Below are 53,028 nucleotides of genomic sequence, written 5' to 3'. Positions count from 1 at the left end.
CCAAGCAGCATGAAGGCGCGCGAGGTGCGGGTTTCGGCCATCTGGATAATTTCCTCATCCGTGGCGTTCTGCTCGAAATCCACCAGCGTCTTGTCGAACTGGCGCAGGAAGTGATGCACCGCGTCGCGGAATACGGGATCCTGCTTCATCCGCCCCGAGGACAGCGCCAGCGAAGACCGGTCGCGGATACCGCCAAGCCCCGCGATGGCCTTGCCACGCTCACCCTTGGCGAATTTCCGCCACAGCTCGGGCTTGGCGCGGTCGGGGCGCAGGTCGTCCATGTAGATGCCGTCCTGGCTGAGCAGGGTCAGCACGTCCTGGCTGGCGCGGATCAGGCGCTTGGTAAAGGGATCGCCCAGGGCGCGGCGCAGGGTGCGGAAACCTTCCTTGTCGTTCTCGTTCTCCGGGAAGTTCAGCGCCTTGATGAAATCGGCGACCGAGATCGGCTCCTGCAATGCCTCCGCCGGGGTGCCCAGGCCCAGGGTCGGCTGCGGGGTCTCTGCCGTTGGGGGGGCATGGGCGACGGCGGCGCGGGCATCGGCGCTTTCTGCGGCCTTGCGGATCGAGGTGAAGGTGGCCAGCGCGTTTTCCGCCTGGCGCTGCGCCTCGGCGATCTCTTCCAGTTTCAGCGCCACATCGGACTTCGAGCCCAATCCGCCAGCCTGCTGTTGCACGACATAGGCCGCGCGCATCGCGTCGATGGCGCTTTGCAGGCGGGCCGATTCCTCGCGCAATATGCGCGCCGTCTTGGCCGCCGAGGCCGCGACCCAGATCAGCGCCACCGGCACGAAGATGCCGAGCATGATCATCACCGCCTCAAGCGTCGAGGCTTCGCCCAGGCCGGACATGTCGGTGCCATAGAAGAAGTAGATCACGCCGATGAGCCAGACCACCGTCAGCCCGAGCGCCACGACCTCGATCATGGTGATGCGCGAGGTCGCGGGATCAGACGCGAAGGCGCCCAGTTCTATCGTCGAAAAGTGCTTCTCGTCTGCCATGCCCACCAGGTTCCGCGTTGCGGCATGAGTATGATACTAGATGTAGGAGACCTTGACGATCTCGTAATCCTTGCTGCCGCCGGGGGTCTTCACCTCGACACTGTCACCTTCCTCCTTGCCGATCAAGGCACGCGCGAGGGGCGAGTTGATGTTGAGCAGACCGGCCTCGATCTTGGCCTCGGCCTCGCCCACGATCTGGTAGGTCTTTTCTTCCTCGGTCTCTTCATCGACCAGCTCGACCGTGGCCCCGAACTTGATCGGACCGGACAGCTTCTTGGGGTCGATCACCTGCGCCAGGCCGATCAGCCCCTCGATCTCCTTGATGCGGCCCTCGATGAAGGACTGCTTTTCGCGGGCGGAATGGTATTCGGCGTTTTCCGACAGGTCGCCATGCTCACGCGCCTCGGCGATGGCCTTGATGATGGCCGGACGCTCGACCGATTTCAGGGTCTTCAGCTCTGCGTCCAGGGCGTTGTAGCCCGTCGGGGTCATGGGGATCTTGTCCATAGGGGTCACCGTCTCACTGGTTGGGCCATATTGCCGCTCGAAACATGGACGATAGGGGGCCTGAAAGGCTAGTTCAACGCCCTTTTCCGGGTTGCCACGGGAACCGGCGAAAATAGCCGGAACCACAGGCAATCTGCCGCGATCGGGTGGATCCGGCGCAGCCGGGGGTCAGCTTCCGCCGACAATCCCCATCTCGGCGGTGCCGGTGATGCTGATGCCGGTTGTCGGGCGCGGTTCGGGCGGGGTGGGGCGGCCATCGACGCCGCAGGCGGAAAGCCCCATCAGCAGCGCCACGATCAGGGTTGCACGGATCATTCCAACCTCTCCTTCCAGCGCGCGACCTGCGCGCGCACCTGCGCAGGCGCGGTCCCGCCATAGGACATGCGCGAGGCGACCGAGTTATGCACGCCGAGCACGTCGAACACGTCCGCGGTGATCGCGCCATGCACGCCCTGCATCTGATCGAGTGTCAGATCGGGCAGGTCGCAGCCCGCATCCTCGGCCAGCTTGACCAGCGCGCCGGTGACATGATGCGCCTCGCGGAACGGCATGTCCAGCGTGCGCACCAGCCAGTCGGCCAGATCGGTGGCGGTGGAAAACCCGCTGGCCGCCGCCGCCTCCAGGCTCTCGCGGTTGGCGGTCATGTCCGACACCATCCCCGTCATCGCGGCGAGCGCCAGCATCAGGTTGTCGGCGGCGTCAAAGACCTGCTCCTTGTCCTCCTGCATGTCCTTGGAATAGGCCAAGGGCAGGCCCTTCATCACCGTCAGCAGCGCCACATTCGCCCCCAGGATGCGCCCGATCTTGGCGCGGATCAGCTCGGCCGCGTCGGGGTTCTTCTTCTGCGGCATGATCGAGGAGCCGGTGGAGAAGCGATCCGACAGCGTGACGAAACGGAACTGCGCCGAGGACCAGATCACAAGCTCTTCCGCGAACCGGCTGAGATGCATGGCGCAGATCGTGGCCGACGACAGGAACTCCAGCGCGAAATCGCGGTCGCTGACGGCATCGAGCGAATTGGCCATGGGCCGGTCAAAGCCGAGCGCGCGGGCCGTCGCCTCGCGGTCGATGGGGAAGGACGTGCCGGCCAGCGCGGCGGCCCCGAGGGGACATTCGTTCATCCGCGCCCGCGCATCGTGCATCCTGGCGCGGTCGCGGGCGAACATCTCGACATAGGCCAGCATGTGATGGCCCCAGGTCACCGGCTGCGCGGTTTGCAGATGGGTGAAACCGGGCATGACCCAGGTCGCCCCCGCCTCGGCCTGCGCCACAAGCGCGCGCATCAGGGCGCTCAAGCCCTCCATGGCCGCATCCGCCTGGTCCCGCACCCAGAGCCTGAAATCCGTCGCCACCTGGTCATTGCGCGAGCGCCCGGTATGAAGCCGCCCTGCCGGGTCGCCGATCACCTCTTTCAGCCGTGCCTCCACGTTCATGTGGATGTCCTCCAGCGCGGTGGAGAACGCGAATGTCCCGCCCTCGATTTCTGACAAGACCGTGAGCAGCCCTTCCTTGATCGCCGCCGCATCGCTATCGGTAATGATACCCGCCTGCGCCAGCATCGCCGCATGGGCCAGCGAGCCGTCGATATCCTGCCGCGCCAGGCGCTTGTCGAAGCCGATCGAGGCGTTGATGGCTTCCATGATCGCATCTGGCCCGGCGGCGAAGCGACCGCCCCACATGGCGTTGGAACTGGAATTGGACATGAGCGTTCTCGACCTCGGAAAGGATAGTGGATGACCCGCGGATTGCGTCTTGCCGTGCTCTACCTTGCCTTGGGGATGGGTGCAAATGCCGCCGCCGCCGAGGGGCACGAGGATCTGTTGCAGGGTGACATGCGCGCGATGCTGCTGCACGAGGAGGCGGTCGACCCCGGCGCGGTCCGTTTCACCGATGCGGAGGGCAACGAGATGGGGCTGGACGCCTTCGCGGGCCAATATGTCGTGCTGAATTTCTGGGCCACCTGGTGCGCGCCCTGCCGGGTGGAAATGCCATCGCTGAACAGGTTGCAGCAGACGCTTGGCGGCGAGGGGTTCCGCGTCGTCACAATCGCCACAGGCCGCAATCCGATACCCGCGATCAACCGGTTTTTCGAGGCGGGGGGGATTACCGATCTGCCGATCTATCTCGATCCGCGCCAGACCATGTCGCGCCAGATGGGGGTGCTGAGCTTGCCTGTCACGGTGTTGCTGGACCCCGAGGGGCAGGAGGTCGGGCGCCTGCGCGGCGATGCCGATTGGGCGAGCGACGAGACGCTGGCCTTCCTGCGCGCCTGGTCAGGGCAGTCAGGGCAGTCAGGGCAGGACGATTAGGCCAGCGCCGCGCATTCCGCATGGCGCGGGCAGGTGGTGATATGGTCGTTCACCATGCCCACGGCCTGCATGAACGCATAGACGATGGTGGGGCCGCAAAACCTGAACCCGGCCTTCTTCAGATCCTTCGAGATTCGCGTCGAGAGCGGCGTGAAAGCGGGCACATCGGCCATGGTGGCCCAGGCATTCTGGATCGGCGTGCCGCCGACATAATCCCACAGGAAGCGGTCAAAGCCCTGATCCGCCTCGATCTTCTGCCAGGCGCGGGCATTGCCGATCGTGGCCTCGATCTTGCCGCGATGGCGGATGATGCCGGGGTTCTGCAAGAGCTGCGTTACCTCGGCCTCGCCCCAGGTGGCGATGATATCGGGGTCGAACCCGGCAAAGGCGTCGCGGAAATTCTCGCGCTTGCGCAGGATGGTGATCCAGCTGAGACCCGCCTGGAACCCGTCGAGAATCAGCTTCTCAAAGAGGGCGCGGCTGTCGCGCTCGGGCACGCCCCATTCCTCGTCGTGATAGGCGCGGTAGAACGGATCATCGCCCGGCCATGTGCAGCCTGCATCGCTCACCATCCTGATTTCCTTCCACAATTCCGATTCCCGACCAGTTGAGACAAAATAGAACAAAATGCGCACATTCACCATGCCTTAACGCGTGGCGAGGCAGGGTGGCCTATGATGCGATCAAGGAGGCAGGCATGCGGGGGCGCAAACACGAGGAACTGGTCGATGCGGGTGTGGAAAGCCCCTTGGCCGTGGCCGTGGACCACCGCGACCGGGGCACGCTGGCCATGGTGCGCGCAGCATTGGAACGCGGCGACACGGCGCTGGCCTATCAACCGGTGGTGCAGGCGGGAAACGGCAAATCCGTCGCCTTCTATGAGGGGCTGATCCGTATTCTGGATGAAACCGGGCGGGTGATCCCGGCGCGCGACTTCATGGGCGCGGTGGAAAACCAGGATCTCGGGCGGCTGATCGATTGCGCCGCGCTGCGGGCGGGGCTGCGCGCCCTGAAGCAGGTGCCGGGGCTGCGGCTGTCGATCAACATGTCGGCCCGTTCCATCGGCTATCCGCAATGGAAACAGATCCTGACCCGCACCATCGCCCACGATCCGCAAGTGGCCGAACGGCTGATCCTGGAGATCACCGAAAGCTCGGCCATGCAGATGCCGGAGCTTGTGACCGCCTTCATGGGCGAATTGCAGGACAAGGGGATCACCTTCGCGCTGGACGATTTCGGGGCCGGGCACACCGCCTTCCGCTATCTCAAGGATTTCTATTTCGACATCGTCAAGATCGACGGGCAGTTCATCCGCGCCGTGCAGGAAGACCCGAACAACCAGGTTCTGATGCAGGCGCTGATCTCGATTGCCGGGCATTTCGACATGTTCACGGTCGCCGAATCGGTCGAACGGCCCGAGGAAGCCGCCTGGCTTGCCGCCAATGGCATCGACTGCCTGCAAGGATACCTCTTCGGCGCACCGAGCCTGTCGCCGCCCTGGCTGGCCCCCAAACACCTGAAATCCGCCCGGCGATAGCCCCCCGCATCCCGCTCGGACAGGCCGGTATCCGCCGCCCGTCAGTGACCCCATCCCCATTATCGGTTGAGACCGCCCCGCTTCTGAGACACCGTGTCAGTTGAGAAGCCTTCCCCGACGTCCTATGACGGTCGGGACAACTTGTTTACGCTGCTCCGACAGGCCCCGCGCCGCATGGACAGCACCGACCAACCGAAAAGGATCTGACATGACGAATGTCGTTATCGCCTCTGCCGCCCGCACCGCCGTGGGAAGTTTCCTCGGCGCCTTCGCAAACACCCCCGCCCATGATCTGGGCACCACCGTCCTCAACGCGCTGGTGGAGCGTGCGGGCGTCGATAAATCCGAGGTCTCCGAGACCATCCTGGGCCAGGTCCTGACCGCCGCGCAGGGCCAGAACCCCGCCCGCCAGGCCCATATCAACGCCGGTTTCCCCAAGGAATCCGCCGCCTGGGGCATCAACCAGGTCTGCGGGTCCGGCCTGCGGGCCGTGGCGCTCGGTGCGCAGCACATCATGTTGGGCGATGCCTCGATCATCGCCGCGGGCGGGCAGGAGAACATGTCGATGTCGCCCCATGCGGCCCCGCTGCGCCAGGGTCAGAAGATGGGCGACATGAAATATATCGACACCATGATCAAGGACGGCCTGTGGGACGCGTTCAACGGCTATCACATGGGTCAAACCGCCGAGAACGTCGCCGAGAAGTGGCAGATTTCCCGCGACCAGCAGGACGAATTCGCCGTCGCCTCCCAGAACAAGGCCGAAGCCGCCCAGAAGGCAGGCAAGTTCCAGGATGAGATCGTCCCCTTCACCATCAAGGGCCGCAAGGGCGATGTCACCGTCGATAGCGACGAATACATCCGCCACGGCGCCACGATGGAGGCGATGCAGAAACTGCGCCCCGCCTTCACCAAGGACGGCTCGGTCACCGCCGCCAACGCCTCGGGCCTGAACGACGGTGCCGCTGGCGTCCTGTTGATGAGCGCCGATGAGGCCGAGAAGCGGGGGATCAACCCGCTGGCGCGCATCGCCTCCTATGCCACCGCCGGTCTGGACCCGTCGATCATGGGCGTCGGCCCGATCTATGCCAGCCGCAAGGCGCTGGAAAAGGCCGGTTGGTCGGTCGACGATCTGGACCTCGTCGAGGCCAATGAGGCCTTCGCCGCGCAGGCCTGCGCCGTGAACAAGGACATGGGATGGGATCCGTCCATCGTGAACGTCAATGGCGGCGCGATAGCCATCGGGCACCCGATCGGGGCCTCGGGCGCGCGCGTCCTCAACACGTTGCTGTTCGAAATGCAGCGCCGCGACGCCAAGAAGGGCCTCGCCACGCTGTGCATCGGCGGCGGCATGGGTGTCGCGCTCTGCGTCGAACGCCCGTAACATATCGGCAAGTTCCGCGCCGGGGTGCAGATACGCCCCCCGGCACCGGCTTCACCGAGATTTTGGCATTGCGGCGCGGTAACTTTGTTGCGCTCGGATTGCTCGTCGCGTAACAGAGTTACTGGACCAACAGGGATGAATGGAGAAATTTCATGGCAAGAGTAGCACTCGTCACAGGCGGCAGCCGCGGTATCGGCGAAGCCATTTCCAAGAAACTTCAGGCCGAGGGCTATACCGTCGCCGCGACCTATGCCGGCAATGACGAGGCCGCCAGGAAGTTCACCGATGAAACCGGTATCAAGACCTACAAGTGGAATGTCGCCGATTACGACAGCTCAAAGGCGGGCATCGAACAGGTCGAGGCCGATCTCGGCCCGATCGAGATCGTCGTCGCCAATGCGGGCATCACCCGCGATGCGCCGTTTCACAAGATGTCGCCGGAGCAGTGGAAAGAGGTGATCGACACCAACCTGACCGGTGTCTTCAACACCATCCATCCGGTCTGGCCCGGAATGCGCGAACGCAAGTTCGGGCGCGTGGTCGTGATCTCTTCGGTCAACGGCCAGAAGGGGCAGTTCGCGCAGGTCAACTATGCCGCGACAAAGGCGGGCGATATCGGCATCGTGCGCAGTCTGGCGCAGGAAGGCGCGCGCGCGGGCATCACGGCCAACGTGGTGGCCCCCGGCTATATCGCGACCGAAATGGTCATGGCGGTGCCGGAAAAGGTGCGCGAATCCATCATCGGCCAGATCCCCGCGGGTCGGCTCGGCGAACCGGAAGAGATCGCGCGCTGCGTGGCCTTCCTGGTCTCGGACGAGGCCGGGTTCGTCAATGGCTCGACCATCTCGGCCAACGGGGCGCAGTTCTTCAGCTGATCGACCATCGCCGATCAAGAAAATTCGGCCGGGCGATCACATCGCTCGGCCGTTTTTGCGTTTCAGTGTCTTTGGTTATCGGCCATCAAGGCACGTCCTCAGCTGTCGAGTCGCGTGATTTCTTCCTTCAGCCGGAGCTTCTGTTTCTTGAGGTTCTGGATCTTGATGTCGTCCGTTCCCGGACTGCGTTGCGCTTCCTCGACCTGTTTCGAGAGGGTCTCATGTTTCTTCTTCAGTTCCTGAAGATGAGCACCTACGGACATTCAATTCTCCTCTCTGTTTGTGAAACTTGGGGCCCCACCAGCGAAGCACAGCTTGGCGCTTCTGTCACGCATTAGCTTCATAGAACTGTCACAAACCGGCAATCCTGTGCCGGTCAGGACCAGGTCAGGGGGGCGGCGTCGCGCAGGATCGCGCGGGCGATGGCGCTGTGATCGTCCCCGTCCGAGACATGCGCCGCGCCCTCATGCAGGACCAGCGGGGCCAGCAGCGTGGCGGGGGTGCGGGCGTCCTTGCGGGCCCGGATCAGGACGCGGTTCGCGGGCCGGTTCCGGCGCGGCGCAAGGGGGCGGATGGCGATGGCCCCGAAGCCGTGAGCAAGTGCCGCCAGGGTCTCCGGCAGCCGGTCCGCCGCATGGATCAGCGTCAGCCAGCCCCTGGGCCGCAACCTGCGCCGCGCAACCGCGATCCAGTCGGCCAGCGCGGTCTCCTCGCGCAGCGCGGCCTCGCGCCCCGGATCGCGTGCCCCGGTGCCGCCACCGGATGCGTAATAGGGCGGGTTGGCGATGACGTGGTCGAATGTCAGCTGGCGCAGATCGGCGGGCAGGTCGGTCAGGTCGGCGGTCACCACCTGCATCGCATCGCCCGCATTGCGCCGGGCCAGGTCGGCATAGTCTGCCTGCCGCTCCACCCCCGTCAGCCTCAGCCCCGGCACCCGCGCGGCAAGGCAGAGCGAGGCGACCCCGACGCCACAGCCAAGCTCCAGCACGCTGTCCCCGGCCCGCGCCTCGATGCTGGCCGCCAGCAGCACCGGGTCCATCGCGGCGCGATACCCGTGCCTGGGTTGCCACGCCATGACCCGCCCGCCCAGGAAGGCGTCCCGCGTCAGGTCGTCCTCAGTCACGGCCAAAGGGGATGTCATTGTCCAGAAGCACGCGCTCGGCGGCGGCGTGATCCTCGGCCCGCACCATCATCCGGCGCGGCAAAATGCCGATGGAGCCTTCCAGCACGCTCATATGGACGTCCAACACGAAGACCTCTATATCCTCGCCCGACAGGAGCGCCGTGGCAAAGGCAATCAAGGTCGGGTCCGTGCTGCGCATAAGCTCTTTCATGGAAAGGCAGATAGGCGGAACGGCCCCGCTTGTCGAGAGAAGGATGAACGGGACATGAGCTTGGCGGATGCTGCAACCCGGCCCCATGACCGGCTGAGGGACTACCTGGCCGAGGATATGGAGGCGGTGAATGCGCTGATCCGCACGCGCATGGCCTCGGAGCACGCGCCGCGCATTCCCGAAGTGACCGCCCATCTGGTCGAGGCGGGCGGCAAGCGCATCCGCCCGATGATGACGCTGGCCGCCGCGCGCATCTGCGGCTACACAGGCGAGGATCACCGCAAGCTGGCCGCGACGGTCGAGTTCATCCACACCGCGACGCTTCTGCATGACGACGTGGTCGATGAAAGCGGCCAGCGGCGCGGGCGGCCGACGGCGAACCTGCTATGGGACAACAAGTCCAGCGTGCTGGTCGGCGACTACCTGTTTGCGCGCTCGTTCCAGTTGATGGTCGAAACCGGGTCGCTGCGGGTGCTGGATATCCTCGCCAATGCCTCGGCCACGATTGCCGAGGGCGAGGTGCTGCAATTGACGGCGGCGCAGAACCTCGGCACCACCGAGGCGGTCTATGCCCAGGTGATCCGGGGCAAGACGGCGGCGCTGTTCGAGGCGGCAACGCAAGTGGGCGGCGTCATCGCGGGCGCGCCCGAGGCGCAGGTCACGGCGCTGGCGCGCTATGGCGATGCGCTTGGCATGAGCTTTCAGATTGTCGATGACCTGCTGGATTACGGTGGCGCATCGGGGGCTATGGGCAAGAATACCGGCGACGATTTCCGCGAACGCAAGCTGACCCTGCCGGTGATCAAGGCGGTGGCGAAGGCGGGCGCGGAGGAACGTGCCTTCTGGTCCCGCGTGATCGAGAAGGGCGACCAGCGCGCGGGCGATCTGGAACAGGCCCTGCGGTTGATGCAGTCCCATGGCACGTTGGAAGAAACCCGCGATGAGGCGCTGCGCCATGCCAATGATGCCAAGGCCGCGCTGGCGCAGGTGCCGGAACATCCCTTGTGCGACATGCTGTCGGAACTGGCGGATTTCGTGGTGGCGCGGGTCAGCTGAGGATCGGCGCGGAGCGAACCCACCAACCAGGGTTTTGCGCCGCGATACGACCGGCGGTGGCATCGGCCTGTGCCTGTGTTTCGCACAGCCCGAAACAGGTGGCGCCCGAGCCGCTCATCCGCGCCAGGGGCACGTCTTCGCCTGTCAGCGCGTCCAGCGCCTGACCGATCGCGGGCGCAAATGCGCGGGCGGGCGACTCCAGATCGTTGCGTTGCCGGGCCAGCCACGTGACAAACCCGGTGAAACCCTGCCAATCCGGTGCTTCCAATGGCGCGTTCTCCTTGCGCGCCAATCCGGCAAAGACCGGCCCCGTGGGCACCGCAACGCGCGGGTTGACCAGGACCGCGTGACATGCGGGCAGGGCGGGGGCGGGGGTCAGGCGTTCACCGATGCCGGACATGATCTGCGGCGCCGGGGACAGGCAGACCGGCACATCGGCCCCGAGAGAGAGGAGCGCCTCCGGCGCAGGCAATGGCAGGCCCCAGAGTCGCGACAGGCCGCGCAGGGCCGCCGCGGCGTCCGCCGACCCGCCGCCAATCCCCGCCGCATGGGGCAGGTGTTTCTCCAGCGTGATCCGCGCGCCCTTGTCCGGTCCGAACAGTCCCGCCGCCCGCAGGATCAGGTTCGCCGCCCCCGTCGGCACGCCCTTGGCCATCGGGCCGGTCACCTCCAGCGTCAGCCTCTGCGCCGGTTCAAACCGCAACACATCCCCGCAATCGGCAAACACCACCAGCGAGTCGAGCAGGTGATACCCGTCCGTCCGCAGGCCGGTCACATGCAGCGCCAGGTTGATCTTGGCGGGCGCCCTTTCGACGATCACTGGCCGCCGCTCTCCTCTTCCTCGGCCAGCACGGCGTCGAGCCCCACATCCAGCTTGCGGCGGATGCGGGCGGCCTCGGCGGGTTCCGGACCGAACGAGAGGGCGCGGCTCCACTGGAACCGTGCTTCGCGCTCGCGCCCGACCATCCAGTAGACATCGCCGAGATGGTCGTTGACGATGGAATCGTTGGGCAGAAGCTCCACCGCGCGTTCCATCGGGTCCACGGCCTCCTCGTAACGGCCAAGCCGGTAGAATACCCAGCCGAGCGAATCGACGATATAGCCGCTGGTCGGCCGGGCCGTTACGGCGCGTTCGATCATGTCCAGCGCCTCGTCAAGGTTGCGGCGCTGTTCCACAAGGGAATAGCCGAGGTAATTCAGCACGTTGGGTTGACCGGGCGACAGCTCAAGCGCGGCGCGGAAATCGGCCTCGGCCTCTTCCCATTGCTCCAGGTTGTCATAGCTGATGCCGCGCGCGTAGTAGAGGAACCAGGTCCGTTCGCGGCTGCGATCGACAAGGTCCAGCGCGTCGGAATAGGCGGTGACGGCCCCTGCGTAGCGTTCGAGACGCCGCAGCACATCGCCAAGCGCGGTGTGGACCGAGGCAATCGCGGGGTAGTCGCGCACCAGCGCGCTCAAGACCTCGACGGCGGCATCGGTGCGGTCCATCTGGAACAGCGCCTCGGAGCGGCCCAGTTCGGCATCGACGAAAAGCGGGTTCTCGCGCGGGACCTGGGCGTAGGTCTCCTCGGCCAGCACGTATTGCCCGGTCTCGGCCAGGATATCGGCGGCCAGCAGCAGGGAATGGACATGCTCGGGGTCGATGACATGGGCCGCGCGGGCGTAGATCAGGGGCAGGGTCGTGCCCGCCTCGGTGCCGAGCGCGCGGGAGAGGTTGAACAGAACCTCGGCCATCCCCTCCTGCGGGGTGGTGATGAAATCATAGGGCCGGGTCGGGTTCTCGGCGATGGATGCGCGCAGCACGACAAGGCTCTGGTCGCCATTGCGTTCAAGCGCGGTGTCCAGAAGCTCCAGCGCGTCCTCGTGCCGGTCCAGTTGCACCAGAACCTGCGCATGGGCGCGCAGGCCCCGGCTGCTGACCTGAAGCGGTCCGTATTCCTCGCCCGAGAAGATCCGATCCGCGCCCTCGAAATCGCCGACCGAGGCGCGCGCCAGGGCCAGTTGGTAGGGCACGAGGCCCGCAATCGGGCTGTTGCTTTCGATGATGCTCACGAAGGTTTCGGTGGCGCGGCTCATGTCGCCCTCGCCCAGGAACAGCCACCCGGCCAGCATCGGATCGACCAGCGGACCGGCGCCGCGCTGTTCGGCGATAGCCTCGGAGGCCCCGGCCAGGTTGCCATCGCGGATGCGGGCGATCTGCAGGATCAGGTCGGCAAACTCGCGCCCCTCCATTTCGGCGGGCAGCTCTGCCGCCAAAGCGCTGGCGCGGTTCCAGTCGCCCACGGCGGCCAGCGCCAGCATCGCATCGCCGCGCAGCACGTGATTCTCGGGATCGCCTGACAGCACCTCGAGGAAATATTCCGCCGCGACGCGGTGATCGCCCTGCAGGGCGGCATGGCGCGCGGCCAGGTAGGGACCGGCGAAGTCCAGTTGCACGGTCACCTGACCGATGGCCGGGGTGCTCAGGCCGATACCGGCGATCAAGGCCAGACGGGTGAAGATGCGCATCAAACTCTCCTGCTCAGACACAGCCGCGAGTCTAGGGGGCCGCGCGGGGCGAGGCAATGCGGGCGACGCCCCGGCAGGCCCGATTTCCGCGCTGCTGATGGGGAAGTGATGACAGGCGCCCCCGACCGGGCCGCGCGCGGGTCACATATTGGGATAGTTCGGCCCGTCGCCCCCCTGCGGCGTGACCCAGTTGATGTTCTGGCTCGGATCCTTGATGTCGCAGGTCTTGCAATGCACGCAGTTCTGGAAGTTGATGACGAAATTGCCGTCCACGACCTCATAGACCCCCGCCGGGCAGTAACGCTGCGCCGGTTCGGCGTATTTCGGCAGGTTGACCTCGATCGGCACCGACGGATCCTTGAGGGTCAGGTGGCAGGGCTGGCTCTCCTCGTGATTGGTCATCGAGAACGAGACATTGGTCAGCCGGTCGAAGCTGATCTTGCCATCGGGGCGCGGGTAGTCGATGGGCTGGTGCTTGTCGGCCAGTTCGGTGGCCTCGGCATCCGTCTTGCCGTGTTTCATGGTGCCGAAGATCGACAGGCCAAGCAGGTTGTTGGTCCACATGTCGAAGCCGCCAAGGATCAGCGACGGCGTCAGCCCCCATTTCGACCACATCGGCTTGACGTTGCGCACCTTTTTCAGGTCCTTGCCGATGGCGCCCTGGCGCACCTCGGTCTCGTAGCTGGTCAGCTCATCCGACGACCGGCCCGCGCTGATCGCCTCAAAGGCCGCTTCCGCCGCCGCCTTGCCCGACAGCATCGCGTTGTGGTTGCCCTTGATGCGCGGCACGTTGACCATGCCGACGGAACAGCCAAGCAGCGCGCCGCCCGGGAACACCATTTTCGGCATTGACTGATAGCCGCCCTCGGTGATCGCCCGCGCGCCGTAAGCCACGCGTTTGCCGCCCTCCAGCAGCTCCGCCACCATCGGGTGATGCTTGAAGCGCTGGAATTCCATGTAGGGGTAGAGATGCGGGTTCCGGTAGTTCAGGTGAACGACGAATCCGACATAGACCTGGTTGTTGTCGAGATGGTAGATGAACGACCCGCCGCCCGCGTTCTTGCCAAGCGGCCAGCCCATCGTGTGGGTGACGCGCCCCTCGCGGTGCTTGTCGGGGTCGATCTCCCAGATTTCCTTCATGCCGAGGCCGAATTTCTGCGGCTCATGGCCCGAGGACAGGTCGTATCTGGCGATCAGCTCCTTGGCCAGCGATCCGCGCACGCCCTCGGAGATGAAGACGTATTTGCCATGCAGCTCCATCCCCGGCTCATAGGCGTCCGACGGTGTGCCATCGGGGTTCTTGCCGAACTCGCCCGCGACAACGCCCTTCACTTCGCCATTGTCCCCATAGATCAGCTCGGAACAGGCCATGCCGGGGAAGACCTCGACGCCCAGTTCCTCGGCCTGTTCGGCCATCCAGCGGCAAACATTGCCCATCGAGACGATGTAATTGCCGTGGTTCGACATCAGCGGCGGCATCGGCCAGTTCGGCACCCGGATCCTGCCCGCCTCGCCCAGGACATAGAACTGATCCTCGCGCACCGGCACGGTGATCGGGGCGCCACGCTCGCGCCAGTCGGGGATCAGCGCGTCCAATCCGCAAGGGTCCAGCACCGCGCCCGACAGGATATGCGCGCCGACCTCCGAGCCCTTTTCCAGCACCACGACCTGCAAATCGGCATCGAGCTGCTTCAACCGGATCGCGGCAGACAGGCCCGCAGGCCCCGCGCCGACGATCACAACGTCATATTCCATTGATTCGCGTGTCGTCTCGGACATCCTGCGTTCCCCCTGGCTCGACGTGGCCCTGCCCGCCGGTATCGCTGAAAAAAAGGTTCGGGAAGGCGTAGCGCGCCGTGCGGGACAGGTCAATCACGGGCGCAGCGTCACATTGCCGGATCGGCGGTCCGGGCTAGGTTGTTTCGCAACGTCATGTCCCCTGCGGAGGTCTGCCCGATGCGCCTGATCTACCTGGCCCTTGCCCTTATCGGCACGATCTGGCCGATGTATTACTTCGTCAGTTGGTTTCGCGAAAACGGCTGGTCACTGTCCGGCATGGTCGAGGCCTGGCACGCCAATGCCGCCACCAGCGGGCTGGTCTGGGATCTGACCATCGCCGCCGCGGCGCTGACGATCTGGGTGCTGGTCGAGGCCCTGCGGCAGCGCCACTACTGGTCGCTTGTCGCCATTCCCGCCACCTTCTTCATCGGGGTCAGTTGCGGCTTGCCGCTCTACCTGGCCATTCGGCGCCCGGGGTGATCGGGGCGGGGTTTGCGCGGCGTCGACGCCGCGCGTGCGCGACCGGTCGACCGGCCGCATACCCTCTCTATGATTCCGCCTCGCCAGATGCTACCTGCGCGACGCGCATCCCCGAAAGAGCCCAAGCCCCATGGACCATTTCCTTTATCGCAACGGCCACCTGCACGCCGAAGACGTCGCCATCGCGGAGATCGCCGAGGCCGTCGGCACGCCCTTCTACGTCTATTCCACCGCCACGCTGGAACGGCACTACCGCCTCTTCAAGGACGCGCTGGAGGGGATCGACAACACCGTCTGCTACGCGATGAAGGCCAATTCCAACCAGGCCGTGCTCACGCTGCTGGCCGGGCTTGGCGCGGGCATGGATGTGGTTTCGGGCGGCGAATATGCCCGCGCGATCGCCGCCGGATGCCCGCCGGAAAAGATCGTCTTTTCAGGGGTCGGCAAGACGCGGGCCGAGATGGAGATGGCGCTGAGGGGCGGCGTGCGCCAGTTCAATGTCGAGAGCGAGCCGGAGATGCGGGCCCTTTCGCAGGTGGCCAGCGATTTGGGCGTGACCGCGCCCATCACCATCCGCGTGAATCCCGATGTGGACGCCCGCACGCATGAAAAGATCGCCACCGGCAAATCCGAGAACAAATTCGGCATCCCCATCGCCCGCGCGGTCGAGGTCTATGCCGAGGCCGCCCGCCTGCCGGGGCTGGAGGTGGTCGGCATCGACGTGCATATCGGCAGCCAGTTGGTAGAGCTGGAGCCGTTCGAGCAGGCTTACCGCAAGGTCGCGGACCTCACCCGCACCCTGCGTGCCGAAGGCCATGATATTCGCCGCCTCGACCTTGGTGGCGGGCTTGGCATTCCCTATGCGCGGTCGAACTCGGCCCCGCCCCTGCCCACCGAATACGGCGCGCTGATCAAGGCTTGCGTCGGTGATCTTGACGTCGAGGTCGAGATCGAGCCGGGACGCCTCATCGCGGGCAATGCGGGGCTCCTGGTGACGCAGGTGATCTATGTGAAGGAGGGCGAGGGGCGCGATTTCCTGATCCTGGACGCGGCGATGAACGACCTCATCCGCCCCGCCATGTATGGCGCCTATCACGATATCGACCCTGTGGTCGAAACTAGCCCCGGCACCGATCAGCGGCCCTATGACATCGTCGGCCCGGTCTGCGAAAGCGGCGACACTTTCGCCAGGGCGAGGGATATGCCGCCCCTTGCGGCGGGCGACCTCGTGGCCTTCCGCTCGGCGGGGGCTTACGGCGCCGTGATGGCCTCGGAATACAACACGAGGCCGCTGATCCCCGAGATTTTGGTCAAAGACGATCAATTCGCCGTCATTCGGGCCCGCCCGACATTTGACGAGATGATAAACCGCGATATTCTGCCAAAGTGGCTATGAACCCACCCCGCCTCTCGCAGGGCGCAACCCGAAAGGTCGCATGACCGACACACATCCCACCAAGCGCGCCGCGTTGGATCGGCTGGTCTGGCCGCTGCGCCTGACCCGCACCGGCATGATCGCCGAGCGATTCGTGCGCGCCTATTGGCCGATCTGGACGATCCTGATCGCCGGTTTGGCGGGGGTTGCCTTCGGTCTGGCCGAGGCTCTCGCGCAGCAGGTTCTGTGGGCTCTGCTGGCGGTCATCGTCCTGGCGCTCCTTTGGGCCTGTGTCTCGGGCTACCGCCGCTTTCGGATGCCGACGCGGGCCGAGGCGCTGGAACGGCTGGACGCGACCCTGCCGGGACGGCCCATTTCGGCGCTGATCGACCATCCCGCGATCGGCGCGGGCGACCCCCAGGCGATGACCGTGTGGGAGGTTCATATCGCCCGCATGGCCGCACGCACGAGTTCGGCCCGCGCGCCGCTGCCGGACCTGCGTGTCAATGACCGTGACCCCTACGGCCTGCGCTTCCTTGCCATTACCGCCTTCGCCATGGCGCTCTTGTTCGGCACGATCTGGAAGGTGGCCGAAGTGGGCGAGGCCATCGCGGGTGTTGAGACCCAGCCGACAGGCGGCCCCAGCTGGGAAGGTTGGGTCGAACCGCCGCTTTATACCGGGCTGCCGTCGCTCTACCTCAACGATATCGAAGCCGCCGCGTTCGAGGCCCCCGCAGGCTCGCGCATCACGTTGCGGCTCTATGGCGATCCCGGCCAGATCGACGTGTCGCAGTCCCTGCATCCCGGCGTGGTGCCCCCCGGCGAGGACGTGCTGTCGCGCCAGTTCACCCTGCAACAAAGCGGTGATCTCAGTATCGCGGGCGTCAATCCGCGCAGTTGGCAGATCACCATGATCGAGGACCAGCCGCCAAGCGTCACCATGGCCGAGCCGCTGTCGGGCGTGCCGCCGGGATCGGTGCAGATGACCTATGACGCGCGGGACGATTACGGCATCGCGGGTGGCCATGTCCTGATCGCGCTGGCCCCGGACCGCGCCGACCGGCGCTATGGGCTCAGCGTCGATCCCGAACCGCGCGAACCGCTGTCGCTGGAGCTGCCGCTGCCGTTTTCCGGCGACCGCGCCGAGTTTACCGAGATCCTGGTCGAGGACCTGTCGGAACATCCCTTCGCCAACCTGCCCGTGCGCCTGACCCTGACCGTCGAGGATGACGCAGGCCAGTTGGGCCAGGAGGAGATCACCGTCGACCGCCTTCCGGGCCGCCGTTTCTTTGATCCGCTGGCGAATGCGCTGGTGGAAATGCGCCGCGATCTGCTCTGGTCGCGCGAAAACGCGCCGCGCGTGGCGCAGCTTTTGCGCGCGATCACGTATCGGGGTGAAGACTTGTTCGATGACGAGAACGCCTATCGCATGGTGCGCGTGGCGATCCGGCGGCTTGAGGCGGGCGATTCCGTCTCGCTGGAGACCCGCGACCAGGTGGCCGAGATGCTCTGGGAAGTGGCGCTGGTGATCGAGGAGGGCGACCTGGCCGATGCGCTGGAACGCCTGCGCCGCGCCCAGGACCGGCTGGAGGAGGCGATGCGGCAAGGGGCGAGCGACGAGGAAATCGCCCAACTCATGCAGGAACTGCGTGAGGCGATGGATGACTACATGCAGGAACTGGCCGACAACATGGAGCCCGGAGACGGCACCGATGAGCCGGATCGCGAAGGCGAAAGCATGGAGATCAGCCGCGCCGACCTCGAAGAGATGATGGAGCGCATCGAGGAGTTGATGCAGCAGGGCCGCATGGCCGAGGCGCAGGAGCTTCTGGATGCGCTGCGCGAGATGATGGAAAACATGCAGATGTCGCAAAACGGCAGCGATCCGAACGGGCCGCAATCGCCGGGGCAGGAGGCGATGGAAGGTTTGCAGAACTCGCTCCGCGATCAGCAGGGGCTGGCCGACGAGACCTTCCGCGATCTGCAGGAACGCTTCAACCCGAACGCCCCCGCACCCGATGGTCAGACGCCAGAAGGCGGCCAGCAGGGCAATGCCGAGGGCGGCGAGGCCGATCAGGGCACGTTGGCCGAACGTCAGCGCCAGTTGCGTGAGCAACTGCGCGAGCAGGCGCAGAACCTACCCGGACGCGGCACACCGGGCGGCGAAGAGGCTTTGCGCCGTCTGGAGGAAGCCAACCGCGCCATGCGCGACGCCATCGAGGAACTGGAGCGCGGCGACCTCGCCGAGGCGCTGGACAGCCAGTCCGAGGCGATGGAGGGCCTGCGCGAGGGCATGGAAGAACTGGGCCGGGCGCTGGCCGAGATCGAGGAAGGCGAAGACCCCGGACAGGGCCAGGCCGAGGGCAACATGCAGGGCGAACGCCCGCTGGAGGATCCGCTCGGGCGGCAGGCGGGCAACAATGGCTCGATGGGCACCGATCAGAGCTACGAGGAACGCGAGGAAGCCTTCCGCCGGGCGCGCGACCTGCTGGATGAAATCCGCCGCCGCTCGGCCGATCAGACCCGGCCCGATGTGGAGCTGGAATATCTGCGCCGCCTGCTGGACCGCTTCGCCACCGGCCCGCGATAAGCGAGGAGAGCGCGTCAGCGGTCGAGGAGCAGCCGGTCAGCCTTCCCCGGCGGTGCTGCTCAGCCGCTCGGCCAGCCCCTGCATCACGTCATCCAGCCATAAGCGCGCCGCGTCCACCTGCGCGACATAGGCCGTCATCATCGGTTCGGCCTGCGGCACGGCCTCTGCGATATCGGGCGCATAGGCATAGGCGGCAACCGCCGCCGCCCCGATCAGCAGCATCAACAGCAGACCGATCCGGAACCCCCGCCTGCGGCGCGGCAATTCCTCCATCGTCTCGATATCCGAGGCGTCCTGATCCTGGGCGTTGCGATCCGTGGTCGCACGCAGGGTCGAGTTGATTTCCTCGATATCGGGCAGCAGATCGCGCCCGGACGGGGCCGCGCTGGCCGTTCCGACCGCCGTTGCCGCCCTGAGGGCTGCCAGCGTTTCGGTGTCCTCGTCCTCGTCCTCGGGGGCTGCGGGTTCCGAGGCGGGCTCGGGCGCGTCCGGGTCTTCCAGCGCCATCTCCTCTTGCGATTCCATCGCCGACGCGCCCCGGCGCAGCTGTTCCTCGCGCTCGCGCTCCTCGTTCAGGAGGTCACGGATCGCGGGGTCCAACTCGCGGCGCGTCGGGCCGTCACGCACCGGGCGGGCAGGCTCGGACGCGACAATCTCCGTCTCGCCGCTGTCCGCCTCAACCTCCTCCATCCGGGACCGGTTGCCGGGCTGGAACCACGTCGTGGCGCAGTTGGAGCATTGCACGTCGCGCCCTTCGGGCGGGACCAGGCTGTCGTCGACCTCGTAGCGGGCGCTGCAATTGGGACATGTCAGGCGCATCAAAAAAACCCCGTCTTGACCGCCACATGCACGGTCGCTCTACCTCTGGTTGGCGCGAACAGTAGCAACCGGTCCCGCCTATTCCAAGTCATTGCTTGGCAGGGCGATTGCAAGACCGTCCCGACTGAGGCATGACGGTCCCAGAAATGCGGATCGGGGGCGACGCGTGATTGACTTGGCCGAAGTTGCCTATGGCTATGGCAACACAACCTTACTGAGCGAACTGACCTTGCGGCTGGCGCCGGGGTCGTTCCACTTTCTGACCGGCCCGTCGGGGTCGGGCAAGACCACGCTTCTGAAGCTGTGCTATGCCGACCTGACCGCAAGCGCGGGCAAGGTCAGCCTCTTTGGCCAGGACACCGCGACAATGACCCGCGACCAGATCGCGCGCGCCCGCCAGCGTATGGGTGTCGTGCATCAGGATTGCGAGTTTCTGGACCATCTGCCGCTCTACGAAAACGTCGCCCTGCCGCTGACCGTCGCGGGCCGCAGCGGTGATGACGAGGCCGGCAACCTTGAGGAATTGATGGGATGGGTCGGCCTTGCAGCCCGCCGCGAGGCGCTGCCGCCGGAATTGTCGGGGGGCGAACGGCAACGCGCCGCCCTGGCCCGCGCCGTCATCACCGACCCCGAGGTTGTTCTGGCCGATGAACCCACAGGCAATGTCGATTGGGAGATGTCGCTGCGCCTGCTGCAACTGCTGGTGGAGTTGAACCGCATGGGCAAGACCATCCTCGTCGCCACGCATGACCTGGCCCTGATCCGCGCCGCCAAGACCCATGTTTCCGCGCGTGTGCTGCGCATCGCCAAGGGGCGGCTGCAACTGGCGGGGTCCGATCTATGACCCGGCTGCGGCAGATCCTGGCCCTGATCCAGGGCGACGCGCAGGCCGACCGGGTGGTGCCGCGGCGCGGCCATTCGGTGCGGCTGACCCTGTTCACCTCTGGGGCGATGGCGTTCCTCGCGGTCTTCGCGCTGGCCCTGTCGCTGGCCGCGGGCCGCTTGGCCGACCGCTGGTCCGAGGCGCTGGCGCGTTCCTCGACCATCCGCATATCGGCCCCCATGGCGGAACTCGAGCCGCAGACATGGGCGGTGCTGGAGGTGCTGGAGCAGACCCCCGGCGTCGAATCCGCCCGTGCCCTGACCGACGAGGAACAGCGCGCCTTGCTGGAGCCCTGGTTCGGCCCCGACCTGCCGCTGGAGGATCTGCCGATCCCGCGCCTCGTCGAGGTGATCGAAACGCCCGAGGGCTATGACAGCGAGGGCTTGCGCCAGCGTCTGGCCGCCGAGGCCCCCGGCGCGGTGCTGGACGATCACACCCGCTGGCGCAGGCCGCTGGTGCGCGCGGCGGGGCGGTTACGGATGCTTGGCTGGGTCTCGCTCGGGCTGATCCTGGCCTCGACCGGGGCGATGATCACGCTGGCGGCGCAATCGGCGCTGGCCTCGAACACGCGGGTGATCCGGGTGTTGCGGCTGGTCGGCGCGCGCGATGTCTATATCGCCCGCGCCTTCGTGCGGCGCTTTACCATCAGGGCCCTGTCGGGCGCGGCGCTTGGGGCGGGGCTTGGCATGATCGCCATCGCCTTCCTGCCGCGCGCCTCGGAACAGGGCGCGTTCCTCACCGGGCTCGGATTTGCGGGCTGGCACTGGCTCTGGCCTCTTGTCGTGCCGCCGCTGGCCGCCTTCACTGCCTTCTGGGCCACCCGAGCCGCCGCGTTCCGGACCCTCAGGAGGATGCCGTGATGCAATGGCTCCGCTCGCTGGTCTTCATCATCCAGATGTATCTGATGATGGCGCTGATGGCCGTGTTTTTCACGCCCTGGGCGCTGATCGACCGGCGCGGGGCCTTTGCCGCGGTCCACACCTATTGCCGGTGGGTGCGCTGGACGGCCTCCTGGATGGTGGGCCTGCGCTCCGAGATACGCGGCGAGGTGCCGACGGGCGAGGTCCTGATCGCCGCCAAGCACCAGAGTTTCTTCGACATCATCATGATCGTCTCGGTCGTGCCGCGCCCGCGCTTCATCATGAAGGCATCGCTGAAATGGGCCCCGATCCTGGGCTGGTACGCGACGCGCATCGGCTGTGTCCCCGTTGATCGCGGCAAGCGCGCCAAGGCGATCACGCAGATGGTCGAGGGCGTCAACAACAGCGCCCATGGCGGCGGGCAGCTGATCATCTACCCGCAGGGCACGCGCGTGGCACCGGGGGTCAGGACGGCCTACAAGATCGGCACCGGCATCCTCTACGAGAAGACCGGCCAGGCCTGCGTGCCTGCCGCCACCAATGTCGGCGTCTTCTGGCCGCGCCACGGCATCCTGCGCAAGCCGGGGCTGGCGGTGGTCGAGTTCCTGCCCGTGATCGAGCCGGGGCGGCGGACCGCGCAATTCATGATCGACCTTGAGGAGATGGTCGAGACGGCGTCCAATCGGCTCATGGCCGAGGCGGGGTTCGAGGGGGAGGACTAGATGGAGTATATTGACGATATCGCGACGCTGGAGGCGCTGTTCGACGATCCAGTGCCCGCCTCGCTGACCAAGGTGACGCCGGTGATCACGCCGCTCTACCGGTCCTGGATCGCGGCCTCGCGCTTCTGCATTCTCAGCACGGTCGGCCCCGAAGGCACCGATGGCAGCCCGCGCGGCGATAACGGCCCGGTGGTCCATATCGCGGATGAGCGCACGCTGTGGCTGCCCGACTGGCGCGGCAATAACCGCATCGACACGCTGCGAAACATCGTGCGCGACGGGCGGGTGTCGGTGATGTTCCTGGTGCCGGGCAGCAACAACGTGATCCGGGTCAATGGCCGGGCCCGGCTGACCACGGATGCGGGCGTCACGGGGCAGTTCGAGCAGGGCGGCAACCATCCCAAGCTGGTGATCGTGATCACGGCCGAGGAGCTCTATTACCAATGCGCCAAGGCGGTGATCCGCTCGGGGCTCTGGTCACGTGACGATGCGGAAGGTTTGCCGACAGCGGGGCAGTTCGCCAAGGAGATGGTGCCGGAATTCGACGCCGAGGGCTATGATTCCGGATACGCGGAATATGCCAGGGGGCGGCTCTGGTAGCGCCTACGCGGCCAGCCCTCTGGAGCCCATGTCGAGGTACTTCTTGCGCCGCGCGGCGATCAGGTCCGTGCCGCTTTGCCCGTCCATCTTCGACAGCAGCTTTTCCACAGCTTCGCCCACGGCGGCGATGGCGGCAGTCCTGTCGCGCTGCGCACCGCCGAGCGGTTCCTTGATGATGTGATCGACGACGCCCAGTTTTTCCAGGTCCTGCGCAGTGAGGCGCAGCGCCTCGGCGGCTTCGCGCATCTTGGCCCCGTCCTTCCACAGGATCGAGGCGCAGCCCTCGGGGCTGATCACCGAATAGATCGAATGCTCCAGCATCGCGAGGCGATCGGCGGTGGCAAAGGCCACGGCCCCGCCCGATCCGCCTTCGCCGATGATGACCGAGACCAACGGCACGCCGATCTGCAGGCATTTCTCGGTCGAGCGGGCGATGGCCTCGGACTGGCCGCGTTCCTCGGCGCCCTTGCCGGGATAGGCGCCGGGCGTGTCGACGAGCGTGATGACGGGCAGGCCGAAGCGGTCGGCAAGCTCCATCAGGCGGACGGCCTTGCGGTAGCCCTCGGGCCGGGCCATGCCGAAATTCCGTTCGATCCGGGTCTTGGTGTCATGGCCCTTCTCATGGCCGATCACCACCACGGGGCGGTCGTTGAAGCGACCGATGCCGCCCATCACGGCGTGATCGTCGGCGAAGTTCCGGTCGCCCGCCAGCGGCGTGTATTCGGTGAAGAGTGCGTTGATGTAGTCGCGGCAATGGGGCCGGTCGGGATGGCGCGCGACCTGGCATTTCCGCCACGGAGTCAGGGTGTTATAAAGCTCCTTGAGGAGGTCCGCGGCCTTCTTGTCCAGCGCCTTGGCCTCTTCCTCGACATTCATCTCGGCATTGCCGCGCGCCATGGCGCGAAGCTCCTCGGCCTTGCCTTCGATCTCGGCAAGCGGCTTTTCAAAGTCGAGGTAATTGGTCATCGCGGACGGCTCCGAAGGACGTGTCAGGGCCGGTTCTATATGGCTTTCTCCACCGCCAATTGCAATGCGATAGGTCGCATGTCGCACGACCGTGCGAACGGGGGCCTTTGGCGGCGCAGTCTCGACCGGTCCCGGCCTCAGCCGTGGATCGCGCGGGCCAGCCTTTCGGACTTGGCAAAGAGGGCGTGATGTATGCCGGACGCGCCGCGATTGGGTCGGGCCGGGGCCTGCGCGCGCGCGCTTGCGGGTCGTGGCCGGGGCAGCTTTGCCAACTGTTTCCGGATGTCGCGGCTGCCATAGCCTTCGGACAGCGTGTGAAGCTGGACCGACGCGGTCGGGCGGGCGGACTCGCCGCCCGGTAACGCGATGGCACAATTGGTAAGGCCCCGGCGCAGGGCGGTTTCGATCTCGGCCCGGTCAGTCATTTCATCGGCCAAGAGCGGGACCAGGATGTCCCCGTTGTCGGACTGGCCGAGCAATTCGCAATGCGTGATCATGGATTTCAGGCGGTGGCGCAACGCGCCCGAGACCTGTGCCAGTCCCTCAGATCCATGGAGCTGCGCCAGATCCTTGCGATTGCCGATGCCGACGATCAGGATGCCGGCAACCGGGCTGGTCCGGCCCGCCGAGGACGCAAGCGAGACTTCGCGCGCGAAGGCGGCCTGCGTCAGCAACCCGGTATCGGGATCCGTGCTGGCCGAGGCTTTCAGCCGCGTTTCACCCGCCATCAATTGCCGCTCGCGTTCCAGCAACGCGCCGACCAGCGGCACCGAGACGAGGTTGAGGGCGACGATGGGCGGAGCCGCGACGGTGAGGAACCAGATCGCGATATCGACAGGCAGCAGGACGGCGGCGACCAGGTGGCTGCACATCACGACGCCAAGGGCCATCAGGGGGCGCGCGCCCCGCACGCTGCGGTGCCGCGTCAGCCGATCCCAGGCCAGCCCGGCCCCGCCCGCGACGATCATGCCCGCAACGCCCGATATCCAGCCGACGCCGCCAATGCCGTAGCGCGTGGCCATCGCCATGACCAGGCAGACCGCCAGCCCGCGCAGGCCCAGGAACGCGCCCGCCAGCGCGATCGGCACGTTGCGCATGTCGATGATCAACCCCTCCATCGGGGTGAGCGGCGTGTGCATCTGGATGATGGTCACGGTGCCGAACAGGAATCCCAGGAGGACCGGGGCCATCGTCGGCCCGGAAAACCGCCGCCGCAGCGTGCCATAGGCCAGCGCCAGGATCGCGACCAGGGCCAGCGAACTGACGAAATCCAGCAAGATATCTATATCGTATGTCATTCCCGTCCCCTCGCTAACCCGGAGAGGACATTACCGCGCGAACCCTAACCCGGGCTTAACATCTCGGATTTTAGGCAGTTCACCCGGCGGAGGCCGCGATCAGGTCGGATTGGGCGACGATCACCTCGGCCTGCTTGATCGAGGCGATATCGACCAGCCGGCCCTTGTAAACCGTTGCACCTTCGCCGTTTTTCTTGGCGTCTTCCATCGCGGCGAGGATCTCGCGCGCCTCGGTCACGGCCTCGTCCGAGGGGGTGAAGACCTCGTTGGCCAGGGCGATCTGTTTCGGGTGAATCGCCCATTTTCCGACCATGCCGAGCGTGGCCGAACGCCGCGCCTGCGCGCGGTAGCCCTCGTCATCCGAGAAATCCCCGAAAGGGCCGTCCACGGGCAATAAACCATGGGTGCGGCAGGCGGCGACGATGGCGGTCTGGGCCCAGTGCCAGGGGTCGGCGTAATGCCGGTTTTGCCCGTGCAGCATGTAATAGTTTTCCTGCGTGCCGCCGATCCCCGTCGTCTGCATCCCCATCGAGGCGGCGAAATCGGCCGCACCAAGGCTCATGGCCTGGAGGCGGGGCGAGGCGGCCGCGATGGCCTCGACATGGGCCAGACCGGCGGCGGATTCGATGATCACTTCCAGGCTCACGGGCCTGGTCCGCGACTTGGCGCTCTCGACCGCCGTGATCAGCGCATCGACGGCATAGACATCCTCGGCGCAGCCCACCTTCGGGATCATGATCTGATCCAGCCGGTCCGAGGATCGTTCCAGCAAATCAACCACATCGCGATACCAATAGGGGGTATCGAGGCTGTTGATCCGCACCGCCAGCGTCTTGGCGCCCCAGTCGAAATCATGCGTCGCCCGGATGATGTTCTCGCGCGCCTGATCCTTGTCGGACGGCGCGACGCTGTCCTCCAGATCGAGGTTGATCACATCCGCCGCCGAGGCCGCCATCTTGGGGAAGAGCCTGGGGTTCGAGCCGGGGCCGAAAAGCTGGCAGCGGTTCGGACGGGCGGGGGGCGTGGGTTGCAGGCGGAAGGACATGAATGCGCGACCTTTGGGTAAGGATATGTCGTATCGGTTCCGTAACTGGTTAGGATATTGCGTGTCGGGGTGCAAGTGCTGCGCTGCGGCAAGGCAGGTTTCGCGGAAAATCGGCGTACACCCCCCGATGCGCCCCCTGTGCAGACGCGGCGGCGTCTCGGGGCGCCGGGGGCGCGCGCGTGGCGGGGTGAAGCCCGCCCTACTGGAGATCGGCGAAGGCGCGCTGCAGGCGTTCCACCGCCTCCTGGACGCGGGCGGTCTGGGTGGCGAAGTTGATGCGCTGGAAGCCGTCGCCGCCCGCGCCGAAACCGGGCCCCGGACTGACCGCGATCTTCGCATCATCGCGGATGCGGGCGATCACCTCGTCATGGGTCATGCCGGTGCCGGTGAAATCGACCCAGGCGAGGTAGGTGGATTGCAGCGGCATGGAACGGACGCCGGGGATCGCGTTCAACCCGTCATCCATAAGCCGCCGGTTCTTGTCCAGATGCGCCATCTGCGCATCGACCCAGGCCGCGCCTTCCGGGCCGTAGGCGGCACGGATCATCTCGACCCCCAGCATCGAGGGCGTGTAATCCAGCGTGTAGAGGCGGCGGGTCATGGCGTTGCGCAGGTCGGGGTCGGGGATGATCATGTTGCCGGTGCGCTGGCCCGCGATGTTGAAGGTCTTGGAGGGGGCGGTCAGCGTCACCGTGCGGCTCCGGAAACCGGGCGCGGCGACATCCATCGGCACGAAGGTTTCGCCCTTGTAGACGAGATCGTGATGGATTTCGTCCGAGATCAGGACCAGGTCGTTGCGCTCGGCAAATTCGGCCACGGCGCGCAGGTCTTCTGGCGTCCAGATCCGGCCCGAGGGGTTCTGCGGCGAACACCAGATCAGTATCTTTTCCTTGCCCGTCAGCCGGGCCTGGGCGTCGTCGAGGTCCAGCTCATAGCGGCCGTCCCTGAGGCGCAGCGGACATTCGGTCACGCGGCGGCTGAGCTTTTCGATCTTGTGGGCAAATTCATGATAGACGGGCGGGAAGATCGCGACGTGATCGCCGGGATCGCTCCAGACATGGATCGACAGGGCGACGGCATTGCCGAGCCCCTGGCTGGTCAGGATCCAGTCGGGATCGACCTCCCAGCCGTGGCGGGTCTTCATCCACCAGGCGATGGCGGCAAGGTAGTCGGGATGTTCCCACGAATAGCCGAACACGCCGAAATCGGCGGCCTTGCGCAGGGCGTCGCGCACACAGGGCGCGGTCGGGTAATCGGAATCGGCGGTCCACATCGACAGGCCGTCCTCGGGCGAGACGCCGAAGAGCTTTTCCATCTTGTCCCATTTGGAGGAGTTGGTGCCGCGGCGATCTATGAGCGTGTTGAAATCCATGGGGCCTTCCTGGGGCGTTACCGTTACGGGGCGGCAAGCTAGCGGATCGCGGCGCGGGTGCAAGAGGCGTTGCGGGAGCGCGCCCGATCGCTTATCTCAACGGCCATGTTACGCCCGATCCTGATCCATCCCGACCCGCGCCTGAAGAAACCGGCCTCGCCCGTCGTCGATCTGTCCGACGAATTGCGGGTGCTGGCCTCGGACATGCTGGAAACCATGTATGACGCGCCGGGCATCGGTCTGGCCGCGCCGCAGGTGGGCGTGCTGGACCGGCTGATCGTGCTGGATTGCGAGAAGGAGGAGGGGGCCACGCCGCGCCCCCTGGCGATGTTCAACCCCGAGGTGATCGCCACCTCGGACGAGACCAGCGTTTACGAGGAAGGGTGCCTGTCGATTCCCGATATCTACGCCGAGGTGACGCGCCCCGCCGAGGTCGAGGTGGCCTGGATGGACGCGGACGGCCGCGCGCATCAGGAGGTCTTCACCGGCCTCTGGGCGACCTGCGTGCAGCATGAGATCGACCACCTGGCGGGCAAGCTCTTCATCGACTACCTCAAGCCGCTCAAGCGCCAGATGATCACCCGCAAGATGGTCAAGCTGAAGCGTGAACGCGCGCGGGAGAAGGCATGAGCGTGCTGGAGATCCTGCGCTGGCCCGATCCGCGCCTGAGCCAGGACTGCACGCCGGTCGAGGGCGAGGTGGGCGAGTTGGCGCAGGACATGCTGGACACGATGTATGACGCCAGGGGCCGCGGGCTGGCGGCGCCGCAGGTGGGCCGGATGATCCGCATGTTCGTGATGGATGTGACCTGGAAAGAGGCCGCGCCAAACCCGATGGTGGCGATCAACCCGCGCATCTCGGTGGAGTATAACCGCTTTGTCCTGGGCGAGGAGGCCTGCCTGTCGATCCCCGGTGTCAGCGCCGAGATCGCCCGACCGCCGCGCGCGACGATGCAATGGACCGATCTGGATGGCGCGCGCCAGTCCGAGGTTCTGACCGGCGCCGCCGCGCGGGTGGCGCTGCACGAGATGGACCACCTGAACGGAATCGTCATCTTCGACCGGCTGGATGCCGACCGCCGCGCTGGAGGCGGAATATGCCGGTTAGGCCCTTCGTGATGTGGCCGGACAGGCGATTGCGCATGCCCGCCGCGAAGGTGGAGGAGATCACCGACGAGACCCGCGCGATCTGGGCCGACATGGTCGAGACGATGGACGCGATGCCGGGTGTGGGGCTTGCCGCGCCGCAGATCGGCGTGATGCAGGCGCTGGCCGTGGTCGATGCCTCGGACGCGCGCGGCAAGGCGGTGAAACTGGCCAATCCGCGCGTGCTGCACGCCTCGGTCGAGTTCCGACCGCATGAGGAGGCGAGCCCGAACCTGCCCGGATTGTCCGCGCTCATTGCCCGCCCCCGCGCGGTGACGGTGGCCTATCTGGACGAGGAGGGGGCAGAGGTGGAGAAGGATTTCGTCGGGCTTTGGGCCACGTCGGTGCAGCACCAGATCGACCATCTGGCGGGGCGGATGTATTTCGACCGCCTCAGCAAGACCCGCCGCGACATGCTGCTGAAGAAGGCGCGGAAGCGGGGCTGATTACCGCCGTTGAAATCCGCGCGGAGTCTGGCAAGCTGGCCTGTGAATGACGGAGGGTGGCCAGGTGTCGGAAACACAGCTTCAATGCGCCTGCGGGGCGATGCGGGCCGAGGTGACGGGCCGCCCGATCGCGGTCACGGAATGTCTGTGCGACAGTTGCCGCGAGGCGGCCGAGCGGATGGCGCGGCTGTCCGGCGCGCGCTCGATCGTGACGGAGATCGGTGGCACGATCTGCGTCGAATACCGCAAGGATCGGGTGGAGTTCCTGTCGGGGCATGAGAACCTCAAGGCGTTCCGGCTGACGCCCAAATCCGGCACGCGCCGGGTGATTGCCACCTGCTGCAACACGCCCGTCTTCATCGAGGCGAAAGGCGGTCATTGGCTGAGCCTCTATGGCGGGCTGTGGCCGGAGGGGCGCACCCGCCGGTTCAGTTGCGCACCATGGTGGGCGATCTGCCCGAGGGGACGGAGTTGCCCGATGACGTGCCGAACCGGAAGGGCCATTCGGCGGGGTTCATGGGCAGGCTGTTCCTGGCCTGGGCCGCGATGGGGTTCCGCAATCCGAAGCTGACGGTGAACGAGGGGCTGGATGTCTGAGGATCAGCGGGAAAGGCCCTGCGCGTAGGCCTCCAGTTGATCCGCGACCGTGCCCCATCCGTCGTGAAACCCCATATCCTCATGGCTCTGGCGCGCCTCGGATGAGCGGTGGCGCGCGATGGCGGTGTAGGAGGTGGCCCCGTCGCCCGCATCCTCCAGCAGCAGGATCGCGGTCATGAACGGGTCGGGGGCGGGTTTCCAGCCTTCCGAATAGGCATCGGTGAAGACCAGCTTTTCCCGCGGCACGATCTCGAGGTAGACGCCCGTGTTGTCCATCACGTTGCCATCGACATCGAAGGTGGTGTTGAACCGCCCGCCGACGCGCAGGTCGATCTCGCAGCCCGTGACCTTGTGCGGGCGGGGGACGAAGAAATGCGGGATATGGTCGGGGCTGGTCCAGCACTCCCAGATCAGGGCGCGGGGGGCCTTGAGGGTGCGGGTCAGTTTCAGGTCAGTCTTGGGATCGAGGTCCATCTGTTCGCTCCTGCGTCAGGTTGGTGACGTAATCGTCGAACTGGTCCAGCCGGGTCTCCCACAGGGCGCGCTGTTCGCTGAGCCAGTCCTGCGCGGGGCGCAGGGCATCTGGCGTCAGGCTGTAGCTGCGCACGCGGCCCTGTTTGTCGCTGGTGACCAGCCCCGCGGCCTCCAGCTTGCGCAGATGCGCGAGGAAGGAGGGCAGCGCCATGTCATGCGGTGCCGCCAATTCGCTGGTGCTGGCCGGGCCTCGGGCCAGGCGCGACAGGATAGCGCGTCTTGTCGGGTCACCGAGGGCGGTGAAATACCGGTCCAGTTGCTCGTCATACTTAGCCATATGGCTAGGTAACATGAGCGATATGGGCTGTGCAAGAGAAAACCTAGCCATGTGGCTAAATATTGCCGAGAGGATCGCGCGGTGCGGGGCACGCCGCGTCGACGCGGCGTTTGCGACGCGCCGTCGACGGCGCGTGTTCGCGTCCGGCCCGAAATCCGATGGTCCCGGCGCACGCGCTGCGGTAGATCGGGGCAGGCACAGCGACAAGGACAGGTTTCGATGCGGATCACATTCATGGGCAGCCCCGATTTCTCGGTCCCCGTGCTGGATGCGCTGGTCGGGGCGGGGCACGAGATCGCCGCCGTCTATTGCCAGCCGCCGCGCCCCGCAGGACGGGGCAAGCAGGAAAGGCCCACCCCGGTGCAGGCGCGGGCCGAGGCGCTTGGGCTTGCGGTGCGCCACCCCGCCAGCCTGAAAACGGCCGAGGCGCAGGCGGCCTTCGCCGCGCTGGAGGCCGATGTCGCGGTGGTGGTGGCCTATGGCCTGATCCTGCCGCAAGCCGTGCTGGACGCGCCTGCGCGGGGCTGCCTCAATATCCACGCCAGCCTGCTTCCCCGCTGGCGCGGAGCCGCGCCCATTCATCGCGCGATCATGGCGGGGGACGAAAAAACCGGGGTGTGCATCATGGCGATGGAGGCGGGGCTGGATACCGGGCCGGTGCTGCTGTGCCGGGAAACCGATATCGGGCCGGAGGAGACCACCGCGCGCCTGCATGACCGGTTGAGCGCGATGGGGGCCGAGGCGATTGTCGCAGCGCTGGCGCGGCTGGATGAATTGGTGCCGGTGCCGCAACCGGAAAAGGGCGTCACCTATGCCGCCAAGATCGACAAGGCCGAGGCGCGGATCGACTGGACGCGGCCCGCGCTGGAGGTCGACCGCCAGATCCGGGGGCTCTCGCCCTTTCCGGGGGCCTGGACGACATTGAACGGCAAGCGCCTCAAGCTGCTGGCCAGCCGCGTCGTGGCGGGCGAAGGGCGCCCTGGCGAGGTTCTGCACGGGCTGACCCTTGCCTGCGGCGGCGGCGCGGTGCAGGTTGACGAGGTGCAGGTCGAGGGGCGCGGGCGGCAGGATGCGCAGAGCTTCCTGCGCGGGACGACCCTGCCGCAGGGCACCATATTGGGAGAGACCTGATGGGATTTTTCGCCTTTTTCGGATCGCTGATGATCGGCGGTATCATCGGCGTTCTGTTCGAGAGGTGGGGGATTACCCGCAACGGCATCCTCCCCTCGGTGATCATCGCGCTCGGGGCGGTGATCCTCCTCTTCATGATCCGGGTGATGTTCCGCCTGTCCTTCGGCTCGCCGGGGCTGGATGCGATCATCGGGGCCTCGGCGGCGCTGGTGCTGATCCCGGTGGGCAACCTGCGCCTGGGGCGGCGGCGCGGGCGGCGGCGCTGATCCGATGGTGGTGCTCTATCTCATCATCGTGGGCGCGGCGGCGGGCTACCTGGCAACGCGCGTGATGCGGCTGGAGGCGAATGTGCTGACCACGGTGGCCATCGGCATCCTCGGCGCGATCATCGGCGGGCTGGTCCTGCGGTTCCTGCTGTCCGTCTTCGGCATGTTCGCGGGCTTCCTTGGCGCCTTCCTGGGCGCGGTGTTCCTGATCTGGGCCTGGCGAACCTATATCCAGCGGCGCTGATCACTGACGTGGCGGACGCGCGCGGTAGACCGGCAGGCACCAGCCGAAATGGATCGAGCCTGCGCGCAAGGTGAAACAGGCCGCGATACTGGCCAGCGCCGGGGCCAGCGGATAGGTCGTGACGCTTGCCGCGATGAGCGCCGCACCCGCCCCCGCGAAGGCGGCGGTGACGTAGAGCTCGCCCTGTTTCAGGACCAGCGGCACCTCGTTGCAGACCACGTCGCGCATGAGACCGCCAAACGTGCCGGTCGCGACCCCCATGACCAGGACGACAGGCGCGGAATGATCGAGCGCCATGGCCGCACTGGCCCCGGCGGCGACCGCGACCGAAAGCGCGGCTGCGTCGAGCCACAGCAGCACCCGGTAGCGGCTTTCGAAGCGATGCGCGGTGAAAAACACCACCAGCGCCGCGCCGCAGGCGATGGCCAGGTGGGTCGGATCGGCGATCCAGAAGACCGGGTTGCGGTCCAGCAGCACGTCGCGGATGGTGCCGCCGCCCACGGCGGTCAGGCAGGCGATGAAGAAGAACCCGACGATATCGAGCTGCGCGCGGCTTGCCACCAGCGCGCCGGAGAGGGCGAAGATCAGGACGGAGGCATAGTCGAGGATCGGTGGGGTCATATTTGTCCTGTGCCAGGTTCGAAACCGCGTGGACGCGCCGTCGACGGCGCGGATCTGCGCTGCGCCGCCGCAGCGCTGTCCCGGTCACCCCGGTTTGAACGGGGCCATGCCGGCGCGGGCCAGTTCGTCGGCGCGTTCGTTCTCGGGGTGTCCGGCATGACCCTTGACCCATTCCCAGGTCACGTCATGGCGGGCCTGCGCCGCTTCCAGCCGCTGCCACAGGTCGACATTCTTGACCGGCTTCTTCGCCGAGGTCTTCCAGCCGTTGCGCTTCCAGCCGTGGATCCATTGCGTCACGCCGTTCTTCACATAGGCGCTGTCGGTGACGATGGTGATGGCGGAGGGCCGGGTCAGGCTTTCGAGCGCCGAGATCGCCGCCAGCAGCTCCATCCGGTTGTTGGTGGTTTCGGCCTCGCCGCCCTTGAGGTCGCGCTCTTTCGCCACGCGATCGCCCTCGCGCGCGATCAGCAGCGCGCCCCACCCGCCGGGGCCGGGATTTCCTGAACAGGCCCCGTCCGTATAGGCGAAAAGCTCGGCCATCAGAGCACCAGATCGACCGAGAGCGCGAGGCCGACGATCACCGTCAGAGCCACCCGCAGATGCATCCACCAAGGCGGCGCCAACCCCTTGCGCCAGAACTGCCAGTCGAGCGCCAGCAGCCCAAGGAAACCCACGATCAGCGCCGCGCCCGCGCGTTCGGCGCCGCCGCCGGTGGTGAAGAAGGCCCAGAGGGCAGGCAGGACCGAGAGGGCGTAGCCGCTCCAGCCGGTTCCCCGCGTTGCAAATCCCCAGAGGACGCCGGACATGAAGGCCAGGATGATCGCGCCGTAGAAGACCTGGATATAGGGTCCGATGAAGCGGGGCCCGAGGGCGCTGCGGCCCCAGGCGGCCAGATCGGGCAAGGCCACTGTCAACGCGCCCCAGAGGAAGGGGATCAGCCCGGCAAGGCCGAGCAGGAGGGCGGGGCGGGGAATGGTCTGCATCGGGGGCCTCATATGGCGGGGTCCGGCCCTTTTGGCGTCCGCGCGCGCGAAGGGCAACCCGGCTTACGACCTGCGCGCGGTGATCAGGACAAAAGCATCGACAGTTCCGGCCAGCCCCGCGCCTTCACCGGTGACGGCCTCGGTCACGCTGAAGCCCGCATCGGCAAGGGCGGCGCGCAGCTCGGCCTCGGAATAGAGGCTGTAGAAGCGGCCCAGGTCGTCGCGGATCTCGCCCTGTCCCAGTTTCATGCCGAGGAAGAAGATGCCGCCGGGACGCAACGCGCGGTGGCAGGCAGCCAGGTGCCGGGGGAAATCGGCTTTCGCGGCGTGGAGCAGGCTGAAGCTGGCCCAGATGGCATCAAACGCGGCGGCGGCGTCGAGATCGTCGAACCGGGCGAGATGCGCATCGACGCCGCGCGCCCGTGCGGCCTCGACAAAGGCGGGCGTGGCGTCATGGGCGGTGACGGTGAAACCCTCGGCCATCATCTGGCCTGCGTGCAGCCCCGGCCCGCAGCCGAGATCGAGGATATGGGCCCCGGGGGCAAGCCGGGCGAGAAAGCCCGCCAGCGCCGCGTCCTGGGTATTCGAGGGCGGGATCTTGTTATATTCCGCCGCGCGGGCGGCATAGACGTCGAGCGTTTCGCGATCGGCCATGTCAGGCGCGCTCCATCGCGGGGCGGATTGCGATGCGGGGGCCGGGATCACGGGTCTTGCGCAGGGTGACGGCGGATGCGCCGCCCGGGCGCAAGGCTCCGGTAGCCAGCCCGGGCAGGTGGGCCATGCCGGTCCGTTTCGCCAGGTCGCGCGCCGGGATCAGGGCGACGATTGGGAACTGGGCGGAGATCATGGGGCAGGGGCCTTTGCCGCGTGTGACAGGCAAAGCATCGTGGACTTTGCCGCCCGAGGCAAGCGCCAGCGTTCTCGACGCAACGTGGTGGCGGTCCGGCTCGGGCCCCCTGCCGGGAGCCGTCGTCGGGCCGCATTGCCATGGACTGGACGCAGGCGGCGGTGCCACGATGTCCAGGGCGACCCTGCGCCGTCGCGGCGGAGACAGGTACTTGGACGAAAAAGAGGGGGGGGTGATCTGTCAGGTGATCCGGCGGATCGGCTGGAAGGCAGGCCGCGGCGGTTGGGTCGCGGTGTGCGGCCCCGCGCTCAGGCCGGTTCGCGCAGCACGCGGGGCACCTTGAATTCCACGTTCTCGACCGCCGTTTCGACATATTCAAGGGTCACATCGAACCGGGCGCGGCAGGCCTCGATGACTTCATTGACCAACACTTCGGGGGCTGAGGCTCCGGCGGTGACACCAAGCGCCGTGATCCCCTCAAGCGCGCGCCAGTCGATGTTTTCGGCCCGCTGCACCAGTTGGGAATAACCGCAGCCTGCCTTGGCCCCGACCTCGACCAGGCGGCGCGAATTGGACGAGTTGGGCGCGCCCACGACCAGGATCGCATCGGCCTTGGGGGCAATGGCCTTCACTGCCGCCTGCCGGTTGGTGGTGGCGTAGCAGATGTCTTCCTTGTGCGGGCCGATGATGGTGGGGAATTTCGCCTGCAGGGCGGCCACGATTTCCGCCGTGTCATCGACGCTGAGGGTGGTCTGGGTGATGAAGGCCAGTTTCCCGGGGTCGCGCGGAGTGAGGCGGGCCACATCCTCGGCGGTTTCGACCAGCAGCACCTCGCCTTCGGGCAATTGGCCCATGGTCCCGACGGTCTCGGGGTGGCCGGCATGGCCGATCATCACCATCTGCAGGCCGTTCGCGTGGTGGCGTTCGGCCTCGATATGGACCTTGGAGACCAGCGGGCAGGTGGCATCGACATAGACCATGTTGCGCGCCTCGGCCGCGGCCGGGACCGATTTGGCCACGCCATGCGCCGAGAAGATGACGGGCCGGTCATCAGGGCAATCGGCGAGCCGTTCGACAAAGATGGCGCCCTTGCCGCGCAGGTCGTCGACGACGAACTTGTTATGCACGATCTCGTGGCGCACATAGACCGGCGCGCCCCATTTCGCGAGCGCCATTTCGACGATCTTGATGGCGCGGTCGACACCGGCGCAGAAGCCGCGCGGGGCGGCGAGGTAGAGGGTGAGGGGCGGTTTCATGGCGTCTCTCCTGTCTGCCCCCGAGTTATGCGAGCGATGGCCCCACGTCCAGAGGCGGCGATCACGAAGCTGTCAGGTGACCCACCCGTGCCGGGGGGGGGGCGGGACGGAACAGGAATTGCAAGAGGGACCGGAGATGCGAATTTGGGATTGGGCGCGTTCCATCCTATATCGAGAGCATCTGGCCCGAGGAGGTGATCGAGGGTCACGATCAGACCGACGCGGACGATCTGGCCCGATGGGGAAGAGAAGGAAGAGTTGCATGGCGGGACATCGCAGGACTGGCGGGCAGACGCATTGGGAGGACCGCTATGACGGCACCCGCCCCGAGGAGTTGAGCTGGTTCGAGGCCCGCCCCGACCTGTCGCTTGACCTGATCACGGAACGGGTCGGCCCGGATGCGGGTGTGATCGACATCGGCGGCGGGGCGTCCCGGCTGGCCGATTGCCTGCTGGCGCGGGGCTATGTCGATGTCAGCGTGCTTGATATATCGACGACGGCACTGGCCAAGGCACAGGAGCGGATGGGCGGGCAGGCGGCGCAGGTCGCGTGGATTGCCGCCGATATCACGGCCTGGACCCCACCACGCCGCTATGATCTTTGGCACGACCGGGCGGTGTTTCATTTCCTGACCGACGCGGGCGGGCAGCGGGCCTACCTGGCGGCGATGGCCGAGGCGTTGCGCCCCGGCGGCCATGCGATCGTGATGAGTTTTGCCGAGGACGGGCCGGAAAGCTGTTCCGGCCTGCCGGTGCGCCGCTATGCGCCCGAGGAGATGGCCGAGACCTTGGCGGACCTCGTGCCGGGGGCGTTCCGGCCCGACGGGGCGGGCCGGTTCACCCATGTCACCCCGACCGGGGCCGAGCAACGGTTTCAATACAGCCTGTTCCGCCGTGAGCCGTCGGGCTGAGCGAGGCTCAGTTGTCCTCGGTCTCGTAATCGGCGCGGTCGGTGACGCGCGGTTCGCGGGGGGGCCTGCCCACCACGTCCTTCAACTCGTCCAGCTCGATGAAATTGTCGGCCTGGCGGCGCAGGTCGTCGGCGATCATCGGCGGCTGGCTGCGGATGGTTGAGACCACCGAGACGCGCACGCCCTTGCGTTGCAGCGCCTCGACCAGCGGCCGGAAATCGCCGTCGCCCGAGAACAGCACGATATGGTCGACATGCGGCGCGATCTCCATCGCGTCGACGGCCAGCTCGATATCCATGTTGCCCTTGACCTTGCGGCGGCCCTGGCTGTCGATGAATTCCTTGGCCGGCTTGGTGACCATGGTGAAGCCGTTATAGTGCAGCCAATCGACCAGCGGGCGAATCGGCGAATAGTCGTCATTCTCCAGCAGGGCCGTGTAGTAGAAGGCGCGCAGCAACTTGCCGCGCTGCATGAACTCCTTGCGCAGAAGCTTGTAGTCGATGTCGAAGGCCAGCGCCTTGGCGGCCGCGTAGAGGTTGGAGCCGTCGATGAACAACGCCAGCCTTTCGTCGCGATAAAACATGATATCCGTCCCGTGAGTGTAATGGCGTCAGCCGCAATTCCCGTGAATCTGAAATCGAATGGCAAAATAACCACGACCGACAATGCCCATGATAATAAGGTCTCGAAGTCAGTTTGCAACGCCCCGGCCCGGAGAAATCTGATCAAAATCCGCTGATTGCCGTAGCGTCAAATTCGGCTGCGATGGCAAGATTTCCGGAAAACCCCGCCACAGGCATGACTTAAGCGACGACAAGGCCGGGCGACGGCGCCGGTGCACGCCCCGCAATTGCGGCGAATTTTCGCGGATCGCCGCACCGCTTTCGGGGCAGGAAGGGCCTTGTCAATCCCCTTTGCGGTGGATAGATACAGGGCTTGCGTTTCTGGAAGCATCCAAACCTCGGAGATATCATATGGCCCGCGTGACGGTTGAAGATTGCGTTGACAAGGTTCCGAACCGGTTCGAACTGGTGATGCTCGCCGCCCATCGCGCGCGCGAGATCTCGGCAGGCTCGCCCCTGACCGTGGACCGCGACAATGACAAGAACCCCGTCGTCTCCCTGCGCGAGATCGCCGAGGAAACGCAGCAGGCCGATGACCTGCGCGAACGCCTGATCGAATCGAACCAGACCCAGATCGAGGTCGATGAGCCGGAAGAGGATGCGATGGCGCTTTTGCAGGGCGTCGAGGCCGACCGTCCGGTCAAGGACGACATGTCCGAAGAGCAGATGCTGCGCCAGCTGATGGAAGCGCAAGGCCAGCGTTGAGCCTCTGAACCGGGGGCAGGCCCGTCATGATTGATGTCGACGACCTGCTGAGCCTGGTGCGCAACTACAACCCGAAATGCAACGAGGCCCTGCTGCGCGGGGCCTATGCCTATGCCGACAGGATGCATGAGGGCCAGACCCGCGCCTCGGGCGAGCCCTATTTCACGCATCCCGTCGCGGTGGCCGCGATCCTGACCGAACAGCGGCTGGATGACGCGACCATTGCCACGGCCCTGCTGCATGACACGATCGAGGATACCAAGGGCACCTATTCCGAGGTCGAAAAGCTCTTTGGCCATGACGTGGCGGAACTGGTCGATGGCGTCACCAAGCTGACCAACCTGGAACTCAGCAGCCGCGAGACCAAGCAGGCCGAGAATTTCCGCAAGCTCTTCATGGCGATGTCCAAGGATCTGCGGGTGATCCTGGTCAAGCTGGCCGACCGGCTGCACAACATGCGCACCATCCGGCACATGCGCCAGGACAAGCAGGCCCAGAAGGCGCATGAGACGATGGATATCTATGCGCCGCTGGCGGGCCGCATGGGGATGCAGTGGATGCGGGACGAGCTGGAGGACCTGGCGTTTTCCGTGCTCAACCCCGATGCGCGCAAGTCGATCATGCGCCGGTTCGTGGTGCTGCAGAAGGAATCGGGCGATGTGATCCCCAAGATCACCGACGATATCGAGGCGGTGATGGAGAAACACGGCGTCACCGGCCAGGTCTTTGGCCGCGCGAAAAAGCCGTTCTCGATCTGGCGCAAGATGCAGCAGAAGGAGATGGCGTTCTCGCGCCTTTCGGACATCTACGGATTCCGCGTCATCACCGATACCGAGGATGATTGCTACCGCGTGCTTGGCGCGATCCACCAGCGCTGGCGCTCGGTGCCGGGGCGGTTCAAGGACTATATCAGCCAGCCCAAGACCAACGGCTACCGCTCGATCCACACCACGGTGTCGGGGCGCGACGGCAAGCGGGTCGAGGTGCAGATCCGCACCCGCCAGATGCACGAGGTCGCCGAAAGCGGCGTCGCGGCGCATTGGTCCTACAAGGATGGCGTGCGGGCGGTGAACCCGTTTGCGGTCGATCCGGCGAAATGGCTGGCCAGCCTCAGCGAACGCTTCGAGATGGCCGAGGATCACGACGAGTTCCTCGAACACGTCAAGATGGAGATGTATGCCGACCAGGTCTTCTGCTTCACCCCCAAGGGCGATGTGGTCAAGCTGCCCAAGGGCGCGACGCCGCTGGATTTCGCCTATGCGATCCACACCCGCATCGGCCATAGCTGCGTGGGTGCCAAGGTCGATGGCATCCGCGTGCCGCTCTGGACCCGGCTGAAGAACGGCCAGTCGGTCGAGATCATCACCGCCGAGGGGCAGAGCCCGCAGGCCACCTGGATCGACATTGTCGCCACAGGCCGCGCCAAGGCCGCGATCCGGCGCCTGCTGCGCGAAGAGGACCGGGGGCGCTATATTCGCCTGGGGCAGGAACTGGCGCGCGTGGCGTTCGAGCATGTCGGCAAGAAGGCCACCGAGAAGGCGCTGAAGACCGCGGCCCGGACGATGAGCCTGCCCGATGGCGACGAGCTTCTGGCGCGGATCGGGGCGACCGAGATTTCCGCGCGCGAGGTTGTCGCCACGCTCTACCCCGAACTGGTGCGCGCCCGCGACGAGGAGGAGGGCGTGAAACGCGCCGTCATCGGCCTGCCGGGCGGGGCCGAGGTCAACCGTGCGCAATGCTGCCAGCCGGTGCCCGGCGAACGCATCGTCGGCGTTCCCTACAAGGGGCGCGGGCCGATCCTGCATGCCATCGATTGCCCCGCGCTGGCCGATCTGGACGCGATGGCCGATGACTGGATCGACGTGCACTGGACCGAAGGCCGCCATGCCGCAGTGCATAATGTCACGATCAATATCACCATGAGCAATGATAAGGGTGTGCTGGGACGTATCTGCACATTGATCGGCGAGCAGAACGCCAATATCTCGGACCTGCACTTCATTGACAGAAAACCGGACTTTTTCCGCCTGCTTGTCGATATAGAGGTGCGGGACGCCGAACACCTGTTCGCCGTGATGATGGCCGTCGAGGCCGATAGTGATGTTGCCACGCTGGAGCGGTTCCGGGATCTGGACCGGCGCCCCTGACAGGCGGGCCAAGAGGATTTGGAGGGCGGACACCCCATGGTGTTCAAACGCCGAGACGCACGCCCCTTGCCGGAGGTGCTCAAGCATTGGGTCTACCCGCGCGGCGGGTGGGGACGGGCGATCCGCTATATCCGCCACCGGCTGCACCGCCTTCCGGGCACGCCCGAAAGCATCGCGCGGGGGGTCTTTGCCGGGGCCTTCGTCGTGTTCACGCCCTTCTACGGCCTGCATTTCGTCCTGGCCGCGATCCTGGCCCGCCTGATGCGCGGCAATATCCTGGCGGCCCTCCTGTCCACCTTCATCGGCAACCCGCTGACCTATGTGCCGATCGCACTGATCTCGCTCGAAACGGGGCATTTCCTGCTGGGGGGGCCGGGCACCGGGGGCCGGATCGGGCAGGGTTTGGGCCAGGCCTTTGCGGGCGCGTGGAGCGATCTGCAACACAACGTCCTGACGATCTTTGTCGGCGGCGAGGCGAATTGGGACGAATTATACGCCTTCTACGACGCGGTGTTCTTCCCCTTCATGATCGGCTCGATCATCCCCGGCATCATCAGCGGGCTGATCTGCTACTACCTGTCGGTGCCGGTGATCCGGGCCTATCAGCAGCGCCGTATTGCCAAGCTGCGCGCGAAGGTAGAGAAACTCAAGGCGCAGGCGCAGGCGCAGGCGCAGGCGGAACGGGGGGGCGACGCGCGCCCCCCGTCATGAAAAGGGAGCGTGCTTCATGACCCAACTTCCCCGGCTCGGGGTGAATATCGACCATGTCGCCACAGTGCGCAACGCGCGTGGCGGGGACACGCCCGACCCGGTGCGCGCCGCGCTTCTGGCCGAGGAGGCCGGGGCCGACGGCATCACCGCGCATCTGCGCGAGGACCGGCGCCATATCTCGGACGAGGATATCGACCGGCTGATCTCGGCGCTGCGGGTGCCGCTGAATTTCGAGATGGCCGCCACCGAAGAGATGCAGGCGATTGCCCTGCGCCACAGGCCGCACGCCGTCTGCATCGTGCCGGAAAAGCGCGAGGAGCGGACGACCGAGGGGGGGTTGGAGGTCGCGCGCGAGGAAAACAGGCTGGCGCATTTCATCGCGCCCCTGCGCGAGGCCGGTTGCCGGGTGTCCATCTTCATCGCCGCCGCGCGCGCCCAGATCGAGGCCGCCCACCGGATCGGCGCGGAGGTGATCGAACTGCATACCGGCGCCTATTGCGACGCCCATCACGAGGGGCGGCTGGACGACCGGAACCGCGAATTGCAGGCCCTGCGCGAGATGTCCGCTTTCGCCCATTCCCTGGGCCTAGAGGTCCATGCCGGTCACGGGCTGACCTATGACACGGTCGCGCCGGTCGCGGCGTTTCCCGAGGTGCGGGAGCTCAATATCGGGCATTTCCTGATCGGCGAGGCGATCTTCCGGGGGCTTGCCCCCGCGATGACGGAAATGCAGCGCATCATCGCAGAGGCGCGGGCGTGAAGGCGGCGCTGCTCCTCGCGGTGCTCCTCGCCGCTGGTCCGGCGGCGGCGCAGGTGGTGGGCGATTGCGATGGCCCTGCGGCGGGGGCGCAGCATGTCTATGCGCCGTTCGAGGCGACGATCCGCGATTTTGCAGGCGGCGCGATCCGTGTCACGGCGCTGGACGAAGGGCCGGACGCGCGCGGCTCGGGCATGATGAACCGGGGCGCCTATCACTTGATGGTCACGATCCGGCGCGAGGATGGCGCGGTGACGGACTGCGCCCTGGTCTCGGCGCGCGAGGGCGAGGGGTTCTTCGGGATGCGGACGGGCGAGATCGCGGCGTCGGAAGATGCAGGGATCACGGTGATCAACCTGCCGGTCGACGAGGTTCTTGGCGGCGATATGCTGGTCGCACGCACGCTTTACCTGGGCGTCGATCCGGGCGCGGGCACGGTTCAGGCCGCCTATGAGGCCCCTGTGGATCCGGCAGCGCCGGACAGGGAAGAGACGAAATAGGCCGCGCCGGGACGCGTGGCACGATGGAAGGTGGTCGAATGAAAAACCTTGCTCTGGTTCTTGGCCTTTGCACGGCCCTCACGGCAGCGCCCGCCAGCGCGCAATCCACCCGTGATTGCGACACCTTCGAGGCCAATGCCCGCAACATCTACCCGCCCTATGAGGAAACCATCCGCCATTTTGCCAACGGCGATATCCGGCTGATCGCGCTGGATGTGGGGGAACCGGCGGCGGCGGCGTTTCACCTGATGGTGACGCATCCGGCAGGCGATGAGCCTTTCCCCGCCTGCACGCTGATCTCGTCGCGGGGCACCCTCGGCTATGCGGGCCTGTGGATGGACCGTGTCACGGCGGAGTATGATCCGTCGGTCGGGTTGGTCGTTACGCTTCCGGCACAGGTGTTCGACGGGACGGATTTTCGTCTGGTGGAGCTGAGCCTGACCGTCAATCAGGCGGCGGGCACTGTCACGGCAAGCGCGGTCGTGACCGATACGCTCGAACCGCTTCTTGCTCCGGCGGGAACGAAATGATCCTGGGCATCGGCACCGACCTGGCCAATATCGAGCGCATCGAGGGCACTCTGGCGCGTTTCGGCGACCGCTTTCGCAACCGCGTCTTTACCGACCGCGAACAGGCCCGCGCCGCGCGCACGCAGGCCCCCGCCGCCAGCTATGCCAAGCGATGGGCGGCGAAGGAGGCGTGCTCCAAGGCGCTTGGCACCGGGCTGCGGATGGGAATCGCCTGGAAGGACATGGCCGTGACCAATCTGCGCACCGGCCAGCCGGTCATGAATGTGACGGGGTGGGCGCGCGAGAGGCTGGCCGAGATGACGCCCGAGGGGATGGAGGCCGTGATCCATGTCAGCCTGACCGATGACCACCCCTGGGCGCAGGCCTTCGTGGTGATCTACGCCATGCCCGAGGGGACGGGGTGGCAGCCGCTGCCGCCGACGCCTCCGGGCCGGTCGCTCGCTTGACTCCGCGCGCGGCAGGTAGCATGTCGAACCCCTCAAGGCGCATGATAAAGGCAGGATGACATGGCAGCAGCAGCCAAGAAGAAGGACGGCATCTGGGAAACCGTGAAAACGGTGGTCTATGCGCTTCTGATCGCGGGGGTGTTCCGCACGCTTTTCTTTCAACCCTTCTGGATCCCGTCGGGCTCGATGAAGGACACGCTGCTGATCGGCGATTTCCTCTTCGTCAACAAGATGGCCTATGGCTATTCGCGCTATTCCTGCCCCTTCGCGATGTGCCCCTTCTCGGGCCGCATCTGGGGCGCCGAGCCCGAACGCGGCGACGTGATCGTGTTCCGCCACCCCACCCAGAACACCGACTTCATCAAGCGCGTCGTGGGCCTGCCGGGCGATTCCATCCAGATGCGCAACGGCGTGCTCTACGTCAATGGCCAGGCGGCGACGCTGGAGCCCGAGGAACCCTTCGTCGAGGTCTACGATTACCAGGGTCCGCAGCGCAATCTGCCGCTTTGTTCCAACCGGCCCGTGGGGCTTGGCGGCGAATGTGAGCATGAGCGCTTTACCGAGACCCTGCCCGGCGGAGTGGAGCATTCGGTGCTGAATGCGGGCGATGGCCTGCAGAACGACAACACCGCCGTCTTTGTCGTGCCCGAGGGCCAGTATTTCGTGATGGGCGACAATCGCGACAATTCCTCCGACAGCCGGGTGCCGCGCACGCGGGGCGGGGTGGGTTTCGTGCCTTACGAGAACATCATCGGGCGCGCCGACCGGATTATGTTCTCCTCGGCGGGCGAACGCATGGTCTATTTCTGGACCTGGCGCGGCGATCGGTTCTTCCGGGCGGTGGAGTGAAGCTTTCCGCCGATATCCGCGCCTTTTGCGACCGGTTGGGATACGGGTTCAAAGACCCTGAATTGCTGATCCGGGCGCTGACGCATGGCTCGCTGTCGTCCGAGACGCGGCCCGACAATCAGCGGCTGGAGTTCCTGGGCGACCGGGTGTTGGGCCTGGTGATGGCCGAGGCCGTGCTGGCGCATGACCCCACCGCGCCCGAGGGGCGGCTGGCGCCGCGCTTCAACGCGCTGGTGCGCAAGGAGACCTGCGCCGATGTCGCCCGCCAGATCGACCTGGGCGCGGTGCTGAAGCTGGGCAAATCCGAGATGAAGACAGGCGGGCGGCGCAAGGAGGCGCTGCTTGGCGACGCGATGGAGGCGGTGATTGCCGCCGTCTATCGCGATGGAGGATATGAGGACGCGCGCGGGGTGATCCTGCGCCTCTGGGGCGAGCGCATCGCCAAGGTCGAGGACGACGCGCGCGACGCCAAGACAGCCTTGCAGGAATGGGCGCAGGCGCGCGGCGAGAGCCCGCCGGTCTATGCCGAGCTGGGCCGCTCGGGCCCCGATCACGCGCCGGTCTTCACGGTCGAGGCACGGATGCAATCGGGCGCGGCGGCACGGTCCGAGGCGCGGTCCAAGCGGCAGGCGGAACAGGCGGCGGCGCGGGCGCTGCTGGACCGGCTCGCGGCCGAAAAATCTTCTTGAAGATATTTGCCGCTGACGGGGCTTGCAGGAAGCTGGTTATTAGGTCGCGTCCGCGAGGGCCTGGAGTGCGTCGCGCAGGATGACGAACTGGCCCAGGCTGGTATACTGCTCGGCGGCGGTCAGGGCGGCCGACAAGGTTGCCAGCGCTTCGGACGGTCGGCCGGCCTGGAACTGGGCGCGCGCAATGTAGACCAGTGACGAACCGTCGCCGAGGGGGTGGCGGGACTGCTGTGCCAGACTCAGAGCGTTTGCTAGGAATTCATCGGCGGTGATGTCTCGCCCGGCGCGCCGCAGTCCGCGTGAGATCGTGACCAATGCTTGCGACTGCAAGGCCAGCGTGTCGCTTTCGGCGGCCAGCCGCAGGGCCGTGCTGAAAGTGGCAAGCGCCAGCCGTTCCCGACCCAACAGGTCCATTTCGGCGGCGATATCGGCCAGCAACCCGGCATGTTTCATGTCCGTGGACAGAACCGCGATGGCCTGTAACCCGTCCATTGCGGCCTCCAGCCCGAGATGGGGCAGGACATCGACCAGCCAGAGCAGTCTTGCGATCGTATCCACCGTGATCTCGGCGGTTTCCATCTCGGCGATAATGCCCTCCGCCAGCTGCGCGGCGCGATCGCCTTCGCCTGCCTCGGCCAGTGCGGGCAGCAGGCGCAGCGTGGCGATATCGCGCAGATACGCGGTGCCGAGACGCTGCCGCAGGTCCAGGGCGGCATCTGTCTGGCCGCGTTCGATGAGTGCCTCGGCCAGCGCGATGACGGTATTCAGGCTCGGCTCGCTGTTGCCGGGTGGTCCCAGCAGGTCAATCGCCGCGTCGACCTGACCGGCCTGCACCAGCGTAACCACGAACCCTTCGACGGACAGGGGCGCGGTGAGAGTCGGGTCGTCGCGCAGTTGCAGCAACGCGGCCAGGGCGGCCCTGAACCGGTCCGGATCGGCCAGGTAGGGGGCCATGTCGTTCAGGGTCTCAACGCGAGCCTCGGCGCCGGGGATCGCGAGTGCCATGTTCAGCGCCCGATCGGATGCTCCGATTTGTGCAAACACCGTGGCGAGAGCGGCGCGGAGCGGAGCATGTGCGACGGGGTCGCCTGTGCTGTCCAACTGACCCGCCACTTCGTTGGCGAGACGCGTTGCGAGTGTGACGTCACCGGTCCCCGCCGCCGACCCGGCCAGTTCCGTCAGCATCCGGGCCCGGACCTCCGGATCGGGTTGCAACCGGGCGAGGGCTTCGGCCTCGGTTTGGGCCCCCGCACGAGGCAGGGAGTGCATGAAGGCAAGCAGGAGCCGCTGCCTGTAGTCGTCATGCTGAATGGCGATCGCCATTTCGGTTGCGCGCGCAATCAGCGCCCGGCGCGCGGGGTCGTCGGCGGATTGGGCGCTGGCCGTCAGCGTTGAGCCGAGGGCCATGAACGCGACCAGGGCGGCGCTGGTGAATAGGTGGCGAAGGGCGTGTGGCATGGGATAACCTGGGTTCGAGGGTGCCGGGACCTGCGGCATCCATGGGTCGGCCGACGGGCCGGTGTCGTTCAAAGATACCACGCCTAGCCAGCGGACCCGAAATAGGCTATGGCCGCGGACGCCTTGAAAGACTGGATGATCGGATGACCACACGCGCGGGCTTTGTCGCCCTGATCGGTGAGCCCAATGCGGGCAAATCCACGCTTCTCAACCGGATGGTGGGGGCCAAGGTCTCGATCGTGACCCACAAGGTGCAGACCACCCGCGCCCGCATTCGCGGCGTTGCGATCGAGGGCGAGAGCCAGATCGTCTTTGTCGACACGCCGGGCCTCTTCCGGCCGCGCCGCAGGCTGGACCGGGCGATGGTGGCGGCGGCCTGGTCGGGGGCGGCGGATGCCGATGTGGTCGTGCTTCTGATCGAGGCGCATCGCGGCGTCACCGAAGGGGTCGAGGCCATCCTGGAGGGGCTGAAGGAGCGCGCGCAAGGATCGCGCGTGGCGCTGGCCATCAACAAGATCGACCGGGTGCAGGCCGAAGTGCTGCTGAAGCTGACGCAAGCGATGAACGAGCGTTTCACCTTCGAGGAGACCTTCCTGATCTCGGCCGAGAAGGGGCATGGGGTGGACGACCTGCGCGCCTGGCTGGCGGGCGCGGTGCCGCAGGGGCCCTGGCTCTACCCCGAGGACCAGATCGCCGACCTGCCGATGCGCATGATCGCCGCCGAGATTACCCGCGAAAAGCTGCTCTTGCGGCTGCACCAGGAGCTTCCCTACCAGTTGACGGTCGAGACGGAAGGCTGGGAAGAACGCAAGGACGGGTCGGTCAAGATCGACCAGATCGTCTATGTCATCCGCGACGGCCACAAGGGCATCTTGCTTGGCCGCAAGGGCGAGACGATCAAGGCCGTGGGCCGCGCCGCGCGCGAGGAGCTGGAGGGGTTCCTGGGCCACAAGGTACATCTCTTCCTGCAGGTGAAGGTCCGCCCCGGCTGGCTGGACGAGGCCGAGCGCTATTCGGAGATGGGCCTCGACATCCGCGACGGTGGCTGAGCCATGCGCCTGACCGCCGAGTTCTGGGTCAAGGCCTACCTGACGCGGCTGCGACTGGCCGATATTCCGGGCTTCGTGGTGGCGCATGGCGATGACACTGGCGGCGCGGTTCTGATCAAGGTCAGTACGCTGGACGGGCAGGCGCGGCTGATGCAGCGCAGTTTCGACCTGATGAGCGGCGAACGGGCCTGGGTGGAACTGGCGGCGGGCGATGAGGCCGAGGTGGATGCCTCGGTGGCGCGGCAGCGGGCCTTCGATCCCGACCTCTGGGTGATCGAGGTCGAGGACCGGGCCGGGCGGGATCTGCTGGATGAGCCGGGGTTGAGTTGAGAGCGGTGTCGCCGCTGACGCGTCGATCCGCGCGCCCTGACGGGCGCGGTGTCTGTGATCATCCTGGTCAGTATCGCTGTTCCGGTTGGTCGGATTGGAGTATTTGGACCAAGAAGATGGGCAGGGCGCAGGAGATGGCAGGTCATGGAATGGCGTGAAAACGGCGTCTTGCTGGCGGTGCGGCGGCACGGCGAGAACGCTGCGATCATCGAGGTGTTTACCCGCGCCCATGGCCGTCACGCGGGCGTCGTGCGCGGCGGGGCGGGGCGGCGGATGGGGCCCGTTCTGCAACCCGGCGCGCAACTGGACCTGACCTGGCGGGCGCGGCTGGAGGATCACCTCGGCGCGTTCGGCGTGGAGCCCGTGGCGGCGCGGGCGGCCAGTGTCCTGGAGGATCGGCTTGCGCTGGCGGGCTTGAGCGCGGTCTGCGCCCTGTTGAGCTTTACCTTGCCCGAGCGCGAGGCCCATGCGGCGCTCTATGACCGGTCGGTCGCGTTGCTGGATGCGCTTGGGGCCGACGGGTGGGCAAGGGCCTATCTGCGGTGGGAACTGGCCCTGCTCGATGAGATGGGCTTTGGCCTCGACCTTTCCCGATGCGCCCTGACCGGGCGGCGCGACGGGCTGGCCTATATCTCGCCGCGCACGGGTCGGGCGGTGCACCCGGAGGCGGCGGGCGAGTGGGCCGACCGGCTTCTGCCCTTGCCCGACAGCCTGCGGCCGGGCGGTGGCGAGGGCGGGGATGTCCTGGGCGGATTGCAGGTTACTGGGCATTTCCTGGCGGATCACCTGGCCCCGGCCCTGGGCGATCGCAGTTTGCCCGCCGCGCGCGCCCGGTTCGTGGACCTGCTGGCGCGTCAGCGCGGGGTGTGAGCGCAGGCCGGCAGGAGGGGCCCCGGAGACCTCGGCCAGCGCCATCCGTTCCGGGAGCGCCAGGCTGGTGGCGTCCCCGATGCGGCAAGGTCCCGCCACGCGCAAGGGGGGACGGGAACAATTCAGGACATATGGGCGTTGGCTGTTAGACTGACCTCGTGACCCGAAGAACCTGTCCATCATGGGAAGGAGTTTGACATGAAGAAATATCTGGCAATTTCTGCCTGCGTCATTGCGCTGGCCGGTGCGTCCTGCACCACCAGCGAGCAACAGATCTACACGGGCGCGGGTGTCGGGGCGGCGGGCGGCTTCCTGCTGTCCGAACTGCTCGACACCAATGCCGGGTGGGCCATTGGCCTGTCGCTGGCCGGTGCCGCCATTGGTGCAGAGGTCGCGCGCAACAGCCAGACCGGCGAATGCGCCTACAAGCGGGCCGATGGCGGGGTGGACATCCGCCCCTGCTGATGCGTTCCGACGGATCGAACATGGACATGCCCGGCACCGGATGCCGGGCGTTTTCGTGTCCGGGTGATCCCAACAATCGCCACGCGATCACCACGCGATCACCCGGGGCCTGGATCTCGGCGTGCCGCCGGTCCGAAACCCTCCACTGGAGGCTTTCGCGCGTGGCTCAGCCCAATAGCCTTCTCGCGATTACCTGGGCCTGGATCTCGGCGGCACCCTCGAAGATGTTGAGGATACGGGCGTCGCAGAGCACGCGGGAGATCTTGTATTCCAGCGCGAATCCGTTGCCGCCATGGATCTGCAACCCGTTATCGGCGGCGGCCCAGGCCACGCGCGCGCCCAAGAGCTTGGCCATCCCGGCCTCGAGATCGCAACGCTTGTCATGGTCCTTCTGCCAGGCCGAGAAATAGGTCAACTGGCGGGCCACCATGATCTCGACCGCCATCATTGCCAGCTTGCCCGAGACGCGGGGGAAGGCGATCAGCGGTTTGCCGAATTGCTTGCGGTCCAGCGCGTATTGCATGGCGATGTCCAGCGCGCATTGGGCGACGCCGATGGCGCGGGCGGCGGTCTGGATGCGGGCGGACTCGAAGGTCTGCATCAATTGCTTGAAGCCCTGTCCGGTCTCGCCGCCCAGAAGGTTGCCATCGGCGACCTTGAAACCGTCGAAGCCAAGCTCGTATTCCTTCATGCCGCGATAGCCGAGAACCTCGATTTCGCCGCCGGTCATGCCGGGGGTCGGGAAGGGGTCGGCGTCACTGCCGGGGGTTTTTTCGGCGAGGAACATCGAGAGGCCGCGATGGTCGGTCGTGTCGGGATCGGTGCGCGCCAGAAGCGTCATCACATGGGTGCGCGCGGCATGGGTGATCCAGGTCTTGTTGCCGGTCACCTCCCATCCGTCATCGGTCTTGACGGCGCGGGTGCGCAGGCTGCCGAGGTCCGAGCCCGTGTTGGGTTCGGTGAAGACGGCCGTGGGCAGGATCTCGGCGCTGGCGATCTTGGGAAGCCACTGATTTTTCTGTTCTTCTGTGCCGCCGCAGAGGATCAGTTCCGCCGCGATCTCGGACCGGGTGCCGAGGGAACCGACGCCGATATAGCCGCGGCTGAGCTCTTCCGACACCACGACCATTGACGCCTTGGACAGGCCGAAGCCGCCAAACTCCTCGGGGATGGTCAGGCCGAAGACACCCATATCGGCCAGTTCCTCGATGATCTCCATCGGGATGAGCTCATCCTTGAGGTGCCAGTCATGGGCGTGGGGGTCCACTTTCTCGCGGGAGAAACGCAGGAACTGATCGCGGATCATCTCAAGCTCGTCGTCCAGGCCGGTCGCGCCGTAGGTGGCGGCACCGGGTTGATTTTGCATGAGATTTACCAGTTCTGTGCGCGCTGCTTGCGTGTTTCCGGCCTGGGTCAGCGTCATGATCTCGGGCGTCATCATCGCGCGCTGGTCGTCCTGGGTCAGGCCGATATCTTGCAGGCGCAGAATTTCGCCCTGGCTCATCGGAATACCGCCATAGATCTGCCACAGATACTCGCCGAAGGCGATCTGGTGCAGCAGGGCCTCCATCTCGCCGAACTGGTCCTCGGCGGTCAGTTTCCCGGCCCAGGCCTGCATCTGGCGCAGCGCCTCTACGTAAGTGGCAAGCCAGGCCAGCCCATGCGCGGCGCATTGGTTTTCCTCAAGTTTTGCGGCGGAAACGCGCCCCTCTGTGCTGACCGCCTCACGCACACGGGCGGTGGCCAGCGTCAGCAGATCCTCGAGCGGGCGGATCGCGGCGCCGGTGAGGCGCAGCAGGTCATCCAGAAGGGCGGCGGGGGCGGTTTCGGGCATGGGGGCTCCGTCATGGGGCATCGGGCAACTCCGTCTCTCGGGCTTTGGGCCGGGATAATCCTTTCGCAGGTGCAGCGCAAGATTAATTCGAAAGAGGGCCTGTTTCGGATCAAAAATGTCGCGTTGTGATCTGCGTCATGACCGCCATTTGCCCATGTCACCCCCCGTACACCCCCCGATGCACCCCCTGTACACCCCCCGCGGCACATTCGCCCGAATCCGCACCAGTCTTGCCCCCCGCGAAAAGGGGGTGCGGGCGCGGGGCGGACACGGTAGGGCTGGAGCGGTATCAGCGGCAAATTCCGGAGAGCTGCGCAATGTTCGATCTGGTCCCGGTCCCGGTCTTCGCGCTGGCGCTGGCCATCACCTTCCTGGGCGGTTTCGTCAAGGGCGCGGTCGGCTTTGCGCTGCCGCTGATCATGATGTCGGGGCTGGGCGCGATCCTGCCGCCCGAGGTCGCGCTGGCCGGTTTGATCCTGCCCGCCGTGGTCGCCAATTGCTGGCAGGCGTTCCGGCAGGGGCTTGGCGGGGCGCTGAACTCGATCCGGGGGCATTGGCCGTTCATCGTGATCGGCATGTCGGTGATGATGGTCAGCGCGCAGATCGTGCTGGACCTGCCGCAATGGCTGTTCTTTGCGCTGATCGGGGTGCCGATCTCTCTCTACTCGGCGCTGCAACTGATGGGCGTGCCGCTGCGCGTGGCCCCGCATCGCCGCCGCCTGGCCACCGTCCTTTTCGGGGCGGTCGGCGGGGTGATGGGCGGGTTCTCCGCGATCTGGGGGCCGCCGACCGTGGCCTACCTGACCTCGCTCGACGTGGAAAAGCGCGAGCATGTGCGGGTGCAGGGCATGGTCTATTTCCTGGGCGGCCTCGTGCTGTTGGCGGCGCATCTGCGGTCGGGCGTGCTGAACGCCGGGACGGTGCCGCTTTCGGCGACCCTTGTGCTCCCCGCCATGCTGGGCATGTGGGTCGGGCAGAGGATGAATGACCGCATGGACCGCGCGCAATTCCTGCGCATGACGCTGATGGTGCTGCTGATCGCGGGGCTCAACCTTGTGCGGCGGGCGTTTTTCGCATGAGATGCGCGCATGAGCATTGACCTGAGCGAATTGCCCGACCGCATCACCGGCCCCGGCGCGTGGGCGGGCCCCGAGATGGCCGCCGATCCCGAGCGCTGGCTGGCGACGCTTGCGCCTGAAGACATCGCGGAGCTTGAGGGCGCCGCCAGGCACTACCTGTCGCTGGGCCGCGATGTGGGAGAGATCACGGCGGCGGCGTTTCCGCTGCCCCGGTTCGGCGCGCATCTTGCGGCGTTGCGGGAGAAACTCCTGCATGGTGTCGGCGTCGAGGTTCTGCGCGGGTTGCCTGTCGCGGGCTACGATCAGCGCATGGCCGCCACGATCTTTTGCGGCGTCGGGGCGCATCTGGGCTCGGCAAGATCACAGAATGCGGCGGGGCATATCCTGGGCCATGTCCGCGATACCGGCGCGAAAGCCGATGATCCGAAGACGCGCATCTACCAGACCTCGGCGCGGCAGAGCTTTCACACCGACAGCGCCGATGTGGTCGGGCTTTTGTGCCTAAAGACGGCGCGGGAGGGGGGGACATCCCTGCTGGTCAGCGCCGAAAGCATCTATAATGTCATGCGCGCGCGCCGCCCGGACCTGCTGGTGCGGCTCTTCGATCCCATTGCGACCGACCGGCGCGGCGAGGTGCCGGAGGGGGCGAAGCCCTATATGGAGATCCCGCCGCTGAGTTGGCATGGGGGCAAGCTGACCGTGTTCTACCAGCGGCAATATATCGACTCTGCGCAGCGCTTCGAGGGGGCGATGCGGCTGACGCCTACCCATGTCGCGGCGCTGGACATGTTCGATGCGCTGGCCAACGATCCGGCGCTGCATTTCGAAATGCAGTTGCAGCCGGGCGACATGCAATTCGTCTACAACCACGCGCAGCTGCATGACCGGACCGGGTTCACGGACTGGCCCGACCCGAAGGATCGGCGGCACCTGCTTCGGCTGTGGCTGTCGCTGCCCGGTGATCGGGAGTTGCCGCCGGTCTTTGCCGAACGCTACGGATCGTTGGAGGTGGGCCAGCGCGGCGGCATCATCACGCCCGAGACGCGGTTGCACGCGCCGTTGGATTAGGAAGGCAGCGTGTCCACGCGATTTCGATATCGCGTCGGAGCCTTCGAAGGCTCTGGCGAGACTTTTCGAAAAGTCTCGCCCGCCTTGGGTCAGCTGATCGCGGCGGCCTTCACGTCATCGTCGATGAAGGGCACGTATTGGGCGAAGTTCTCGGCGAACATCGAGACCAGTTTCGCGGCCTGCCGGTCATAGGAGTCCGGCCTGTCCCAGGTCCGGCGCGGGTCCAGCAGCAGGTCGGCCACGCCGGGGCAGGCGGTGGGCACGTCGAAGCCGAAATTCTCGTCGCGGCGGAACGCGCCCTCGTTCAGCGTGCCATCCAGCGCCGCCGTCAGCAGCGACCGGGTCGCATGGATCGGCATCCGGC

62 protein-coding genes and 3 pseudogenes (2 of these 65 running past the window's edge) are annotated in these 53,028 nt (G+C 66.3%); 36 read left to right on the top strand and 29 right to left on the bottom strand.

Features of this window, described 5'->3' with window-relative positions; translation table 11 throughout:
• The 4 genes from HNS34_RS11615 to argH form a co-directional block, all read right to left on the bottom strand.
• On the bottom strand, positions 1-998 hold the 5' portion of the coding sequence (locus HNS34_RS11615) for a hypothetical protein (RefSeq protein WP_172320238.1). Its footprint begins 25 nt before the window's first position; only the first 998 of its 1,023 coding nucleotides appear in the window; the start codon lies at positions 996-998; its stop codon lies off the left edge, out of view.
• Between the two features lie 36 nt (positions 999-1,034).
• Complete coding sequence (gene greA / locus HNS34_RS11610) at positions 1,035-1,505, bottom strand: transcription elongation factor GreA (RefSeq protein WP_172320237.1); 471 nt, start codon at positions 1,503-1,505, stop codon at positions 1,035-1,037.
• A gap of 168 nt (positions 1,506-1,673) precedes the next feature.
• Complete coding sequence (locus HNS34_RS11605; RefSeq protein WP_172320236.1) at positions 1,674-1,820, bottom strand: argininosuccinate lyase; 147 nt, start codon at positions 1,818-1,820, stop codon at positions 1,674-1,676.
• The gene (argH, locus tag HNS34_RS11600) at positions 1,817-3,208 is read right to left on the bottom strand and encodes an argininosuccinate lyase (RefSeq protein WP_172320235.1); all 1,392 of its coding nucleotides are present in this window, start codon (positions 3,206-3,208) and stop codon (positions 1,817-1,819) included. Before argH ends, HNS34_RS11605 begins: the two co-directional genes overlap by 4 nt.
• 30 nt (positions 3,209-3,238) lie before the next feature.
• Here argH and HNS34_RS11595 point away from each other — a divergent pair, with 30 nt between their 5' ends.
• The gene (locus tag HNS34_RS11595; RefSeq protein ID WP_172320234.1) at positions 3,239-3,814 is read left to right on the top strand and encodes a TlpA disulfide reductase family protein; all 576 of its coding nucleotides are present in this window, start codon (positions 3,239-3,241) and stop codon (positions 3,812-3,814) included.
• Here the strand turns inward: HNS34_RS11595 and HNS34_RS11590 are convergent.
• Entirely contained in the window at positions 3,811-4,386 is a 576-nt protein-coding gene (locus HNS34_RS11590; RefSeq protein WP_172320233.1) for a DNA-3-methyladenine glycosylase I, read from the bottom strand. The two genes, HNS34_RS11595 and HNS34_RS11590, sit on opposite strands and share 4 nt — an antisense overlap.
• A 125-nt stretch (positions 4,387-4,511) precedes the next feature.
• Here HNS34_RS11590 and HNS34_RS11585 point away from each other — a divergent pair, with 125 nt between their 5' ends.
• From HNS34_RS11585 to phbB, 3 genes are all read left to right on the top strand, one after another.
• Positions 4,512-5,351, top strand: coding sequence for an EAL domain-containing protein (locus tag HNS34_RS11585; protein ID WP_172320232.1), 840 nt, complete (start codon positions 4,512-4,514; stop codon positions 5,349-5,351).
• 208 nt (positions 5,352-5,559) lie between these two features.
• Positions 5,560-6,735, top strand: coding sequence for an acetyl-CoA C-acetyltransferase (locus tag HNS34_RS11580; RefSeq protein WP_172320231.1), 1,176 nt, complete (start codon positions 5,560-5,562; stop codon positions 6,733-6,735).
• A gap of 152 nt (positions 6,736-6,887) precedes the next feature.
• Entirely contained in the window at positions 6,888-7,610 is a 723-nt protein-coding gene (gene phbB / locus HNS34_RS11575; protein WP_172320230.1) for an acetoacetyl-CoA reductase, read from the top strand.
• Between the two features lie 98 nt (positions 7,611-7,708).
• On the opposite strand, the gene HNS34_RS11570 is transcribed toward phbB, so the two are convergent.
• The 3 genes from HNS34_RS11570 to HNS34_RS11560 all read right to left on the bottom strand — a co-directional run bounded on the left by HNS34_RS11570 (position 7,709) and on the right by HNS34_RS11560 (position 8,944).
• On the bottom strand, positions 7,709-7,873 hold the full coding sequence (locus HNS34_RS11570) for a YdcH family protein (RefSeq protein ID WP_172320229.1): 165 nt from the start codon (positions 7,871-7,873) through the stop codon (positions 7,709-7,711).
• A gap of 113 nt (positions 7,874-7,986) precedes the next feature.
• A complete protein-coding gene (locus HNS34_RS11565; RefSeq protein ID WP_172320228.1) occupies positions 7,987-8,751 on the bottom strand; it encodes a tRNA1(Val) (adenine(37)-N6)-methyltransferase in 765 nt (254 codons plus the stop codon).
• Positions 8,726-8,944, bottom strand: a complete 219-nt coding sequence (locus HNS34_RS11560) for a putative signal transducing protein (RefSeq protein WP_172320227.1) — start codon at positions 8,942-8,944, stop codon at positions 8,726-8,728. Before HNS34_RS11560 ends, HNS34_RS11565 begins: the two co-directional genes overlap by 26 nt.
• Before the next feature lie 54 nt (positions 8,945-8,998).
• Between HNS34_RS11560 and HNS34_RS11555 the strand changes: the two genes are divergently transcribed.
• Entirely contained in the window at positions 8,999-10,000 is a 1,002-nt protein-coding gene (locus tag HNS34_RS11555; protein ID WP_172320226.1) for a polyprenyl synthetase family protein, read from the top strand.
• Here HNS34_RS11555 and HNS34_RS11550 read toward each other — a convergent pair.
• The 4 genes and pseudogenes from HNS34_RS11550 to HNS34_RS11540 all read right to left on the bottom strand — a co-directional run bounded on the left by HNS34_RS11550 (position 9,993) and on the right by HNS34_RS11540 (position 14,287).
• Positions 9,993-10,820, bottom strand: a complete 828-nt coding sequence (locus HNS34_RS11550; protein ID WP_172320225.1) for a 4-(cytidine 5'-diphospho)-2-C-methyl-D-erythritol kinase — start codon at positions 10,818-10,820, stop codon at positions 9,993-9,995. The two genes, HNS34_RS11555 and HNS34_RS11550, sit on opposite strands and share 8 nt — an antisense overlap.
• Positions 10,817-11,296 (bottom strand): annotated as a pseudogene (locus tag HNS34_RS21095) (tetratricopeptide repeat protein); the annotation flags it as partial. The pseudogene HNS34_RS21095 and the gene HNS34_RS11550, both read right to left, overlap by 4 nt.
• A gap of 51 nt (positions 11,297-11,347) precedes the next feature.
• Positions 11,348-11,734, bottom strand: a pseudogene (locus HNS34_RS21090) (tetratricopeptide repeat protein); the annotation flags it as partial.
• A gap of 915 nt (positions 11,735-12,649) precedes the next feature.
• Positions 12,650-14,287 (bottom strand): electron transfer flavoprotein-ubiquinone oxidoreductase, encoded by a 1,638-nt coding sequence (locus HNS34_RS11540; protein WP_172320223.1) that lies wholly within the window; start codon positions 14,285-14,287, stop codon positions 12,650-12,652.
• 177 nt (positions 14,288-14,464) lie between these two features.
• On the opposite strand from HNS34_RS11540, the gene HNS34_RS11535 reads away from it, so the two are divergent.
• The 3 genes from HNS34_RS11535 to HNS34_RS11525 all read left to right on the top strand — a co-directional run bounded on the left by HNS34_RS11535 (position 14,465) and on the right by HNS34_RS11525 (position 18,732).
• Positions 14,465-14,767 (top strand): DUF2834 domain-containing protein, encoded by a 303-nt coding sequence (locus HNS34_RS11535; RefSeq protein ID WP_172320222.1) that lies wholly within the window; start codon positions 14,465-14,467, stop codon positions 14,765-14,767.
• A gap of 130 nt (positions 14,768-14,897) precedes the next feature.
• Complete coding sequence (gene lysA / locus HNS34_RS11530; protein WP_172320221.1) at positions 14,898-16,163, top strand: diaminopimelate decarboxylase; 1,266 nt, start codon at positions 14,898-14,900, stop codon at positions 16,161-16,163.
• A 40-nt stretch (positions 16,164-16,203) separates the two neighbouring features.
• Complete coding sequence (locus HNS34_RS11525; RefSeq protein ID WP_172320220.1) at positions 16,204-18,732, top strand: DUF4175 domain-containing protein; 2,529 nt, start codon at positions 16,204-16,206, stop codon at positions 18,730-18,732.
• A 36-nt stretch (positions 18,733-18,768) separates the two neighbouring features.
• Here HNS34_RS11525 and HNS34_RS11520 read toward each other — a convergent pair whose 3' ends face one another.
• Positions 18,769-19,551 (bottom strand): zinc-ribbon domain-containing protein, encoded by a 783-nt coding sequence (locus tag HNS34_RS11520; protein WP_172320219.1) that lies wholly within the window; start codon positions 19,549-19,551, stop codon positions 18,769-18,771.
• A gap of 166 nt (positions 19,552-19,717) precedes the next feature.
• Here HNS34_RS11520 and HNS34_RS11515 point away from each other — a divergent pair, with 166 nt between their 5' ends.
• Genes HNS34_RS11515 through HNS34_RS11500 form a run of 4 tightly spaced genes read left to right on the top strand, consistent with a single transcriptional unit; the run spans position 19,718 to position 22,616 of the window.
• Entirely contained in the window at positions 19,718-20,395 is a 678-nt protein-coding gene (locus HNS34_RS11515; protein WP_172320218.1) for a cell division ATP-binding protein FtsE, read from the top strand.
• Positions 20,392-21,294: a cell division protein FtsX gene (locus HNS34_RS11510; protein ID WP_172320217.1), complete on the top strand. Its 903-nt coding sequence runs from the start codon at positions 20,392-20,394 to the stop codon at positions 21,292-21,294. Before HNS34_RS11515 ends, HNS34_RS11510 begins: the two co-directional genes overlap by 4 nt.
• The gene (locus HNS34_RS11505; protein ID WP_172320216.1) at positions 21,294-22,016 is read left to right on the top strand and encodes a lysophospholipid acyltransferase family protein; all 723 of its coding nucleotides are present in this window, start codon (positions 21,294-21,296) and stop codon (positions 22,014-22,016) included. Before HNS34_RS11510 ends, HNS34_RS11505 begins: the two co-directional genes overlap by 1 nt.
• On the top strand, positions 22,017-22,616 hold the full coding sequence (locus HNS34_RS11500; protein ID WP_172320215.1) for a pyridoxamine 5'-phosphate oxidase family protein: 600 nt from the start codon (positions 22,017-22,019) through the stop codon (positions 22,614-22,616).
• Between the two features lie 3 nt (positions 22,617-22,619).
• Here HNS34_RS11500 and HNS34_RS11495 read toward each other — a convergent pair whose 3' ends face one another.
• The 4 genes from HNS34_RS11495 to HNS34_RS11480 all read right to left on the bottom strand — a co-directional run bounded on the left by HNS34_RS11495 (position 22,620) and on the right by HNS34_RS11480 (position 27,297).
• Positions 22,620-23,582, bottom strand: a complete 963-nt coding sequence (locus HNS34_RS11495) for an acetyl-CoA carboxylase carboxyltransferase subunit alpha (RefSeq protein WP_172320214.1) — start codon at positions 23,580-23,582, stop codon at positions 22,620-22,622.
• Between the two features lie 137 nt (positions 23,583-23,719).
• A complete protein-coding gene (locus HNS34_RS11490) occupies positions 23,720-24,880 on the bottom strand; it encodes a LytS/YhcK type 5TM receptor domain-containing protein (protein WP_172320213.1) in 1,161 nt (386 codons plus the stop codon).
• 79 nt (positions 24,881-24,959) lie between these two features.
• Positions 24,960-25,925 (bottom strand): L-malyl-CoA/beta-methylmalyl-CoA lyase, encoded by a 966-nt coding sequence (locus HNS34_RS11485; protein ID WP_172320212.1) that lies wholly within the window; start codon positions 25,923-25,925, stop codon positions 24,960-24,962.
• Between the two features lie 199 nt (positions 25,926-26,124).
• Complete coding sequence (locus HNS34_RS11480) at positions 26,125-27,297, bottom strand: MalY/PatB family protein (RefSeq protein WP_172320211.1); 1,173 nt, start codon at positions 27,295-27,297, stop codon at positions 26,125-26,127.
• A 105-nt stretch (positions 27,298-27,402) separates the two neighbouring features.
• Here HNS34_RS11480 and def (HNS34_RS11475) point away from each other — a divergent pair, with 105 nt between their 5' ends.
• The 5 genes and pseudogenes from def (HNS34_RS11475) (at position 27,403) to HNS34_RS20730 (ending at position 29,485) form a co-directional block, all read left to right on the top strand.
• Positions 27,403-27,927: a peptide deformylase gene (def, locus tag HNS34_RS11475; RefSeq protein WP_172320210.1), complete on the top strand. Its 525-nt coding sequence runs from the start codon at positions 27,403-27,405 to the stop codon at positions 27,925-27,927.
• The gene (locus HNS34_RS11470) at positions 27,924-28,415 is read left to right on the top strand and encodes a peptide deformylase (RefSeq protein WP_172320209.1); all 492 of its coding nucleotides are present in this window, start codon (positions 27,924-27,926) and stop codon (positions 28,413-28,415) included. The genes def (HNS34_RS11475) and HNS34_RS11470 overlap by 4 nt, the downstream gene beginning before the upstream one ends.
• Positions 28,394-28,888, top strand: a complete 495-nt coding sequence (def, locus tag HNS34_RS11465) for a peptide deformylase (RefSeq protein WP_172320208.1) — start codon at positions 28,394-28,396, stop codon at positions 28,886-28,888. The genes HNS34_RS11470 and def (HNS34_RS11465) overlap by 22 nt, the downstream gene beginning before the upstream one ends.
• A 46-nt stretch (positions 28,889-28,934) precedes the next feature.
• A pseudogene (locus tag HNS34_RS20735) lies at positions 28,935-29,207 on the top strand (GFA family protein); the annotation flags it as partial.
• Between the two features lie 59 nt (positions 29,208-29,266).
• Entirely contained in the window at positions 29,267-29,485 is a 219-nt protein-coding gene (locus tag HNS34_RS20730) for a hypothetical protein (RefSeq protein WP_235952718.1), read from the top strand.
• Between the two features lie 3 nt (positions 29,486-29,488).
• On the opposite strand, the gene HNS34_RS11455 is transcribed toward HNS34_RS20730, so the two are convergent.
• Together HNS34_RS11455 and HNS34_RS11450 are read right to left on the bottom strand one after the other, a co-directional pair.
• A complete protein-coding gene (locus tag HNS34_RS11455) occupies positions 29,489-29,959 on the bottom strand; it encodes an SRPBCC family protein (RefSeq protein ID WP_172320207.1) in 471 nt (156 codons plus the stop codon).
• Positions 29,937-30,296: an ArsR/SmtB family transcription factor gene (locus HNS34_RS11450; protein ID WP_172320206.1), complete on the bottom strand. Its 360-nt coding sequence runs from the start codon at positions 30,294-30,296 to the stop codon at positions 29,937-29,939. The genes HNS34_RS11455 and HNS34_RS11450 overlap by 23 nt, the downstream gene beginning before the upstream one ends.
• A 219-nt stretch (positions 30,297-30,515) precedes the next feature.
• Here HNS34_RS11450 and fmt point away from each other — a divergent pair, with 219 nt between their 5' ends.
• From fmt to HNS34_RS11435, 3 genes are read left to right on the top strand one after another with little or no spacing between them, the layout of a single operon-like run.
• The gene (gene fmt / locus HNS34_RS11445; protein WP_172320205.1) at positions 30,516-31,427 is read left to right on the top strand and encodes a methionyl-tRNA formyltransferase; all 912 of its coding nucleotides are present in this window, start codon (positions 30,516-30,518) and stop codon (positions 31,425-31,427) included.
• On the top strand, positions 31,427-31,693 hold the full coding sequence (locus HNS34_RS11440; protein ID WP_172320204.1) for a hypothetical protein: 267 nt from the start codon (positions 31,427-31,429) through the stop codon (positions 31,691-31,693). The genes fmt and HNS34_RS11440 overlap by 1 nt, the downstream gene beginning before the upstream one ends.
• Positions 31,694-31,697: 4 nt before the next feature.
• Positions 31,698-31,937: a GlsB/YeaQ/YmgE family stress response membrane protein gene (locus HNS34_RS11435; protein WP_172320203.1), complete on the top strand. Its 240-nt coding sequence runs from the start codon at positions 31,698-31,700 to the stop codon at positions 31,935-31,937.
• On the opposite strand, the gene HNS34_RS11430 is transcribed toward HNS34_RS11435, so the two are convergent.
• The 6 genes from HNS34_RS11430 to ispH all read right to left on the bottom strand — a co-directional run bounded on the left by HNS34_RS11430 (position 31,938) and on the right by ispH (position 35,644).
• Complete coding sequence (locus HNS34_RS11430; RefSeq protein ID WP_172320202.1) at positions 31,938-32,558, bottom strand: trimeric intracellular cation channel family protein; 621 nt, start codon at positions 32,556-32,558, stop codon at positions 31,938-31,940.
• A gap of 84 nt (positions 32,559-32,642) precedes the next feature.
• Entirely contained in the window at positions 32,643-33,098 is a 456-nt protein-coding gene (rnhA, locus tag HNS34_RS11425) for a ribonuclease HI (RefSeq protein ID WP_172320201.1), read from the bottom strand.
• On the bottom strand, positions 33,098-33,541 hold the full coding sequence (locus HNS34_RS11420) for a DUF3429 domain-containing protein (RefSeq protein ID WP_172320200.1): 444 nt from the start codon (positions 33,539-33,541) through the stop codon (positions 33,098-33,100). The genes rnhA and HNS34_RS11420 overlap by 1 nt, the downstream gene beginning before the upstream one ends.
• Before the next feature lie 63 nt (positions 33,542-33,604).
• Positions 33,605-34,195, bottom strand: a complete 591-nt coding sequence (locus HNS34_RS11415) for a class I SAM-dependent DNA methyltransferase (protein ID WP_172320199.1) — start codon at positions 34,193-34,195, stop codon at positions 33,605-33,607.
• A gap of 1 nt (position 34,196) precedes the next feature.
• Positions 34,197-34,388 carry a hypothetical protein gene (locus HNS34_RS11410; RefSeq protein WP_172320198.1) on the bottom strand — a complete coding sequence of 64 codons (192 nt, stop codon included), beginning with the start codon at positions 34,386-34,388 and terminating at the stop codon, positions 34,197-34,199.
• Positions 34,389-34,696: 308 nt separating this feature from the next.
• Complete coding sequence (gene ispH, locus HNS34_RS11405; protein ID WP_172320197.1) at positions 34,697-35,644, bottom strand: 4-hydroxy-3-methylbut-2-enyl diphosphate reductase; 948 nt, start codon at positions 35,642-35,644, stop codon at positions 34,697-34,699.
• 262 nt (positions 35,645-35,906) lie between these two features.
• On the opposite strand from ispH, the gene HNS34_RS11400 reads away from it, so the two are divergent.
• Positions 35,907-36,554, top strand: coding sequence for a class I SAM-dependent methyltransferase (locus tag HNS34_RS11400; RefSeq protein WP_172320196.1), 648 nt, complete (start codon positions 35,907-35,909; stop codon positions 36,552-36,554).
• A gap of 7 nt (positions 36,555-36,561) precedes the next feature.
• Here the strand turns inward: HNS34_RS11400 and HNS34_RS11395 are convergent, their stop codons facing one another.
• The gene (locus HNS34_RS11395; protein ID WP_172320195.1) at positions 36,562-37,137 is read right to left on the bottom strand and encodes a LabA-like NYN domain-containing protein; all 576 of its coding nucleotides are present in this window, start codon (positions 37,135-37,137) and stop codon (positions 36,562-36,564) included.
• A 391-nt stretch (positions 37,138-37,528) separates the two neighbouring features.
• Here HNS34_RS11395 and rpoZ point away from each other — a divergent pair, with 391 nt between their 5' ends.
• The 9 genes from rpoZ to rnc are packed head-to-tail and all read left to right on the top strand — an operon-like array spanning position 37,529 to position 44,511.
• Positions 37,529-37,882: a DNA-directed RNA polymerase subunit omega gene (gene rpoZ, locus HNS34_RS11390; protein WP_172320194.1), complete on the top strand. Its 354-nt coding sequence runs from the start codon at positions 37,529-37,531 to the stop codon at positions 37,880-37,882.
• A 26-nt stretch (positions 37,883-37,908) separates the two neighbouring features.
• A complete protein-coding gene (locus tag HNS34_RS11385) occupies positions 37,909-40,029 on the top strand; it encodes a RelA/SpoT family protein (protein ID WP_172320193.1) in 2,121 nt (706 codons plus the stop codon).
• Positions 40,030-40,065: 36 nt separating this feature from the next.
• Positions 40,066-40,740: a DUF2062 domain-containing protein gene (locus HNS34_RS11380; RefSeq protein ID WP_172320192.1), complete on the top strand. Its 675-nt coding sequence runs from the start codon at positions 40,066-40,068 to the stop codon at positions 40,738-40,740.
• Positions 40,741-40,756: 16 nt separating this feature from the next.
• On the top strand, positions 40,757-41,500 hold the full coding sequence (locus HNS34_RS11375) for a pyridoxine 5'-phosphate synthase (protein ID WP_172320191.1): 744 nt from the start codon (positions 40,757-40,759) through the stop codon (positions 41,498-41,500).
• Complete coding sequence (locus tag HNS34_RS11370; protein WP_172320190.1) at positions 41,497-41,997, top strand: hypothetical protein; 501 nt, start codon at positions 41,497-41,499, stop codon at positions 41,995-41,997. Before HNS34_RS11375 ends, HNS34_RS11370 begins: the two co-directional genes overlap by 4 nt.
• A 38-nt stretch (positions 41,998-42,035) precedes the next feature.
• Positions 42,036-42,527 (top strand): hypothetical protein, encoded by a 492-nt coding sequence (locus HNS34_RS11365; protein ID WP_172320189.1) that lies wholly within the window; start codon positions 42,036-42,038, stop codon positions 42,525-42,527.
• Positions 42,524-42,973 carry a holo-ACP synthase gene (gene acpS / locus HNS34_RS11360; RefSeq protein WP_172320188.1) on the top strand — a complete coding sequence of 150 codons (450 nt, stop codon included), beginning with the start codon at positions 42,524-42,526 and terminating at the stop codon, positions 42,971-42,973. Before HNS34_RS11365 ends, acpS begins: the two co-directional genes overlap by 4 nt.
• 60 nt (positions 42,974-43,033) lie before the next feature.
• On the top strand, positions 43,034-43,822 hold the full coding sequence (gene lepB / locus HNS34_RS11355; RefSeq protein ID WP_172320187.1) for a signal peptidase I: 789 nt from the start codon (positions 43,034-43,036) through the stop codon (positions 43,820-43,822).
• Positions 43,819-44,511 carry a ribonuclease III gene (gene rnc / locus HNS34_RS11350; protein ID WP_172320186.1) on the top strand — a complete coding sequence of 231 codons (693 nt, stop codon included), beginning with the start codon at positions 43,819-43,821 and terminating at the stop codon, positions 44,509-44,511. The genes lepB and rnc overlap by 4 nt, the downstream gene beginning before the upstream one ends.
• Positions 44,512-44,550: 39 nt before the next feature.
• Here rnc and HNS34_RS11345 read toward each other — a convergent pair whose 3' ends face one another.
• On the bottom strand, positions 44,551-45,969 hold the full coding sequence (locus HNS34_RS11345) for a hypothetical protein (protein ID WP_172320185.1): 1,419 nt from the start codon (positions 45,967-45,969) through the stop codon (positions 44,551-44,553).
• A 143-nt stretch (positions 45,970-46,112) separates the two neighbouring features.
• Between HNS34_RS11345 and era the strand changes: the two genes are divergently transcribed.
• The 4 genes from era (at position 46,113) to HNS34_RS11325 (ending at position 48,683) form a co-directional block, all read left to right on the top strand.
• Positions 46,113-47,018, top strand: coding sequence for a GTPase Era (gene era, locus HNS34_RS11340; protein WP_172320184.1), 906 nt, complete (start codon positions 46,113-46,115; stop codon positions 47,016-47,018).
• A gap of 3 nt (positions 47,019-47,021) precedes the next feature.
• Positions 47,022-47,348 carry a DUF1491 family protein gene (locus HNS34_RS11335; RefSeq protein ID WP_172320183.1) on the top strand — a complete coding sequence of 109 codons (327 nt, stop codon included), beginning with the start codon at positions 47,022-47,024 and terminating at the stop codon, positions 47,346-47,348.
• Between the two features lie 144 nt (positions 47,349-47,492).
• Complete coding sequence (recO, locus tag HNS34_RS11330; RefSeq protein WP_172320182.1) at positions 47,493-48,218, top strand: DNA repair protein RecO; 726 nt, start codon at positions 47,493-47,495, stop codon at positions 48,216-48,218.
• Between the two features lie 198 nt (positions 48,219-48,416).
• Positions 48,417-48,683, top strand: coding sequence for a glucose-6-phosphate isomerase (locus HNS34_RS11325; RefSeq protein ID WP_172320181.1), 267 nt, complete (start codon positions 48,417-48,419; stop codon positions 48,681-48,683).
• A gap of 166 nt (positions 48,684-48,849) precedes the next feature.
• Here the strand turns inward: HNS34_RS11325 and HNS34_RS11320 are convergent, their stop codons facing one another.
• Positions 48,850-50,538 carry an acyl-CoA dehydrogenase family protein gene (locus HNS34_RS11320; protein WP_172320180.1) on the bottom strand — a complete coding sequence of 563 codons (1,689 nt, stop codon included), beginning with the start codon at positions 50,536-50,538 and terminating at the stop codon, positions 48,850-48,852.
• A 296-nt stretch (positions 50,539-50,834) separates the two neighbouring features.
• Between HNS34_RS11320 and HNS34_RS11315 the strand changes: the two genes are divergently transcribed.
• Positions 50,835-51,596, top strand: coding sequence for a sulfite exporter TauE/SafE family protein (locus HNS34_RS11315; RefSeq protein WP_172320179.1), 762 nt, complete (start codon positions 50,835-50,837; stop codon positions 51,594-51,596).
• Positions 51,597-51,605: 9 nt separating this feature from the next.
• Positions 51,606-52,664 carry a TauD/TfdA family dioxygenase gene (locus HNS34_RS11310; protein ID WP_214647471.1) on the top strand — a complete coding sequence of 353 codons (1,059 nt, stop codon included), beginning with the start codon at positions 51,606-51,608 and terminating at the stop codon, positions 52,662-52,664.
• A gap of 89 nt (positions 52,665-52,753) precedes the next feature.
• Here HNS34_RS11310 and HNS34_RS11305 read toward each other — a convergent pair whose 3' ends face one another.
• Positions 52,754-53,028 carry the 3' end of a phosphoenolpyruvate carboxykinase gene (locus HNS34_RS11305; protein WP_172320178.1) on the bottom strand. 1,324 nt of this gene lie beyond the right edge of the window, so the window shows 275 of its 1,599 coding nt (coding positions 1,325-1,599); its start codon lies off the right edge, out of view — the gene reads right to left on this strand; it ends in the stop codon at positions 52,754-52,756.

The sequence above is a fragment of the Alterinioella nitratireducens genome (assembly GCF_013155465.1).
Lineage (GTDB): Bacteria > Pseudomonadota > Alphaproteobacteria > Rhodobacterales > Rhodobacteraceae > Alterinioella > Alterinioella nitratireducens.
This window is presented reverse-complemented; position numbering and strand designations above follow the sequence as displayed.

Coding starts and splice junctions, on each gene's coding strand:
- HNS34_RS11540 (WP_172320223.1), bottom strand. CDS start 14,287: ATGTCCGAGACGACACGCGAATCAATGGAATATGACGTTGTGATCGTC.
- recO (WP_172320182.1), top strand. CDS start 47,493: ATGGAATGGCGTGAAAACGGCGTCTTGCTGGCGGTGCGGCGGCACGGC.
- HNS34_RS11590 (WP_172320233.1), bottom strand. CDS start 4,386: ATGGTGAGCGATGCAGGCTGCACATGGCCGGGCGATGATCCGTTCTAC.
- HNS34_RS11470 (WP_172320209.1), top strand. CDS start 27,924: ATGAGCGTGCTGGAGATCCTGCGCTGGCCCGATCCGCGCCTGAGCCAG.
- lepB (WP_172320187.1), top strand. CDS start 43,034: ATGGCAGCAGCAGCCAAGAAGAAGGACGGCATCTGGGAAACCGTGAAA.
- HNS34_RS11565 (WP_172320228.1), bottom strand. CDS start 8,751: ATGACATCCCCTTTGGCCGTGACTGAGGACGACCTGACGCGGGACGCC.
- HNS34_RS11380 (WP_172320192.1), top strand. CDS start 40,066: ATGGTGTTCAAACGCCGAGACGCACGCCCCTTGCCGGAGGTGCTCAAG.
- HNS34_RS11520 (WP_172320219.1), bottom strand. CDS start 19,551: ATGCGCCTGACATGTCCCAATTGCAGCGCCCGCTACGAGGTCGACGAC.
- greA (WP_172320237.1), bottom strand. CDS start 1,505: ATGGACAAGATCCCCATGACCCCGACGGGCTACAACGCCCTGGACGCA.
- HNS34_RS11495 (WP_172320214.1), bottom strand. CDS start 23,582: ATGACCAATTACCTCGACTTTGAAAAGCCGCTTGCCGAGATCGAAGGC.
- ispH (WP_172320197.1), bottom strand. CDS start 35,644: ATGAAACCGCCCCTCACCCTCTACCTCGCCGCCCCGCGCGGCTTCTGC.
- lysA (WP_172320221.1), top strand. CDS start 14,898: ATGGACCATTTCCTTTATCGCAACGGCCACCTGCACGCCGAAGACGTC.
- HNS34_RS11375 (WP_172320191.1), top strand. CDS start 40,757: ATGACCCAACTTCCCCGGCTCGGGGTGAATATCGACCATGTCGCCACA.
- rpoZ (WP_172320194.1), top strand. CDS start 37,529: ATGGCCCGCGTGACGGTTGAAGATTGCGTTGACAAGGTTCCGAACCGG.
- HNS34_RS11490 (WP_172320213.1), bottom strand. CDS start 24,880: ATGACATACGATATAGATATCTTGCTGGATTTCGTCAGTTCGCTGGCC.
- HNS34_RS11485 (WP_172320212.1), bottom strand. CDS start 25,925: ATGTCCTTCCGCCTGCAACCCACGCCCCCCGCCCGTCCGAACCGCTGC.
- HNS34_RS11410 (WP_172320198.1), bottom strand. CDS start 34,388: ATGATCTCCGCCCAGTTCCCAATCGTCGCCCTGATCCCGGCGCGCGAC.
- HNS34_RS11345 (WP_172320185.1), bottom strand. CDS start 45,969: ATGCCACACGCCCTTCGCCACCTATTCACCAGCGCCGCCCTGGTCGCG.
- HNS34_RS11480 (WP_172320211.1), bottom strand. CDS start 27,297: ATGGATTTCAACACGCTCATAGATCGCCGCGGCACCAACTCCTCCAAA.
- HNS34_RS11595 (WP_172320234.1), top strand. CDS start 3,239: ATGACCCGCGGATTGCGTCTTGCCGTGCTCTACCTTGCCTTGGGGATG.
- HNS34_RS11500 (WP_172320215.1), top strand. CDS start 22,017: ATGGAGTATATTGACGATATCGCGACGCTGGAGGCGCTGTTCGACGAT.
- def (WP_172320208.1), top strand. CDS start 28,394: ATGCCGGTTAGGCCCTTCGTGATGTGGCCGGACAGGCGATTGCGCATG.
- HNS34_RS11430 (WP_172320202.1), bottom strand. CDS start 32,558: ATGACCCCACCGATCCTCGACTATGCCTCCGTCCTGATCTTCGCCCTC.
- argH (WP_172320235.1), bottom strand. CDS start 3,208: ATGTCCAATTCCAGTTCCAACGCCATGTGGGGCGGTCGCTTCGCCGCC.
- HNS34_RS11570 (WP_172320229.1), bottom strand. CDS start 7,873: ATGTCCGTAGGTGCTCATCTTCAGGAACTGAAGAAGAAACATGAGACC.
- HNS34_RS11395 (WP_172320195.1), bottom strand. CDS start 37,137: ATGTTTTATCGCGACGAAAGGCTGGCGTTGTTCATCGACGGCTCCAAC.
- HNS34_RS11505 (WP_172320216.1), top strand. CDS start 21,294: ATGCAATGGCTCCGCTCGCTGGTCTTCATCATCCAGATGTATCTGATG.
- HNS34_RS11315 (WP_172320179.1), top strand. CDS start 50,835: ATGTTCGATCTGGTCCCGGTCCCGGTCTTCGCGCTGGCGCTGGCCATC.
- HNS34_RS11525 (WP_172320220.1), top strand. CDS start 16,204: ATGACCGACACACATCCCACCAAGCGCGCCGCGTTGGATCGGCTGGTC.
- HNS34_RS11435 (WP_172320203.1), top strand. CDS start 31,698: ATGGTGGTGCTCTATCTCATCATCGTGGGCGCGGCGGCGGGCTACCTG.
- HNS34_RS11455 (WP_172320207.1), bottom strand. CDS start 29,959: ATGGACCTCGATCCCAAGACTGACCTGAAACTGACCCGCACCCTCAAG.
- HNS34_RS11365 (WP_172320189.1), top strand. CDS start 42,036: ATGAAAAACCTTGCTCTGGTTCTTGGCCTTTGCACGGCCCTCACGGCA.
- era (WP_172320184.1), top strand. CDS start 46,113: ATGACCACACGCGCGGGCTTTGTCGCCCTGATCGGTGAGCCCAATGCG.
- HNS34_RS11535 (WP_172320222.1), top strand. CDS start 14,465: ATGCGCCTGATCTACCTGGCCCTTGCCCTTATCGGCACGATCTGGCCG.
- HNS34_RS11605 (WP_172320236.1), bottom strand. CDS start 1,820: ATGATCCGTGCAACCCTGATCGTGGCGCTGCTGATGGGGCTTTCCGCC.
- HNS34_RS11510 (WP_172320217.1), top strand. CDS start 20,392: ATGACCCGGCTGCGGCAGATCCTGGCCCTGATCCAGGGCGACGCGCAG.
- rnhA (WP_172320201.1), bottom strand. CDS start 33,098: ATGGCCGAGCTTTTCGCCTATACGGACGGGGCCTGTTCAGGAAATCCC.
- def (WP_172320210.1), top strand. CDS start 27,403: ATGTTACGCCCGATCCTGATCCATCCCGACCCGCGCCTGAAGAAACCG.
- HNS34_RS11420 (WP_172320200.1), bottom strand. CDS start 33,541: ATGCAGACCATTCCCCGCCCCGCCCTCCTGCTCGGCCTTGCCGGGCTG.
- HNS34_RS11320 (WP_172320180.1), bottom strand. CDS start 50,538: ATGCCCCATGACGGAGCCCCCATGCCCGAAACCGCCCCCGCCGCCCTT.
- HNS34_RS11310 (WP_214647471.1), top strand. CDS start 51,606: ATGAGCATTGACCTGAGCGAATTGCCCGACCGCATCACCGGCCCCGGC.
- HNS34_RS11400 (WP_172320196.1), top strand. CDS start 35,907: ATGGCGGGACATCGCAGGACTGGCGGGCAGACGCATTGGGAGGACCGC.
- HNS34_RS11335 (WP_172320183.1), top strand. CDS start 47,022: ATGCGCCTGACCGCCGAGTTCTGGGTCAAGGCCTACCTGACGCGGCTG.
- HNS34_RS11555 (WP_172320226.1), top strand. CDS start 8,999: ATGAGCTTGGCGGATGCTGCAACCCGGCCCCATGACCGGCTGAGGGAC.
- HNS34_RS11385 (WP_172320193.1), top strand. CDS start 37,909: ATGATTGATGTCGACGACCTGCTGAGCCTGGTGCGCAACTACAACCCG.
- HNS34_RS11450 (WP_172320206.1), bottom strand. CDS start 30,296: ATGGCTAAGTATGACGAGCAACTGGACCGGTATTTCACCGCCCTCGGT.
- HNS34_RS11415 (WP_172320199.1), bottom strand. CDS start 34,195: ATGGCCGATCGCGAAACGCTCGACGTCTATGCCGCCCGCGCGGCGGAA.
- HNS34_RS11560 (WP_172320227.1), bottom strand. CDS start 8,944: ATGAAAGAGCTTATGCGCAGCACGGACCCGACCTTGATTGCCTTTGCC.
- acpS (WP_172320188.1), top strand. CDS start 42,524: ATGATCCTGGGCATCGGCACCGACCTGGCCAATATCGAGCGCATCGAG.
- fmt (WP_172320205.1), top strand. CDS start 30,516: ATGCGGATCACATTCATGGGCAGCCCCGATTTCTCGGTCCCCGTGCTG.
- HNS34_RS11580 (WP_172320231.1), top strand. CDS start 5,560: ATGACGAATGTCGTTATCGCCTCTGCCGCCCGCACCGCCGTGGGAAGT.
- HNS34_RS11325 (WP_172320181.1), top strand. CDS start 48,417: ATGAAGAAATATCTGGCAATTTCTGCCTGCGTCATTGCGCTGGCCGGT.
- phbB (WP_172320230.1), top strand. CDS start 6,888: ATGGCAAGAGTAGCACTCGTCACAGGCGGCAGCCGCGGTATCGGCGAA.
- HNS34_RS11585 (WP_172320232.1), top strand. CDS start 4,512: ATGCGGGGGCGCAAACACGAGGAACTGGTCGATGCGGGTGTGGAAAGC.
- HNS34_RS11440 (WP_172320204.1), top strand. CDS start 31,427: ATGGGATTTTTCGCCTTTTTCGGATCGCTGATGATCGGCGGTATCATC.